Consider the following 53,917-nt stretch of genomic DNA (forward strand, 5'->3'; position numbering starts at 1 on the left):
GGATGTTGAGGATGACGTCCGCCGAGTGGACGCCCTCCCTCAGCGCCTCGGCGCAGGCGGCCTCGACCGCCGGCAGGCCGTCGGTCAGCACGGCGCCGAGCACCTCGACCATCTGCCGGTCGCCGTCGGGCGCGGACTTCAGCTTGCGGCGCACCCGCTCGAGCGCGCCGGGCAGCACCCAGTCCTGAAAGGGCGCGCCGTTCCTGAGCGCGCCGGGTTTGCGCGCCAGAACGGGGACATAGTGCCAGGGGTCGTAGACGGTCTGGCCGCGGCCGAAGACGCGAGAGTGTTGCCCGACGATCCGCCCGTCCTGCCGCAGCTCGATGCGATCGGCATAGGCGCGAACCTCGACCGGCCGGCCGACCGCGCTCGCCATCACCGAGTATTTGTTGTTGTCGAAGCGAACGAGGCAGGTCTTCGACGGCGAGACCGGCGTCGCATGGAAGCCGTCGAACGGGCCGGCATAAGGCACGAGGCTCGGCCGCTCGGTCTCGAACATCTGCCAGATCGTCCTGTCTCGGACCTCCGGATGCGGCTGCGCCTTCGCCCAGGCGACGCAGCGATCGACGAGCCAGGCGTTCAGCTCCTCATAGCTCCGGACCCGCACCCGCGGCGAGAAGAACCGCTGCCGCACCGTCCCGACCTGGTTCTCGACCTGGCCCTTCTCCCAGCCCGACGCCGGCGTGCAGGCGACCGGCTCGACCAGGTAGTGCCCGCACATCTGCTGGAAGCGCCGGTTGTAGTCCCGCGCCTTGCCGACCAGGATCGCGTCCACCGCGGTCTTCATGTTGTCGTAGATGCCCCGGGTGCAGGCCCCCCGGAAGAAGGCGAAGGCGCGGTCGTGGGCGTCGAACACCATCTCCTGGCTCTCGCGCGGATAGGCCCGCACGAACAGCATCCGGCTGTGGCAAAGCCGGACCTGCGCCACCTTCACCGTCACCGTGGCGCCGGCGATCAGCACCACCTCGTGGCTCCAGTCGAACTGGTAGGCCTCGCCGGGCGCGAAGCTCAGCGGCACGAACGCCGCCGCCGTCGCCGCGGCCCGCTCGCGCTGCCAGCCGGCCGCGTACCGCCGCACCGCGTCGTAGCCGCCCTCGTAGCCGAGACCGCGCAGCTCCTCGAACACCCGGATCAGCGTCAGCCGCGCCCGGCTCGCGCGGCCCGCATTCTCCGCCAGCAGCCGGTCGAGCTCCGCCCGCCAAGGCCCGATCTTCGGCTGCGGCTGCACGCTTCGCTCGTAGACGAACGCCGTCTCGCCGCCTCGAACCACCTTGCGGACGACCTTCCGCGAGACCTTCAGCTCACGGCAGATCTCCTTGATCGCCTTCTTCTGGACGAAATAGGCCCGCCGGATCTTGGCGATCGTCTCCACAACCAGCATCCCAATCTCGGCTCCCGATCATCCCTCGGGAGCACTGTGGACCCACTCGCAAAAGGGGTCCCTTTTGGAAGCCGATCACCCCGTAAGCGGGGTCCTTATTCCACGCCGATCCACAATGTAGGCCCAGGCGGTGCGCTGGTCGTGCGGCGCCCGCGGTCGGGCGCCCCGCCGCGCCCATCTTCGGGTGAGCTTGTTCTTCTGCCCGATCCGCGCTTCGTCCTGGAACCAGAGTTCTATGCGCTTGCCGGGATGCGCGGCGCGGACCTCCGCCACGCGCTCCGGGAGACTTTTTTGAAAGCCGCCGCCGCCTCCGGATCCTGGGCGTAGTGCCGCGGCCGCGCCGAAAGCTTGCGGAAGCCGAGCGCCCGGAGTTCCCGTCCCACCGTCGCCTCGCTCACCGACACCCGGAACGCCTCCCAGAGCCACTGCACCAGGTCGATCCGCCGCCAGCGCACCACCCCGTCGCGCCAGGGCTCAGGTCCCGCCTCCACCACCTGCGCCAGCGCCGCCCGATGCTCTGCCGTCAGTGTCGGCGCCTTGCCGGGGGCATGCCGGTCGATCAGCCCCGACGGGCCTTCCGCGTTGAACCGCAGCACCCAGTCCCGCACGATCTGCAGCCCGACCCCGCCGACCCGCGCCGCCTCCGTCCGCGTGCCGCCCTCCGCGATCACCGCCAGCGCCAGCAGCCGACGCACCTGCTTCGCATCCCGGCTGTCCCGCGCCAGCCGGCGAAGATCGTCACCATCCAGATCACCCCGAAGCCCGATCGCTGCCGCCATGGAAAACCCCTTCGTTCTCCATGATGAATCACGACAACGCCCTCAGGGGAATCCCCCGCGTGAGTCAGGACCTATGCGCGCTGGTATAAGCTCCTCCTTGCGCGCTTCCAGCCCGGTCATCTTCTCCTTCATCGATGGATGATACATACCGTCAGCGATGGCCTCGACGATCTGCGCGATCTGTTTCGCAACCTTGGCCAGCTCCGCCTTCCAGGCATCGCCGTTCGAGCGGCGTTCCCTGTTCAGCCGGTTCGTTTCTTCCGCATAGGCGCGCATGGCGTCCTCAACGATCTCCGACGCCATCATCCGATCCTTCAGGCCGGCGAGCACGCGGGCTTCCAGTTCGTCCTGACGGATGGTCCGGCTGTTGTCGCAGGTGCCCTTGCTGATGTGGTTCGAGCATGCGCAGCCGGTTCATTTCCTGCGTGAACACGTCGCAGAACCGGGCGAACAGCTCGGGATCGACAAGGCGGGTGCGCAGCGCATTCAAGACGCGCGCCTCCAGTTCCTCGCGGCGGATGTTGACCCGGTTGTCGCAGGTGCCCTTGTTGCGCGCTGTCGAGCAACCGATCAGCGTCGCCGAAATCGCCGAATAGCCGCCCCCGCAGTAGGCGCAACGGGTGAGGCCGGAGAAGAGATACTTTGGCCGGCGGCGATAGTTCATCTTGCGGACGTCGGCCGCGCCGCTCTCATCCCGCTCGGTCCGGTTCTCGCCCTGCCGCGCCTTTACGGCGCTCCAGAGGTCGTCATCGAGGATGCGCAGCTCGGCCGCTTCCTGAATGACCCATTCCGATTCCGGGTTGGGCCGCGCCTGGCGCTTGCCGGTATCGGGGTCTTTGACGAAACGCTGGCGGTTCCAGACGATCTTGCCGACATACATCTCGTTGTTGAGGATGCCGTTCCCGCGCTTCGGATTGCCGTTGATCGTGCTGAAGCCCCAATCTCCACCGGAAGGCGCAGGGATGCCGTCCTTGTTCAGCGCGAAGGCGATGGTCTTGGCCGACTTGCCGGCGGCATAGTCGCGGAAGATGCGACGCACGACCTCCGCTTGAAACTCGTTAATGGTGCGATCGCCACGGATCGGCTCACCGTTGGCGTCGAACTTCTTCACCACGTCATAGCCATAGGAGTTACCGCCGCCCGACTTGCCGGCTTCGACGCGGCCGCGCTGCCCGCGCCGGGTCTTGTCGGCCAGATCCTTCAGGAACAGCGCGTTCATCGTGCCCTTGAGGCCGACATGCAACTCGCTGATCTCGCCCTCCGACAGGGTGAACATCTTCACGTCGGCATAGCGCATGCGTTTGTAGATGCCGGCGATGTCTTCCTGATCCCGGCTGATCCGATCCAGCGCCTCGGCCGTGATCAGGTCGAAACGGCCGCGGGCGGAATCCATGATCAGCGCCTGGATGCCAGCGCGCTGGATCATGCTGGAGCCGGAGATGGCGTGGTCGGAATATTCCTCGACCACCGTCCAGCCCTCCTTCTCGGCCCGCAAGCGACACATGCGGAACTGGTCGGCGATGGATGCCTCGCGCTGGTTGTCCGAGGAATAGCGGGCGTAGATCGCGACCTTCATTGCACGTCTCCCTGAAGCATCAGGAGGTGCGGGCCCGAAGTCGCTTCGTCATCTGAACTTCTTCGGCGTAGCACTCCCGCGCCGCCTGCCTTGCAAGGAAGTCGACCAGACGCAGCAGGCGCGGATCGGGGGTGCCGCGCGACGTAAACGTCAGCTCCGGTTCTTCCAGCATCAAGGATTCGAGCAGCGCTTCGCGCGCGCTCCTCTTCATCATTGCTCTGTTTCCGGGGGCTCGCAAGGTCATACCTTGCAGAATTCGCCGGAAGATCAGCATAATCAACTGAAATGGCGATAGAATACTTGTCGGTGTTCGGTGTGTGTGGGCGTATCGTGGCGTGAGCGCGCGCGGTGCAGCGCACTGTGGCATAGCGAAATAACCTGTCGGGAATCCTCTTTGTCCCGGCCATAATGCGCTCCAACCTGCTTCCCGTGGTGGTACGGGTCTCGCTCACGACAATAATGTATTGCTTTTTGCGATACAATGCCCTATCTTGCGTGCAAGGAGACGACTCATGGCCAGTACCGCAGAACGCAAGGAATACCCCATCTCGATGCGCCTGCCCGAGGCGGATGTCGCGATGATCGACCGCGCAGCCGGTCTGCGAGGCCGGACACGCACCGATTTCGTGCGCGATGCCGCCGTGCGCGCGGCCGAGGAGGTCGTCATGGAACAGCGCCTGATCCGCATGAGCCCGGAAGGGTTCGCCGGGTTCCTGGAGGTTCTCGCCGCCCCGGCCACCCCGGTTCCCGAGATGGTCGAACTCGCCAGACGGGCGGCACCCTGGGAAGCCGGTTACGAGCCCAAACGGTAAGCCGTGGCGCTCTCGGCTCCTGAACCGCTCACCGCCGCGCACGACCTGTCCCAATTCTCTTGCGGCAAGCCGGTGCTCGATCACTGGCTGAAGACGCGCGCCCTGTCCAACCAACAGAAGGGCTTTACCGCCGTGCTCGTGGTCCATGAGGCGGGCCGGGTGCTCGGCTATTGCGGGCTCGCGCCGACCGCCGTGGTGCCGTCTGTTCTGCCGCGCTCGATCCGCACCGGACAGCCGCCCGATCCCGTTCCCTGTCTGCTTCTCGGCCAGCTTGCAACGGACACCGGATGGGCAGGGCAGGGCATCGGCACAGGTTTGGTGAAACATGCACTCCAGCGCTGCGTCCAGGCGGCGGGACTGATCGGCGGCCGCGCGCTGATGGTCAACGCCGTCGATGATGAAGCCGCGCAATTCTGGCGCCGTCGTGGTTTTCTGCCGTCGAAAGACGATCCGCTCGTGCTGCTCCGGTCCATCGCGGACATCGCCGCATCCTTCGCGTAAAAGGCCAACCTTCCCTTTGGCGCAACAGCCTCAAGCCTGTCCCTCGCTCGGGGAAGGCACGCCCTCGATCTGGGGATTGCCGACGAAGCCGATGCAGAGCACGCTGAGGATCAGAAGCGTCATATGGACCTGCTGGATCGCTCCCTGCTTGATCCAGTAGCCGAACCAGAACCCGCCGATCATGAAGCAGAGCCAAAGCCCCCTGAAGCATGTGAGTGCCCGGATCGCGGACTTTCGGGTGTCGTCGGGAAGGCGGTGGTGGCCCTGGAGCACCGCGGCCGAACAACGCAATGCCGCTTTCCAGAGATAGGCGGCCACCGCGATCTGGATCGCGACCACGCCTCATAGCACCACCGGAGTTATGCCGCGGCGCAGCGCGCGCCAGCGCAGGTTCTGACCCAGCCCGTTCGGCTCTTCGGCGAGCAGGGTCATCTCGAACATCATCCCGAGATGGACGCGATTGGTTCCGGGGTCGGTAATATTGTTCAGGACGGCAATGGTCATCCAGCCGGCAAGACCGAGCATCAGGACCGACTTGGCAGTGACCACCGCGTTCATGCCGCCGCTCCTTCCGCCCGAAGAGCCTCGATGCCCGGTAGCACCGGCCAACCGCGTCTGCGCGCGATCTCGGCCAGTTCGCTGTCCGCGCCGATGGCCGTTGGATGGCCGACGACTTCCAGCAGCGGAAGATCGCTCAGGTGATCGCCATAGCCGAAGCAGTCCGCCAGATCCACACCCAGAGCCAGGGCGAGCCGCCGGGCAGAAGTCTGTTTGCCGTCACCGATCATGACTGGCGGTTCGATCGCCCCCGTGTAAATTCCGCCCTGTTCCTCCAACCGGGTAGCTATCAAAGCCAGCCAAGGACGGCGAACCAGCCTTAGTTGAGAGGCATCAGGACAAGGAAGGTGATCGCGGCGAGGAGCAAGCTCAACCGCAGCGCCGCCGCGAAGGGGATTTTCCCCATGCCCATCGCCACGACGATCGGGGATGCCTGATAGGGCAGCACAGGCGTTGCGAATCCGATGACCTGAACCATCAGAACCGTGAGCAGCGGCAGGCCCGACGCCGTGGCGAAAGACTGCGCAAGCGGCGTGAACAGCGCGGGCACGCCGTTGGCCGTCACGATGAAATTGAGCAACGTCGTGATGCCGACGATCGACGCGAAGCTGGTGAACGGTGCGGATGGATCGAGCGGCGCGACCTTCAGCATGGCGTTTCCGATGACGGTGCCAAGCCCGCTCTGGCCCGCCAGCGCCGCAAGCCCGAGGATCGCGGCGACGTAGATCGCGGTGCGGTGATTGACATCCTTGCCGAACTCCTCGCCGGTGACGAAACCGATTTTCGGGAGCAGGCATAGGCAGGCCGCGGCCAGCCCAACCCATGCCGGCGCGATGCCGTGAATGGAATCCGTGAGCCAGAGGCCGAGGGTGACGACCAGCAGCGCCGCCAGCCGCTTTTCAGGAGCCGAGAGAGGGCGTGCAGGCTCCACCTCGCCGGAGGCTTCCGGGCGATCCCTGAACAGCGCCAGGATGCACGCCGACAGGGCAATTCCCTTGAGGATGCCGAGAACCGGCGCGTGCAGCACGAGATAGGGGACGTAGGACAGATGCAGGCCGTAAGTGGTTTCGATCGCACCGGCCATGACAAGGTTCGGGACGTTCGCCGGCAGAATGGACGCCGATAGCTGGAAGGTGCCGAAGCCGACCGCGAGCGCCAGCCCGATACGGCCCGCGCGCCCTCTCCGAAGCCGACGCGATCGGCCAGCGCCAGAATGATCGGCATCAGCAAGGCGATGCGCCCCATGTTCGAGGGCATCACGAAGGCGAGCGCATAGGTCAGGCCGACCGTGCCGAACACCATGCGCGGATAGGAGCTGGCGAGCCGTGAGGCCAACAGCCGCGCGATCCTCGCCGCCAACCCGGTCTTGGCGATCGCAATGCCGATCACGTATCCGCTGACCACGAGCCAGAAGGCGGCCGATGCGAACCCGGAGAAGATCACCGACGCCGGCGCGACGGCCAGAATCATGGCGGCGGTGAAAAACAGCAGCGCCGTGAGATATTCGGGCAACTTGCCCGTCGCCCATAAGCCGATCGTCGCGGCGATCAGCGCAGCGACCGTTAGCATTTGCCCGTCCATCTATGCCCCCCAAGATACTGTACCGTCGCACAACTCCCAGAACGTGCAACACAAGGCGCAGCAAGCATCAGAGTTTATCCGTCCACACTCTCAGATCGTTCCGACCGGCATCTTTGGCGGCGTACAACGCCTTGTCGGCGGAGCGCAGCAGGCAATCGCGGATCGAGATTGGCGGGATGTTGGAGCGGGCCGCTCGGGGCGGACGGATTCTCAGGCTGCGGTTTTGACCGGCGGCCGGGCGTTCTCCTCCTCGAACTGGGCTGGGCTGCGATGAAGGTCTCGAACGCCATCGGGTAGACGCCCTCGACCTTCAGGGTCTTCATCAGGCTCTCGGCCATCGCGTTGTCGTAGGGATTGCCGCGGCGGCCCATGGAGCCGACGAGGCCGGCGGCTGCGAGGCGTTCACGACAGGCGAGAGCCGCATACTGGGACCCGCGATCCGAATGATGGATGCAGCCCGGCGGTGGATGCCGCGCGCCGATCGCGGCTCCGAGGGCAGCCAGCGCCAGGCGGGCGTCGATCCCGCGGCCGATGGCGTAGCCGACGATGCGGCGCGACCAGGCGTCCATGATCGGCGCGACGCAGACGAAGCCCGCGGTGACCGCGACATGGGTGAGGCCGGACACCCAGGGCCGGTTCGGACCGCAGGTCGGTGCGAGCCCGCGCGTCCGGTCGGGAAAGACCGGCTGGTCATGGTCGCTGCCGGTGGTGGCGACGAAGCGGCGCCGGCTCACCGGGTGCACCCCCGGCAACCGCTCGACCGCGCCCCTGATCTTCGTCGCGCAGGCCGCGCAGTCCATGCCGCCGACACGCCAGGTCAGCGTCTCGGTGGTGGCGGTGTCGCCGTCGGTCACGGGTCCGGTCTCCTTGAGTCGGCGCGACCGTAGGTGCTACAGCCACTGTAGGTTCAAGGGGGAAAAGCGATGCAGGCTGCCACGATCGGAACCATCGCCCGCGAAACGGCAGCAAGGTGCAGACCATCCGCTACTACGAGCAGATCGGGCTGATGCCGCCGCCGGACCGGACGGAAGGCAACCAGCGGCTCTACGCCCGAGCCGAGGTCGAGCGGCTCGCCTTCATTCGCCACGCCCGCGACCTCGGCTTCTCCATCCCGGCGATCCGTGAGCTTCTCGGCATGGCCGACCGACCCGACATGCCCTGCAACGAGGCCGACGCCATCGTCTTCCGTCACCTTGAGGACGTGAGGAGCCGCATCGCCCGGATGCAGGCGCTGGAGGCCGAACTCGCGCGGATGCTCCGCCAATGCGCCGGCGGCGCGATCTCCGACTGCCGGGTCATCGAGGCGCTCGGCGATCACCGCCAGTGCCTCGCCGACGCTCACGGCGCGGCCTGACCGCCGTGTTCGCGCCCCGGCGCCACCCCGGCGGCCGCCGGCTCTTCACCACCCAGGTCGCCTCGCTGCCCGGCGCCGGGCTGGCGGCGGCGGCCTGGAACGGCGGGTGGCGAAGGTCGCCGACGTGGCGCGGACGGGCGACACAGAGCCGCCGTGCACTCCGACCTCGCCTCCACGAAATCCGAGCTTTACGCGGCGAGCGCGGAGGCGAGGTCGGCGCCTGCAGCTCGACATCGCGTCCGTGTGATCCGAGCTGAGGGGGGAGAGGGGGCAGATCAGAACCGAGGTGGCGAGATGAAGGCCGAACCCATGCGCTTCGTGCTGGTCCGGCCGCGGTCAGGCCGTGGTCAGGCCGTTGCGATCTTCGGCCCGACCGTCACGCTCCTCAGGCTTCTGCCCTGACCGCCTTCAGCGCCGGATAGACCGCCCGATACCGCGCATAGCCCTCGCGGTAGAGCGGCACCAGCGAGCGGTCGGGCTCCACCACCTTCAGGATTTCGGGCGCCGTGCAGACCTCGGCCGGTCGTGCGCCGTCGGCCGCGCAGATCGCCAGCCGCGCCGCGCCGAGCGCCGCGCCGACATCGCTGTCCGCGGCGATTTCAAGCGGCCGGTCGAGCACGCTCGCGATGATGCGCAGCCAGGTCTCCGACCGCGCGCCGCCGCCCACTGCCAGCGCCGAGGCGAAGTCGGTGCCCGCGTCCGCCAGCACGCGCTGGCAGTCGGCAAAGGCGTAGGCCACCCCCTCCATCACCGCCTGCGTCAGCTCCCGCGGGCCGTCGGTCTGCGCCATCCCGACGAAGGCACCGCGCGCCGCCGCGTCGTTGAGCGGCGTCCGCTCGCCGGAGAGGTAGGGCAGGAACGTCACCTCCGACGGCGCCTTCACCTCGCCGACCGCGCCGGCCAGTTCCGCCGGCTGCTTGCCCGCGATCCGCGCCAGCCACTCCAGGCTGTCGGACGCCGACAGGATCACCCCCATCTGGTGCCAGGTGTCCGGGATCGCGTGGCAGAAGGCATGCACCGCACCCCCGGTGTTCGGCGAGAACCGCGCGTTCGACACGAACAGCACCCCCGACGTGCCGATCGAGACGAAGGCGCTGCCCGGCACCACCACGCCCATGCCGCAGGCCGCCGCCGCGTTGTCGCCGGCCCCGCCTGCCACCACCACCGTTCCGCCGATCCCCCAGCGCCGCGCCAGCTCGGGCAGCAGCTCGCCCGACGGCTCGCTGCCCTCCACCAGCCGTGGCATGTGCGCCCGCGTCAGCCCGGTCGCCTCCAGCAGGTCGTCCGACCAGTCCCGCGCCGCCACGTCGAGCCAGTAGGTCCCGGCCGCGTCGGACATTTCCGACACGTGGTGCCCGGTCAGCCGGAAGCGCACGTAGTCCTTCGGCAGGAGCACCGTGTCGATCTTGGCATAGACCTCCGGCTCGTGCTTGCGCAGCCAGGCGATCTTCGGCGCGGTGAAGCCGGGCATGGCGATGTTGCCCGCCACCTCGCGCGCCCGCGGGAACGCCGCCTCGATCTCGGCGCACTCCGCCTGCGCCCGCCCGTCGTTCCAGAGGATCGCGGGCCGCAGCACCTGGTCGTCGTGGTCGAGGCACACCGCCCCGTGCATCTGCCCCGACAGCCCGATGCCGCGCAGGCCGCCCAGCCCGTGCTCGCGGGCCAGCGCGTCGATCGTGCCCTCCACCGCGCGCCACCACGCCTCGGGATCCTGCTCCGACCAGCCTGGATGCGGGCGCGACACCGAGAGCGGCTGGCTCGCCTGGCCGATCAGCCGCTGGTCGCGGTCGAACAGCACCGTCTTGACCGACGATGTGCCGATGTCGATCCCGAGATAGCTCATCTTCTTCTTCCTCCCGCCTGCTGGTGCGGACGGTGGGACTCGAACCCACACTCCCGAGGGACGCGGATTTTAAGTCCGCTGCGTCTACCGTTCCGCCACGTCCGCACGTCCGCCTTGCGTAGGGCGGCGCGCGCGCGCCTTCAAGCCTCAGGTCAGCAGCCGCCGCCGCACCGAGCGCGCCCAGCGTCGCAGGCCGCGGAGCTCGTCGGCCTCTTCCTCCAGCCGCGCGAGCAGCCGCTCGTCCGGCTCGACCTGCAGGAGCTGGTCGAGCTGCAACCCGAGGCTGGCGATCCGGCCGCCCTCGATCCGGCGCACCACCAGCTGGCCGCCGGGGATCGCCACCATCGCATCGAGGCCCGGCTTGCCGCCCAGCCGCTCCGCCGCCCAGTCGGCCAGCGTCATCTCCGGCCGATGGCCGTCGAAGGTGAGGTCATAGAACTGCTCCACCTCGGCGATCTTCGTCTCGCCGCGGATCGCCAGCTCGCCGAAGATCAGGCCCAGCCGCCGCGCCACCTCCGGGCTCTCGCGGAACAGCGTGTCGAAGCGGACGAGCCGGTCGCGCGGCACGAGGAAATAGGCGTAGTCGCCGGGCCGCAGGCCGCCCGCCTCCGCCTGATCGAGGATGTGCCCCTTGCGCACCACCATCAGCAGCCGCGCCCACGACGGCACCCGGGAAAGCCCGAGGATCACGCTGTCGCCCGTCACCGGATAGCCGACGATCTCGAGCTCGGTCTGGCCGGGGATGTCGATCTCGATCCGGCTCACCCCGCGCGTCGTCGCCTTCAGCGCCACGCCGAGCCAGCGGGCGGCGGCGGTGAGCGTCGCGCCCTGGACCAGCATCGAGAACAGCACCACGAAGAACGCGATGTTGAAGAACGCCTGCGCCTCCGGCACGCCGGCGAGCGTCGGGATCGCGGCGAGAAAGATCGACACGGCGCCGCGCAGGCCGACCCACGAGATGAACAGCTTCTCCCGCACCGCAAACCCGGCGCCGGCGAGGCAGATCCAGACCGCGAGCGGCCGGGCGACGAGCGTCAGCACCACCGCGACGAACAGCCCCTGCGGCGCATAGTCCATCACCCGGCTCGGCGTGACGAGCAGGCCGAGGACGAGGAACATCACGATCTGGCAGAGCCAGGTCATCGCATCGTGAAAGCCGACGATCGAGGGATAGGCACGCGTCGGCCGGTTCGCCATCACCAGCCCGGCGATGTAGACGGCGAGCAGGCCGCTGCCGCCGACCAGCGTGGTGAAGCCCGAGATCATGATCGCGCCCGCCACCACGAACAGCGGATGCAGGCCGCCGGGCATCGCCACCCGGTTCAGGATCGAGACCACGCCCCAGCCGCCGGCAAATCCGAGCGCGGCGCCGACGATCGCCTCGACGACGAATTCCTCGGCCAGCTCCCACCCGGGCAGGCCGCCCGAGGTGACGAACTGCACCAGCAGGATGACGAGGAACACCGAGATCGGGTCGTTCGTGCCCGACTCGATCTCGAGGATGCCGTTCACCCGCCCGGGCAGGCGCATCCCGCCGGTGCGGATCAGGAAGAACACCGCCGCCGCGTCGGTGGACGCCACGATCGCCCCGAGCAGTAGTGCGACCGGCGGCGCGAGGCCGAGCACCTGCCAGACGGCGAGCGCCACCACCCCTGCCGTGACGAGCACCCCCACCGTCGCGAGCAGCAGCGACGGCCGCACCACGCCGCGAAACACCGAGAGCCGCGTGCGCAGGCCGCCGTCGAACAGGATCACCGAGAGCGCGATCATCCCGACGAGGTAGGTGGTGGAATAGTCGCCGAACACGATGCCGCCCGGCCCGTCCTCGCCCGCGAGCATGCCGACGACGAGGAACACAAGCAGCAGCGGCGCGCCGAATCGCGTTGCGACGAGGCTCGAGAAGATGCCGATGAGGATCAGCGCCGAGCCGACGAAGATCGCCGTGTTGACGAGGTCGAGGCCGTGCATGGCGACGGAGGGCTCCGGCGAGAAAGGGCGGGCCGATGCGCGGCGCGGCCGGCATCGGATTGAATTGCCGGACAACTATGGCTGTGCCGCCATCCCTCGCGCAAGGCTCGCGCGCCGGCCGTGCCGCATTCGCCGCGCCGCATTCACCGCGTCGGATCAGTCGAAGCGCATTTCCGGGACCTCGCCGTCGACGATCAGCCGCGCGGTGGTGGCCGTCCGGATGGCGTCGAGGCTCACCCCCGGCCCGCGCTCGCGCAGCACGAGCCCCCCGTCGGTCGGCTCGATCACCGCCATTTCCGTCACCACGAGGCTGACCCGCCGCGCCGCGGTCAGCGGCAGCGTGCATTCCGGCACGATCTTCGCCTCGCCCTTGGCCGCGTGGACCATGGCGACGATCACCCGCCGCGCGCCCGCCACCAGATCCATCGCGCCGCCCATGCCCGGCACCATCTTGCCCGGCACCATCCAGTTGGCGAGAAAGCCCCGCTCGTCCACCTGCAGGCCGCCCAGAACGGTCATGTCGAGGTGCCCGCCGCGGATGATGCCAAAGCTCATCGCGCTGTCGATCGAGGCCGCCCCGGGCACCGCGGTGACGAAGCCGCCGCCCGCGTCGGTCAGGCTCGCATCCTCCATGCCCTCCGGCGGGCGCGCGCCGAGGCCGATCACGCCGTTCTCGGCCTGGAAGAACACGCCCGAGTCGCGCGGCAGGTGGTTCGCCACCATGCTCGGCAGGCCGATGCCGAGGTTGACCAGCATCCCGGGCCGGATTTCCTGGGCCACCCGGCGGGCGATGACGTCCTTTGCATCGAGGCTCATGCCGCGCGCTCCAGCAGGTGATCGACAAGGATGCCGGGGGTCTTCACGAAGTCCGGCGGGATCACGCCCACCGGCACGATGAGGTCGGGCTCGGCGATCACCGTGTCGGCGGCGAGCGCCATGATCGGGTTGAAGTTATGCGCGGTCAGCGAGTACTGCAGGTTCCCGAGATAGTCCGCCTGCCGCGCCGCGATCAGCGCGAAGTCTCCCCGCAGCGGCGTCTCCAGCAGGTAGCGTCCGCCGTTGACCTCGACGACCGTCTTGCCGTCCTCCACCGGCGTCCCGAGGCCGGTCGCGGTCAAGACGCCGCCGAGGCCGACGCCACCCGCCCGGATCCGCTCGACCAGCGTGCCCTGCGGCACCAGCTCCACCTCGATCTCGCCGGAGATCATCTTTGCCTGCGTCTCGGGATTGAGGCCGATGTGCGAGACGATCGCCTTGCGCAGCGCGCCCGCGGCGACCAGCTTGCCGATGCCCTTGCCCGGCATCGCCGTGTCGTTGGCGATCAGCGTCAGGTCGCGCGCGCCGCGGCGCACCAGCGCGTCGATCAGCCGGTGCGGTGTACCCACCGCCATGAACCCGCCGATCAGCACCGTCGCCCCGTCAGGGATCATCGCCGCCGCCGCATCAGCCCGGATCGCCGTCTTCATGCCACACCTCGTCCGCCGCGGGTGCGCGCAGCTTATGCTGCGCTGCGGGAAGGTCACGCGTTTTTTCGATGCGTCGCGGGAGAAGCGCACCGGCCCCCGTGGGTCGAGACGCGGCCGGATCGGCGCTCTCCCGCGGAAATTTCCATTCCCGACGGCTTATACCACCGGCCGCGCTTTCTGACTCTCTTGGGATTCCCAATTCGGCTGATCTCTGACTCACTGCGGTCGAGGCAGGAGGAGGCTGGGGATGTCAGCGGCGGTGCAGGTGACAAGAAGGGAGCTGACGGCGGCGGAGCTGAGGCGCGCGGCTGTCAGGAGCCGGGATGCGAAGGCGGCGCGGCGGATGCTGGCGATCGCGCTGGTACTGGAGGGGGTCGATCGGCAGACCGCGGCGGAGACCTGCGGGATGGACCGGCAGACGCTGCGGGACTGGGTGCACCGCTACAATGCCGAGGGGCTGGCGGGGCTCTCGAACCATCGGGGCGGGGCGCAGCCGCGACGGCTGTCGCCGGCGCAGATGGCCGAGTTCGCCTCCTGGGTGGAGGCGGGTCCCGACCCGGCGCCCGTTCCAGTGGGGGACGGGGTGGTGCGGTGGCGGCGGCAGGATCTCGGGCGACGGATCGCGGAGCGGTTCGGGGTGGAGGTGCACGAGCGGACGGTGGGCAAGTATCTGGCGGCGCTCGGCTACCGGCGCCTGTCGGTTCGTCCGCGGCATCCGAAGACCGATCCCGAAGCCCAGGAGGGGTTTAAAAAAGCTTCCCCGACGCGGTAGCCGCGGCGCTGCCCGAGGCGGCACGGGGCAAGCCGCTGGAGATCTGGTTCCAGGACGAGGCAAGGGTCGGCCAGCAGGGCACGCTCACCCGCATCTGGGCGAAGCGTGGCACCCGGCCAAGGGCGCCGCGCGACACCCGCTTCCAGTGGGCCTACATCTTCGGCGCGGTCTGCCCGGATCGCGGCGTGGCGGCGGGCCTCGTCATGCCCTTCGCCGACACCCCCGCGATGAACGCCCACCTCGCCGAGATCGCCGGCGCCGTCGCGCCCGGCACCCACGCCGTGCTCGTCCTCGACGGTGCCGGCTGGCACGGCGGAGGCGGCCTCGTCGTCCCCGACAACATCTCCCTCCTCGTGCTGCCGCCCTACAGTCCCGAACTGAACCCCGTCGAGAACGTCTGGCAATACCTCCGCGCCAACTGGCTCGCGATCAGCGTCTTCGACGACTACGACGCCATCGTCGATGCCTGCTGCGACGCATGGAACCGCTTCGCGACACAGCCAGCAGTCATCGCATCGATCGCATCAAGGGAGTGGGCGAAGGTCAATCCATAAGGCCGGTGGTATTACACGCGGTCTCCGCGCTCCCTGGCGGCGGAGCAGCCGTGTCGGTGCCTCATTTTGTCGCGCCGTGTTGCGAGTGCGTGCGTCGGTCGATCGGGGCCTTCACGCGCGATCTCCCGATCTCACGCCCTCGCCTTCGCCAGCGCCACAAGGTCGAATCCCGCCGCCTCGATCTCGCTAAGCGTCACCGCCTGCCCGGCGGCCAGCAGCCGCCGCGCCGCCATGTGCGGCGCCGGGGCGTTCACCGTCTCCACCGCCTTCAGCACGTCGCCGGCGAGGCTCAGCACCACCCGCCGGTCCCCGGGCACCGCGACCGTCCGGTGCCGATGGTGCCGCAGCCCGGCGATCTGCAGCTTGGCCGCGCCCTGGTCGCTCCAGAACCACGGCACCGCCGCATAGTCCGATCCGTCGCCGGTGGCGACGCGCCGGGCGATGTGGCGGGCATGGTCCACCGCCGCCTGCACCGACTCGAGCCGCACCGACTCGCCATCCGGCCCGGGATAGAGCGCCACGTCGCCCAGCGCCGACACCGCCGGATCGCTCGACACCAGCCGTCCATCCACCACCACGCCGTTCCCGACCGTGATGCCGGCCGCCGCCGCCAGCTCGATGTTCGGTCGCACGCCGGCCGCGAGCAGGATCAGCCCGCCCGCCACGCGCTCGCCGGAGGCGAGCCGCACCCCCGCGGGCTCGACCGCGGCCGCGGCCGCCCCGAGCCGCACGTCGACCCCGAGCCCCCGGTGCAGGTCGAGGAAGTGCTCGGAGATTTCCGGCGAGACCACCCGCGCCATCAGCCGGTCGGCCGCCTCGACCACCGTCACGTCCAGCCCGGCGGCCCGCGCCACCGCGGCGAATTCCAGCCCGATGAAGCCGCCGCCGATCACCACCGCGCGGCCGCCCGCCGCGATCCGCGCCCGCATGAGCTCCGCATCGGCCAGCGTCCGCAGGCCGACCACGGCCCGCGCCGCCACCGCCTCGGCCAGCCCGGAGACCGGCGGCATCGCGTTCCGCGCCCCGGTCGCGAGGATCAGATGGTCATAGGCGAGCGCCTCGCCGCCGGCGAGCAGCACCCGGCCGGCGTCCCGGTCGATCTCCTCGACCCAGCCGCCGACCCGCTCGATGCCCGCCTCGGCAAAGAACCCCGCCGGCCGCAGCGCCAGCCGCTTCGGATCGCCGTCCTTCATGTACGCCTTGGACAGCGGCGGCCGCTGATAGGGCAGGCCGGGCTCGTCGCCGACCAGCGTCACCCGGCCGGCAAAGCCCTCCTGCCGCAGGCTCGCCGCCGCCTGGAAGCCGCCCTGGCCCGCGCCGACGATGACGACCCGATCGGCCAAGGCTCAGTCCGCCGCCTGCGCCTCGGCCCGGCTCTTGCCCGACACCTGCAACGCCAGCGACGCGGCCATGAACGCGTCGAGGTCGCCGTCGAGCACCCCTTGGGTGTCCGAGGTCTCGACGTTGGTCCGCAGGTCCTTCACCATCTGGTACGGCTGCAGCACGTAGCTGCGGATCTGGTTGCCCCAGCCCGCATCCCCCTTGGCCTCGTGCTGCGCGGTGATCGCCTCGTTCCGCTTGCGCAGCTCCATCTCGTAGAGACGCGACTTCAGCGCCGCCATGGCGTTCGCCCGGTTCTGGTGCTGCGACTTCTCCGAGGAGGTGACGACGATCCCGGTCGGCAGGTGGGTGATGCGCACCGCGGAGTCCGTCGTGTTGACGTGCTGCCCGCCGGCGCCCGACGAGCGGTAGGTGTCGATGCGGATGTCGTTCGGCTGCACCTCGATCTCGATGTTGTCGTCCACCACCGGGTAGACCCAGACCGAGGCGAACGACGTCTGCCGCCGGGCCGCCGAGTCGAACGGCGAGATCCGCACCAGGCGGTGCACGCCGGATTCGGTCTTCAGCCAGCCGTAGGCGTTGTGGCCGCTCACCCGGTAGGCGGCGGACCGGATCCCCGCCTCCTCGCCCGCGCTTTCGGACATCAGCTCGACCTTCATGCCGTGCTGCTCGGCCCAGCGGACGTACATCCGCACCAGCATCGCCGCCCAGTCGCAGCTCTCGGTGCCGCCGGCGCCGGCGTTGATCTCGAGGAAGGTGTCGTTGCCGTCGGCCTCGCCGTCGAGCAGCGCCTCGGTCTCGCGCGCCGCCGCGGTCTCGCGCAGGGCGCGGATCGCCGCCTCGGCATCGGCCACCACCGCCTCGTCGCCCTCGGCCTCGCCGAGCTCGATCAGCTCGATCTGGTCCGCCAGAATCCTGTGCGAGGCTCTTGTAGCCGTCGAGCGCGTCGGAGAGCGTCTGCCGGTCGCGCATCAGTTTCTGCGCCCGGGCCGGGTCGTTCCACAGCTCGGGATCCTCGGTCATCGCGTTCAGCTCTTCGAGCCGGTGCTCGGCCGTCTCCCAGCCGAGCCGCTGGCGCAGGAGGGCGAGCGATTTCTCGATGTCCTCGACGACGCGTTCGGTCTCGGCGCGCATGGTCACTCCTCGGATCGGAGTGGGCGTTCTAGCCTCGACGCGGCAGGCGGTAAAGATCCCGCCCGCCGTGCCGGCGCGGTCACTTCCGGTGCAGCCGCACCAGCGGATCGCCCTTCAGGTCGACGAGGACGAGCTGCTCGCCCTCGATCAGCGCGCCCTTCGCCGCTTCGAGCGCGGTGAAGAACCGCTGCTCCTGCGACATCTTCGGCTCCGGGCAGGCCCGCATCGTCGAGGCGAGCGGGCCGACGCTCATCACGCCGTCCTCGAGCTTGAAGGTGCCGCTGTAGCCGTTGCAGCCGCCTTGCCCCTGGGCGCGGCCCTCGTCCGAGAGCTTCAGCCACGACACGACCTTGGGATCGGTCGGGGCGCCGTTGATCTCGGCGGCGATCCAGGTGCCGGCGACGGCGGCCATGTCGGCGGGCGTTTCTGCCGCCGGGGTGGGGGAGGCCGGCTGTCCGGGCGCCCCGGCGCCGGCCCCGGCGGCCTGTCCGTCGGTCTTCACCAGCAGGATTTCCGGCGTCGCGTCCGCCCCCTGCGCCAGGACCGGCGTGATCGCGGTCGAGCGAAAGATCGTCTCGCCACCGTTCACCAGCCGGGCGGCCAGCGCATAGCTGTTCTCCGGGTCGACCAGCGCCGGGTCGTAGGTGAGGGCAAACGCGATCGGCACCTGCCGCAGCACCGGCTGGGAGTCGCTCGCGATCACCACGGCGGGGGCGTCGGCCTTCGACACGTCGAGCAGCTCGACCTCCAGCGTCGTGCCCGGCGGCAGCGCGATGCGCTCGCGATAGGTGGCGCTGCCGCGGATCACGTCGGTCGCCGCCATCGCCGTCGCTCCTGCCGCGAGTGCGCCCACGAGCGCGAGACAGGCTGCCAGCATTCGCATCGGTTTTCCTTCCCTCTTTGACATCCCGCCCCGGGGTGGTCTCCGCGCCGTCTCCGCGCCGTCTCCGGGCCGCGTGCGGTCGGCGGGCGTAGAGATTGGCCGCCCGCGACAGGCTGGGCAAGCCCCGCGTCTTCGGAGCCGTCTCGAAACCGCGGACGGGTCGGTCAGCCGTCCGCCGCCGACTTTCCTGCCAGCCGCTCAGAGCCGGCGGCCGGCCTCGTAGAACGCCGCGGCCGGGCGGATCATACCGATCCCGGCGCCGCGGCGGCTCAGGATCGGCGCGGCGAGGCGGGCGCGCGCCGCCGGATGGCCGGCATCGAGCGCGCCGAGGCGCACCAGCAGCGCGGCGATGGCGCATTCCGAGCCGCGGGTGCCGCCGTCCTCGACCTTCAGCGCCACCCCGAGGCCGCGCCCGGGCAGGATGGCGACATAGACCGCCTCGGCGCCGGTCTTGACCGCCACGCCGCCCGGCATCGCCGCCATCAGCTCGGAACAGGCGCGGCCCTCGCCCGCGACCAGCAGCGGATGCTCGGCCATCGCCGCCACCAGCCGCCGCGCGGCCTCGCCCCGCGCCGCGCCGAGGCCACGCGGGTCGGCCATCCGCGCCATGGCCGTGCCGAGCCCGCGGAGCGTGGTCTCGAACGCCGGCGCCGAGCAGCCATCGACGCCCCAGCCGCGGATCGGCGCGCCGCACATCTCCTCGAAGGCGTTGCGCGCGGCCAGCTGGACCGGGTGGTCGAACTCCACATACTCCGGCCCGCCGCCGAGGTGGCGGTTCAGCATCAGAAATCCGGCGTGCTTGCCGGAACAGTTGTTGTGCAGCTGGCAGGGGCTTTCGCCCGCGTCGCGCAGCCGGTGCCGCTCGGCGGCGTCGTCGGGGACCTGGCTTCCGCAGCGCAGGTCGCGCTCGCCGAGCCCGAGTGCCCCGAGCCAGTCGGCGACCCGCGTCACGTGCATCCCCGCGCCGGAGTGCGAGGCGCAGGCGAGCGCCAGCCGCTCGGTCGATAGACCCGCGGCAGCGCCGCTCTCGACCAGCGGCAGCGCCTGCAGCATCTTGCAGGACGAGCGCGGAAACACCGGCTCGTCGGGATTGCCCCAGGCGGCGACGACCTCGCCCCGCGCGTCACAGACGAGGGCATGGCCGCGGTGACGCGATTCGACCCGGTCGCCGCGCAGGACTTCGGCGAGGAGCGCGGGCCCGGCGGCGGCAGGTTCAGTCATCGTGCAATCCCTCCGCGAGGTCTTCCCCGAGTAACGCATGCAGGTGGCGGAAGGCGAGCCGGATCCGCGACTTCACCGTGCCGAGCGGCAGGGCCTCCTCCGCGGCGATCTCGCCATGGCTGAGCCCGCGCCAGAACGAGGCGACCAGCACGCGCCGTTGCTCGGGCGGCAGCGCCTCGAGCGCCTGGCGCAGGTGCGCCTCCCGTTCGGCGGCCGTCAGGGCGGCCAGCCCGTCGGGCGCGGGGTCGGGCTGGAACAGCGGATCTTCCGGGTCCGGCGCCGGCCTCGCCCCGCGGCGATGGTGGTCGATGCGCCGGTTCCGGGCGATGGCGAAGATCCAGGTCGAGACCGCGGCGCGGGCCGGGTCGAAATCCGCGGCGTGCCGCCAGACCGAGACCATCACGTCCTGAGCGATCTCGTCGGCATCGGCCGCCCCCACGCCCGCGCGCATGGCATACGCCTTCACCCGCCCGGCGAAACGCTCGAACAGCGCCACGAAGGCGGCCCGGTCCCGGCCGGCGACGGCGCGCAGCAGGTCGGCGTCGCTCTGGCCCGGCCCTGGCTGCGAGGCGGGCCGCGGCCCGGCGTCGTGGATGGCACGCGTCACGAGGGGTCACATCGGTGAAAGACATCGGCAAGGGTCTGGAACATCCCTCACTTCTCGCGCTACACTAAAAGTGGCATGGCGACAAAGACAAGCTCGACCGCACCCCGACCATCCGACCCGGGCGCGCAAAGAGCAAAGGACGAGCAGGAGACAGTGTCCGCATGACCCTTAAAGCCTGGAAGCTGCCCTTCGCCGCGGTCGCCCTGATGGCGGCCTCTCCGGTACTGGCACAGTCCGCTGATCGCGTGGCGACACATGGCAATTGGAGCGTGTTCGTCGCGGCGAGCCCGAAGGAATGCTACATCGTGTCGGCGCCGACCGCATCGTCGGCCAAGCGCGACGGCAAGCCGGCGGATGTCGACCGTGGCGACATCCGGCTCTTCGTGTCGTTCCGCCCGGGCGAGAAGGTGTCGAACGAGGTGAGCTTTACCGGCGGCTATCCCTTCAAGGAAAGTGCCGCGGTGAAGCTCGTCGTCGGCTCGGATACCTTCCAGATGGCGCCCGGCAAGGGCGATGGCGGCGAGTGGGCGTGGACCGACCCCTCCGACGACAGCAAGGCCGTGGCGGCGATGAAGCGCGGTTCCGAGGCGAAGCTCTCGGGCACCTCCTCGCGCGGCACGACGACCGAGGATCGTTTCTCGCTCTCCGGCTTCACCGCCGCCGTCGAGGAAGCCGCCTCGCGCTGCCGCTGACGCCAGACCGCACCTGCGGGCCGCGTCAGGACAGATAGTATCCGCGCGGCGCCAGCGGTGGCGGGACGGGATCGCCGAGGGCCTCGAGCACCGAGATCTCGCAGGTCCGGCACAGGCTGTCGAGGGCGAGGTCGTTCGCCTCGGTGCCGAACGGCCCGGCCAGCTCCTCCGACAGCCGGTCGAGCCCGAAGAAGGCATAGGCGATCAGCGCGGTGAAGAGCGGCGTCGCCCAGCCCGCCGTCCCCACCAGCCCGAGCGGCAGCAGCAGGCAGACGAGCCAGGTCGTGCGGTGCAGCAGCAGCGTATAGGCGAAGGGCAGGGGGGTGCCGGCGATCCGCTCGCAGCCGGCTTCGATGGCGGTCAGCGCCGCCAGCCGCTCCTCGAGAATGCGGTGGCCGATGGGATCGAGCGCCCCGGAGCGGCGCGCCGCGGCAATCGCGTGGCCCATCTGCTCGCCACGATCGCCGCGGCATAGAGCGCAAAGCCCGCGATCTGCGGCAGGACGTGGGCGACGACCGAGCCGCGCCAGACGAAGAACAGACGGAGCGCGCTCGGCCGGTCGCGGTCGATCATCGCGCGCCCGCCGCCGCCTCAGTTTCCCGAGGCGTTGTTCAGCGTCTCGGCATCGAGGTTCAGGATGTTGCCGAACAGCTGCTCCAGCACGCCCATCTCGCGGCCGCCGGTGGCCGTGGTCTGGGGATCGAGTGCGATGATCCGCCCGTCGGCGAGACCGTAGCGGCGCACGTCCTTCACCACCCCGCGCTGGTCGAAGTTGACCGCGATCACCTTGCGGTCGATCACCTTCGGCGCGTGGTACGTGTAGTTCTCGACGGTGCTCTGCACGTAGTACCAGGCGCTGTCCGCCAGGACGCCGCTGGAGGACGGCCGCCCGAGCAGCTTCTCCACGCTGCCGGTGTCGTCGAATCCCGGACGGATTCGTGCCACGTCGGCCTCCGGCGGTACGTAGCCGTGGATCTGGATCGTCGGCGCACAGGCTGCGAGCGCGCCCGCGAGGAGCAGCGCGAGCCCGATCGAGCGCGGCGAATTGAGGCGCATGCCGTCTCCTTGGAGTGCCCAGCTTTTCCCTTGCTCCCCTACTCCGGGCATGGTCTAAGTTCAAGGAAGTTGGGCCGGAGCCGCGGCCCCCGGGCCCGATCGCCAGGACCGCCGATGCCCGAGCTGATCTCCCACGCCTCCGACAATCCCGAATTCGCCCGCGTGGTCGAGTTGCGACAGATCCGCGATCTGCTGCGCTTCGACTTCGACATCTCGCCGGAGCCGCGGGAGGCCGTGGCGCTCGCCGGGCTGCTCGGGGCGCAGGCGGTGCGCAAGCTGCGCTTCGTCGGGCGGCTCGTCCCCGTCGCGAAGGGCGGCTGGGCGCTCGAGGCCGAGCTCGGCGCCACCGTGGTCCAGACCTGCGTCGTCAGCCTCGAGCCCGTCACCACCCGGATCGACGAGCCGGTCCGTCGCGCGTTCGTGCCGCAGGCGGCGACCGGCCCCGAGATCGTCGTCTCGCCGGACGAGGACGACGAGGTCGAGCCGCTCGGCGACCGGATCGACCTTGGCCGGATCGCGACCGAGGCGCTTGCGCTCGCGCTGCCCGCCTATCCGCGCAAGGCGGGCGCGATGCTTCAGGCGGGCGGCGACGACGATGCCGACCGCCCCAGGCCCTTTGCCGCCCTCGCCGCGCTGCGCGAGAAGCTCGGCCCGGGGGACACTTGACCACGCCTGGCAGAATCCCGCACGCGACCCCTTGCGAAACCCCGCGCGATGAGTATGTTCCGCGGCTCGTTTTCCCGTCCGGACGTGCGGCCCGGGGCGTGACATCCCACGCCCGATCTGCTACCCCGCGGGCCGACGGAACGGGTTATCGGGGCGCGGCCCCGACAGAGATCGAGGTCGAGAAATGGCTGTCCCGAAGAGCAAGGTCACGCGCGCGAAGCGCGGCATGCGTCGCTCGCACGACCATCTGGTCGCGGCGAATCCCAACGAGTGCTCGAACTGCGGCGAGCTGCGCCGCCCGCACCACGTCTGCGGCGCCTGCGGGCACTATGACGGCCGCGAGGTTGTCGCCCGCGTCGAAGAGATCGACGACGAGGCCGCCTGAGCCGCCAGCGAGTGAGGTCGCGACGGAATGAGCACCGAGCCAGCCAGCACCGGCCCGGCCACGAACGGTGACATCGTTCTGTCGATCGACGCCATGGGCGGCGACCGCGGGGTGGAGTGCGTGGTCATCGGCATGGCCATGTCGCTCAAGAAGAACCCGCGCCTGCGCTACATCGTCCATGGCGACGAGGCCGAGCTGCGCCGGACGATTCGCAAGGGCAGCGCGCTGGAGCAGCGCGCCGAGATCCGCCATGCGCCTTCGGTGGTCGCCATGGACGACAAGCCGTCGCGGGTGCTGCGCAATGCGGCGGGAACCAGCATGTGGAGCGCGCTGCAGGCGGTGAAGGACGGCGAGTCGCCGGCGGTCATCTCGTGCGGCAACACCGGCGCGCTGATGGCGCTGTCCATGCTCGCGCTCCGCAAGGTGCCGGGGGTGGACCGGCCGGCGATCGCGGTGAACTGGCCGTCGCTGAACCCGGCGGGCTACAACATCCTGCTCGACGGCGGCGCCGACATCCGCGCCGATGCGGACGATCTCGTGACCTACGCGGTGATGGGCGCCTCCTACGCCCGCAACGCCCTGTCGCTGACCCGGCCGCGCGTCGGCCTGCTCAACGTCGGCACCGAGGAGCACAAGGGCCGCGCCGAGCTGCACGAGGCGGCCGAGCGCATCGCCGCCATCGCGCCCACGGGTGATTTCGACTACATCGGCTACGTCGAGGGCAGTGATATGCCATCGGCCCGGGTGGACGTGATCGTCACCGACGGCTTTACCGGCAACGTCGCGCTGAAGACCGGCGAGGGCACCGCCAAGATGATTCAGGGCCTGCTCAAGGAGGCCTTCGCCTATTCGTCCCTGTCGCGCATCGGCGCGCTGTTCGCGCTCACCTCGCTGAAGCGCCTGCAGAAGCGCATCGACCCGCGTCGTGCCAACGGGGGCGTGTTCCTTGGCCTGAACGGCGCCGTGGTGAAGTCGCATGGCTCGGCCGACGCCACCGGCGTCTCTGCCGCCATCAAGCTCGCGTTCACCCTTGCCGAGCACGGGTTCACCGAGCGGCTCGCCGCGCGCGTGGCGGCGGATTCTGGCGAGCCGCCGCGAGGCCGTCCCCGGAGGCGTGACCCCATGACTGTCGTGCGTGCCGTGCCCGTCGGGTGCGGCCACTACCTGCCGGCCCGCGTCGTCGAGAACGCCGAATTCGCCGCCACCCTCGACACCTCCGACGAGTGGATCCGCACGCGCTCCGGCATCGAGCGGCGGCACTTCGCCGCCGAGGGCGAGGCGACCTCCGACCTTGCCATCGCCGCCGCCCGCGCCGCGCTGGCTGACGCCGGCCTGACCGGCGCCGACCTCGACGCGCTCATCGTCGCGACCGCCACCCCCGACCAGACGTTTCCCGCGACCGCGGCCAAGGTGCAGACCGCGATCGGCATGCGCGGCGGTTTCGCGTTCGACATGCAGGCGGTCTGCGCCGGCTTCGTCTTCGCGCTGGCTCAGGCCAACGCGCTGATCCTCGCCGGATCGGCCCGGCGGGTGATGGTGATCGGTGCCGAGACGTTCTCGCGCATCCTCGACTTCACCGACCGCAGCACCTGCGTGCTGTTCGGCGACGGCGCCGGCGCGCTGATCCTCGAGGCGGGCGAGGGCAGTGGCGGTCCCGAGGACCGCGGCATCCTCTCCACCGACCTGCATTCGGACGGCCGCTTCGGCGACCTGCTCTATGTCGACGGCGGCCCGTCGACCACGGGCACCACCGGCGTCGTGAAGATGGCCGGGCAGGAGGTGTTCAAGCACGCCGTCGTCAAGCTGGCCGAGACCGGCGCGGCCGCGCTCGCCGCCGCCGGGCTCGCGAAGTCGGATGTGGACTGGCTGGTGCCGCATCAGGCCAACCTGCGGATCATGACGATGACCGCCCACAAGCTCGGCGTGCCGCTCGACCATGTGGTCGTCACCGTGCAGGACCACGGAAACACCTCGGCCGCCTCCATCCCGCTGGCGCTCTCGGTGGCCCATGCGGAGGGCAAGATCCTGCCCGGCGATCTGCTGCTTATGGAGGCGATTGGCGGCGGGCTCGCGTGGGGTGCGGCGGTCGTGCGCTGGTAGGCGGATCCTCCGTCGCTTCTCCTCGGCCGTTCTCATTGACTCCGTTGCCAAATATCTCCTAGGGTTGCCCAAATAGGGACAGTGGGAGGGGGCCGATGAGCGAGAAGACTCTGACGCGCATGGAGTTGAGCGAGGCGGTGTTCCGCGCCGTCGGCCTGTCTCGGAACGAGTCCGCCGAGCTGGTGGAGATGGTCCTCGATCAGATGTCCGACGCGCTGGCCCGTGGCGAGACGGTGAAGATCTCCTCGTTCGGCACGTTCAGCGTGCGGTCCAAGTCCGCCCGTGTCGGCCGAAATCCCAAGACCGGCGAGGAGGTGCCGATCGAGCCGCGCCGGGTGCTGACGTTCCGCCCCTCGCACATCATGAAGGAGCGGGTCGACATGGGGAACAAGCACTAACCCGGGGAGACCGCGCCGCAAATGCTCAAGTCTCCGGAAGCCTTCCGCACCATCAGCGAGGTCGCCGAGAGCCTCGACGTGCCGCCGCATGTGCTGCGGTTCTGGGAAACCCGCTTCGCGCAGGTGAAGCCGGTGAAGCGCGGTGGCGGCCGGCGCTACTACCGGCCGGAGGACGTGCGGCTGCTGCGCGGCATCCGCGGCCTGCTCTACGACGACGGGATGACGATCAAGGGCGTGCAGAAGATCCTGCGCGAGCGCGGCGTGCGGCATGTGATCGGTCTGGGGACGGTGGGGGACGCCGACGATGCGCCGCCGGTTCGTCGCGACGCCGCAGCGACCGTGCTGGAGGACTTCGACATGGACGGGTACGACGGCGACATTCAGGATGCCGCGACCGATGACGGGCGCGGCGATGGTGGGCCCGTCGATGATTTGCCCGTCGACGATTTGCCCGGCGCCGCCGATGCGGCGTCCGGCACCGCGCCGGAGCCGGTCTCTCACCCGGGGCGCGAGGTGCCTGCGGCGGTGGGTGGTGCGGGCGTCGGCGGCGGGCAGGCCGACCTCTTCAACACGGCAGCCGCCGGTCCGGCGGCCGACACGAACACGCTGCGCGGGCTGATCGGCCGGCTCGAGGCGCTGCGCGCGGTGATGACCGAGGGGCGGTGATCGGGGCGGCCGGCCCCTGAGCCCGGGCCGCGCCGCTTTCCGCTTGCCCTCGACTTCGGCCGCCGCTAAAGCGGGCGCCGTCGGGCTATAGCGCAGTCTGGTAGCGCGTTCGACTGGGGGTCGAAAGGTCGTGAGTTCGAATCTCGCTAGCCCGACCACTATCCCCCGTTCCGCCTCCGCAAAGCGGGCTGGCGTGATCCCGGCTCAGGGCATCTCCGCGATGCTCGAGGCCGGCGAGATCACCTGCGCCGTCCCGCCGGTGGCCGGACAGGTGCAGCCCGCGAGCCTCGACCTGCGCCTCGGCTGGCGCGCCTGCCGCGTGCGGGCCTCGTTCCTGCCCGGGACGGCCAGCGTGGCCGAGCGCCTCGCCGACTTCGAGATGATGAGCTTCGATCTCGGCGATGGTGCGGTGCTGGAGAAGGGCTGCGTCTACCTCGTGCCGCTCATGGAGGCGCTGGCGCTGCCCGACGACGTTTCCGCCGTCGCCAACGCCAAGAGCTCGACCGGGCGGCTCGACCTGTTCACCCGCCTCATCACCGACCGGGCGACGGAGTTCGACAGGGTGGCCGCAGGCTACGCCGGGCCGCTCTATGCCGAGATCTCGCCCCGGTCGTTCTCGGTGCTGGTGCGCCCGGGAATGCGGCTGAACCAGATCCGCTTCAGCCGCGGCACGGCCACGCTCGACGACCCGTCGCTCGCGGCGCTGCACGAGCGCGAGCGGCTGGTGGGGGGCGAGGCGCACATTTCCGGCGGACTGGCCTTCTCGGTGGACCTCGACCTGCCGGGGGGGCACGTGGGCTGGCGGGCCAAGCCGCACACCGGGCTGATCGACCTCGACCGGCTGGACCACTATGCACCGCTCGATTTCTGGGAGCCGGTGATTGCCCGCGACCGGCGGATCATCCTCGATCCCGGCGCCTTCTATATCCTCGTCAGCCGCGAGGCGGTGCATGTGCCGCCGGACTATGCCGCCGAGATGGCGCCCTACGTGGCGATGGTGGGCGAGTTCCGCGTGCACTACGCCGGATTCTTCGACCCCGGCTTCGGCCATGCGGGGGCAGGGGGGGCGGGCTCGCGCGGGGTGCTCGAGGTGCGCTGCCACGAGGCGCCGTTCGCCCTCGACCACGGACAGGTGGTGGGCCGGCTCGTCTACGAGCGCATGGTCGAGCGCCCGGACGTGCTCTACGGCGGCGCGCTCGGCTCGAACTATCAGGGCCAGGGGCTGAAGCTCTCGAAGCACTTCAAGGCCGCCTGACCCTCTCTCGGGGGCCCTGCGGCGGCGCCCCCGGTCGGGCGGTGCGCGTCGGCGGGCCGTCAGCTCAGCATCAGCGTCGCGAGGCCGAGGAAGGCGAAGAAGCCGAACATGTCGGTCATCGTCGTCACGAACGTGCCGGAGGCGAGCGCGGGGTCGACGCCGAGCCGGTCGAGCCCCACGGGGATCAGCACGCCGGAGAGGCCGGCGACCACCATGTTGCCGGTGATCGCCAGCGCGATGACGAGGCCGATGGTCTGGTCCGAGAAATAGAGCGCGCTCAGCACCCCCATCAGCGCCGCGAAGCCGATGCCGTTCAAGAGCCCCACCACCCCCTCGCGGCCGATCACGCGAGCCATGTTCGACGCGGTGAGCTTGCGGGTGGCGAGCGCGCGCACCGCCACGGTCAGGGTCTGGGTGCCGGCGTTGCCGCCCATCGAGGCCACGATCGGGCTCAGCGCCGCCAGCGCCACGTGCAGCTCGATCGTGTCGCTGAAGATGCCGATGATCGCCGCCGCCATGATCGCCGTCAGCAGGTTGACCGCGAGCCAGAGGAACCGGCCGCGCGCGATCTCGACCACGCCGTCCGACAGCTCCTCGTCGCCGACGCCGGCGAGGAGCCGCAGATCCTCCTCGGTCTCCTCCTCCAGCGCCTCCATGGCATCGTCGATGGTGATGACCCCGGCGAGCCGCCCGTCGCCGTCGACCACCGGCGCGGAGATCAGGTGGTACTTGTTGAAGGCATAGGCCACGTCTTCCTGGCTCTGGTCGACCCGGAAGCTGCGGAAGTCCTCGGCCATCAGCTCCTTGAGCCGCGTCTTGCGCGCCGAGCCCATCAGCCGGCCGAGCGAGATGGTGCCGATCGGGTGCATCTGCGGCGAGACGACGATGAGGTCGTAGAAGCTCTCGGGCAGCCACTCCTCGTTGCGCAGAAAGTCGATGGCGTTGCCGACCGACCAGTGCTCGGGCGCCACGACCACCTCGCGCTGCATCAGGCGGCCGGCGGAATAGTCGTCGTACTTCAGCGACTGCTCGACCGCCGCCCGGTCGATGTCGTCGAGGAAGCGCAGGATGCGCTCCTGCTGCGGCTCGTCCATGTCCTCGGCGAGATAGACGACATCGTCGGTCTCGAGTTCCTGCACCGCCTGGGCGAGCACATGGTCGGGCAGCTCGGCGACGATCTCGTCGCGCACGCCCTCCTCGAGTTCCGAGAGCACCGCGCCGTCGAGCTGGACGCCCCAGAGGGTGATGAGCGCGCGGCGCTCGCCCCGGCTCACCTGCTCCAGCAGGTCGGCGATGTCGGCGGGGTGCAGCGCGTCGAGGATCGCCACGAGGGCGTCGTGATCGTCCGCCTCGACCGCGGCCAGCACCCGCTCCACCACCTCGCGGTTCAGGCCGTCCTCATGAACGGCGTCCGCTGTGGCCGCCGCGCCGGAGGTCTCCTCGACTGTCTCGCTCATGGCTGCTCTCCGGCGCTGATTGCGCCGCACCATAGGCCGGACGGCCCGGGGTGGAAACCCGCGGAAGGGCTTGACCACGGCGGCGCGATACGGCCCGCTGCCGCTGCTGCGGCGCGCACCGAGCGGGCCGTCCCGTGAGCCTGAGGAGGTCTTGCCATCGCCCGCGCCCGCCTGACCGTCGATCTCGATGCCGTCGTCCGCAACTGGCGCGCGCTCGACGCGCTGTCCGCCCCGGAGGTCGAGACGGCCGCGGTGGTGAAGGCCGACGCCTACGGCCTCGGCGCCGCCGCCGTTGCCCCGGCGCTGGCGGCGGCCGGGGCGCGCAGCTTCTTCGTGGCGCTGGCCGAGGAGGGCGTGGCGCTGCGCGCGGCCCTCGGGCCCGGGCCGGCGATCTTCGTCTTTGCCGGCCTGATGCCGGGCGAGGCGGCGCTGTTCCGCGCGGCGGATTCTGGTGCCCTGCCTCAACAGCCCCGGGCAGGCGGCCGATTTCCTGCGCGCGCTGCCCGGCCGGCCCTGTGCGTTGCAGCTCGACACCGGCATGAACCGCCTCGGGCTCGAGCCGGCCGAGCTCGAGGCGCTTCTCCCCGACGTGGCGCGTCTCGCGCCGGTCCTCGCCATCAGCCACCTCGCCTGCGCCGACGAGCCCGACCACCCGCTGAACGTCGCCCAGGCCGCGGCAATGACCGGCTTCGCCGCGCGCCTGCCCGGGGTGCGGCTCAGCCTTGCCGCCACCGGCGGCATCCTGCTCGGGGCGGGCCACCACTTCGGTCTGGTCCGCCCGGGCGTCGGGCTCTACGGCGGGATGCCGTTCGCCGCCGCCGAGCCGGTCGTCGCGCTCTCCCTGCCGGTGGTGCAGGTCCGCGACGTCGCGGCGGGCGAGGCGGTCGGCTATGGCGCCACGTGGACCGCCGCCGAGCCCGCCCGCGTCGCCACCGTCGCCGCCGGCTATGCCGACGGCCTGCTGCGCGCGCTGGGCGATGGCGGCTTCGACCTCCTTGCCGGCGACGTGCGCTGTCCGGTGGTCGGCCGCGTCTCGATGGATCTCGTCACCGTCGACGTGACCGGGCTCGACCGGGTGCCGCCGATGCTCGACGTCCTCGGGCCCCGTCAGGGCGTCGACGACCTCGCGCGCGCCGCCGGCACCATCGGCTACGAGATCCTGACCGGCCTTGGCCCCCGGTACGAACGCGTCTACAAGGGCGGCTCGCAACGACCGGAGACCGCATGATCCTCCTCAGGCTCGTCGTGGCCTTCCTCGCCTCGATCGGACGCTCGACGCTGCAGCTGCTCGCCGCCACCGGGCGGCTGGCGCTTTTCGCCGGCAACACGCTGTCGCAGGTCGTCCGCCCGCCGTACTATCCGGTGGAGCTGGGGCGGCAGCTGCTCGCGGTCGGCTATTTCTCGCTGCCCGTCGTCGGCATGACCGCGCTCTTCACCGGCGCGGCGCTCGCGCTGCAGATCTGGGCCGGCGGCGCGCGGTTCAACGCCGGCACGGTGGTGCCCTCGATCGTGGCGATCGGCATCGTCCGCGAGCTTGGCCCGGTGCTGGGCGGCCTGATGGTCGCAGGACGGGTCTCGTCCTCGATCGCCGCCGAGATCGGCACGATGCGTGTCACCGAGCAGATCGACGCGCTGACCACGCTTTCGACCGATCCGATGAAGTACCTCGTGCTGCCGCGCGTGCTGGCCGGCATCCTTGCCGTGCCCGCCCTCGTCGCGGTGGGCGACGTCATCGGCATCTTCGGCGGCTACCTGATCGGCACCACGCGGCTCGGCTTCAATTCCGGCGCGTACATCAAGAACACCCTCGACTTCCTGACCGCCACCGACATCGCCTCGAGCCTCGTCAAGGCCTGCGCCTTCGGCTTCGTCCTGACGCTGATGGGCTGCTACCACGGTTATCACTCGGGCCGCGGCGCGCAGGGCGTCGGCTCGGCCACCACCAATGCGGTCGTCTCGGCCTCGATCCTGATCCTCGCCACCAACTACCTGCTGACCGAGGCGTTCTTCTGATGGCGGCCGCCGACGACATCGCCGCGCCCGACACCTCGACCCCGGGCGTGCCGCGCATCGAGCTGATCGATGTAAAGAAGCGCTTCGGACGGAACCGGGTGCTCGATGGGGTGAGCTTCAAGGTGATGCCGGGCGAGAGCCTCGTCATCATCGGCGGCTCGGGCACCGGCAAGTCGGTAACGCTGAAGTGCATCCTCGGGATCATCCGGCGCGACGGCGGGCGGATCCTGCTCGACGGCGCGCCCGACGATGCCGGCGACCGGCGCGTGTTCCTGAAGCAGTTCGGCATGCTGTTCCAGGGCGGCGCGCTGTTCGACAGCCTGTCGGTCTGGCAGAACGTCGCCTTCCGCCTGCGCCACGCCCGGACGCCGATGCCGCGCAAGGAAGCGCGCGACCGGGCGATCGAAAAGCTGCGCCGCGTGGGCCTCGGGCCCGAGACCGCCGATCTCTACCCGGCGGAGCTGTCGGGCGGCATGCAGAAGCGCGTCGGCCTCGCCCGCGCCATCGCGACCGACCCGCGGATCATCTTCTTCGACGAGCCGACCGCCGGGCTCGATCCGATCATGGCCGGCGTCATCAACGACCTGATCCGCGAGCTGGTGACCGAGATGGGCGCGACGGCGGTGACGATCACCCACGACATGACCACGGTGCGCACGGTGGCCGACCACGTGGCGATGCTGCACGGCGGCAAGGTCCGCTGGTTCGGCCACATCGACGAGATGGACACCGCGACCGACCCGTACCTCGACCAGTTCATCCACGGCCGGGCGACGGGGCCGATCGCGTCGATCCGGTGAGGACAGTGCTCAGGCTGCGTCGAGGGGTCGGATACCTGACAGGTCTACGTGCCCTTTCGCCGCGTGCAGGTCGTGCGCATCCTGCAGGTTCAGCCAGAATTGCGGGCTGTTGCCGAAGAACGCCGCGAGGCGCAGGGCCGTGTCCGCGGTCATTGATGTCTGGCGCCGCACAAGCCGCTCGATCCGCGTCCGCGGCACGTCGAGACGACGGGCCAGCGCGCCGGCACTCAGCCCGAGGGGGACGAGAAACAGCTCTTCCAGCACCTCGCCCGGATGAGCGGGATCCAGCATCGCGATCAAGGGCAAGTCTCCTTCAGCCATGATAGTCCACGATTTCGACGTTCTCCGGGCCGCTGTCGCTCCAGACGAAACACACGCGCCACTGGTCGTTGATCCGTACCGAGTGCTGCCCCGCCCGATCGCCGGTCAACGCTTCCAGCCGATTGCCGGGAGGCGACCGGAGATCCTGCAGCGATGTCGCCGCCCGAAGCACCGACAGCAGCAAACGTGCCCGCTTGACCAGATCGCCGGGGAACCGCTTGCCGAAGCGGCCTTCCACGGCGTCCCGCGCCAGCTTGCCCTTCATGCTGCGGATCATCGCTGCGAACTGTATCATGAAATGATACAGGGGGCAACCAGATGACCCGCCGTCCCACCTTCGTCTGCGCCGCCTGCGGCGCCGCCAGCGCCAAATGGTCGGGCCGCTGTGACGCCTGCGGCGCGTGGAACACCATCTCGGAGGAGGCGGGCCTCACCGACGGCCCCGGGGCGAAGTCGCTCGGGCCCTCCCGTGGCCGCAAGCTCGCGCTCGGCGACCTCGCCACGACGGAGCCGCCGCTGCCCCGCGCGCTCTCGGGCATCGGCGAGCTGGACCGGGTGCTCGGCGGCGGCCTCGTGCCCGCGTCGGCCACGCTGGTCGGCGGCGATCCCGGCATCGGCAAGTCGACCCTGCTGCTGCAGGCCGCCGCGGCCTTTGGCCGGCAGGCGCCCGCGATCTACGTCTCCGGCGAGGAGGCGACAGGGCAGATCCGCATGCGCGCCGCCCGGCTCGGGCTCGCGGACGCGCCTGTGCGCGTCGCCGCCGAGACCAACCTCCGCGACATCCTGACGACGCTCGAGGCCGAGCGCCCGGGCCTCGCCATCATCGACTCGATCCAGACCATGTGGGCCGACCACGTCGACAGCGCGCCCGGCTCCGTCGCGCAGGTGCGCGCCGTGGTCCACGAACTCGTCACCTTCGCCAAGCGCCGCGGCATCGCCGTCGTCCTCGTCGGCCACGTCACCAAGGAGGGCCAGATCGCCGGCCCCCGCGTCGTCGAGCACATGGTCGACACCGTGCTCTACTTCGAGGGCGAGCGGGGCCACCACTTCCGCATCCTGCGGGCGGTGAAGAACCGCTTCGGCCCTGCCGACGAGATCGGCGTCTTCGAGATGACGGGCGCCGGCCTCGCCGAGGTCTCGAACCCTTCGGCCCTGTTCCTCTCCGAGCGCGAGAGCGCCGCGCCCGGCTCCGCCGTCTTCGCGGGGATCGAGGGCACCCGGCCGGTGCTGGTCGAGATCCAGGCGCTCGTTGCGCCGTCGCCGCTCGGCACCGCCCGCCGCGCAGTGGTGGGCTGGGACGGCGGCCGCCTGTCCATGGTGCTCGCCGTTCTCGAATCACGCTGCGGCATCGGCTTCGGCCCGTCGGACGTCTACCTCAACGTCGCGGGCGGCCTGCGCGTCTCCGAGCCCGCGGCCGATCTCGCCGTCGCCGCCGCCCTCGTTTCCGCCCGGCAGGACATCGCGCTGCCACGGGATGCGGTGATCTTCGGCGAGGTCTCGCTCTCCGGCGCCCTGCGCCCGGCGCCGCAGGCCGAGGCGCGGCTGCGCGAGGCGGCGAAGCTCGGCTTTGCCTCCGCCCTCGTGCCCGCCCGCACCGCTCTGCCCGCATCCCCCGGCATCGCCATCGACCCGGTTGCGGATCTCAACGCTTTCATGGACAAGTGCTTCGGCCCGATCGACCGCTAGGACAGCCACCCGCATGCAGAGCTTTACCCTCGTCGACGGCATCGTCCTCGCCGTGATCGTCATTTCCGCGATTCTCGCCTATGCGCGCGGACTGGTACGCGAATCGCTCTCGATCGTCGGCTGGATCCTTGCGGCCGTCGCCGGCTTCGCCTTCGCCCCGACCATGGAGCCGCTGATCCGCGAGGTGCCGGTGATCCGGGACGTGCTCGGCACCAGCTGCGAGCTGGGCATCCTCGCGGGCTTTGCCGTCGTGTTCGTGATCGCGCTCATCATCATCTCGCTCATCACGCCGTTCATCGCCGGGGCCGTGCAGAATTCCGCGCTCGGCCCGGTCGACCAGGGCCTCGGCTTCCTGTTCGGCGTGGTGCGCGGCGTGCTGCTCGTGGTGATCGCGCTCGTGGTCTACGACCGGGTGTTCGGGGCCGGCGGCATGCCACAGGTCGACAACAGTCACTCTGTCGCGGTGTTTTCCGGGCTCGAGGCGCGCATCGCCGCCATGCTTCCCGCCGACACGCCGCAGTGGATCGCGGCCCGCTACGCCGCGCTGATGCGCAGCTGCAGCTGAAGCGTTCGCTCCCCGTCGCGGCACGGTGACGGCCGCGTGACAATGTTGCGGTTGCGTCCTATATAGCGGCCGAACCCGTCCTCCCCGGATCGCCGCACCATGTCCCTGCCCGTCTTCCCCAATGACGACGACAAGCTGCGCGAGGAGTGCGGCGTGTTCGGAGTCATCGGCGTCCAGGAGGCGTCGAACTTCGTCGCGCTCGGCCTGCACGCCCTCCAGCATCGCGGCCAGGAGGCCGCGGGCATCGTCGCCTACGACGCAAAGCTCGGCTTCTCGTCCGAGCGCCGCTTCGGCTACGTCCGCGACAACTTCACCTCCGCCTCGCTGATGGAGACCCTGCCCGGGGATCTCGCCATCGGGCATGTCCGCTACTCGACGGCCGGCTCGAAGGGCGCGACCCAGATTCGCGACGTGCAGCCGCTCTTTGCCGAGTTCGCCATGGGCGGCGCCGCCATCGCCCACAACGGCAACCTGACGAACGCCAACGCGCTGCGCGAGGAGCTGATCGGCCGCGGCTCGATCTTCCAGTCGGGCTCTGACACCGAGTGCATCATCCATCTGATGGCGCGCTCGATGCAGAAGACCATCCCCGAGCGGATCAAGGATGCGCTGCGGCTGGTCGAGGGGGCCTTCTCCATCGTCTCGATGACCCGCTCGAAGCTCATCGGCGTGCGCGACCCGCTCGGCGTGCGGCCGCTGATGCTGGGCCGGCTCGGGCCGGAGCTGAACGGCGCCTGGGTGCTGTCCTCCGAGACCTGCGCCTTCGACATCATCGGCGCGGAGTTCATCCGCGAGGTCGAGCCGGGCGAGATGGTCATCTGTTCGCCGGAGGGCATCGAGAGCGTCTTCCCGTTCCGTCGCACGGCGCCACGGTTCTGCATCTTCGAGAAGGTGTATTTCTCGCGTCCCGACAGCGTGATCGGCGGCCAGTCGGTCTACGAGACCCGCCGGCGCATCGGCGTCGAGCTGGCCCGCGAGGCGCCGGTCGAGGCCGATCTCGTCTGCCCGGTGCCGGATTCAGGCACCCCGGCCGCGATCGGCTACAGCCAGGAGTCGGGCATTCCCTATGCGATGGGGATCATCCGCAACCAGTACATGGGCCGCACCTTCATCGAGCCGACCGAGCAGATCCGCAACATGGGCGTGCGGCTGAAGCTCAACGTCAACCGCGCGCTCATCGCCGGCAAGCGGGTGATCCTCGTCGACGATTCGGTGGTGCGCGGCACCACCAGCCGCAAGATCCGCGAGATGCTCGAGGACGCGGGCGCGGCGGAGGTGCATTTCCGCATCGCCTCGCCGCCGACGATGTGGCCGTGCTTCTACGGCGTCGACACCCCCGACCGCTCGAAGCTCCTCGCCGCCAACATGAGCGAGGAGGAGATGCGCGCGTTCGTCGGCGTCGACAGCCTGAAGTTCGTCTCGCTCGACGGTCTCTATCGCGCCTGCGAGCAGCCGGACGGCCGCGACCCGGCACAGCCGCAGTTCTGCGACGCCTGTTTCTCCGGCGACTATCCGGTGCGGCCGTCCGACCGGATCGAGCAGGGCTTCAAGCTCAAGGTTCCCGCGTGAGCGATCCCGTCGCCCCGGAGCCGCGTCTCGTCCTCGTCACCGGCGCGAGCCGGGGCCTCGGCTACGCCGTCGCGTCGGCGCTCGGGGCGCGCGGCGACCATGTGGTCGCGCTCGCCCGCACCGTCGGCGGTCTCGAGTCGCTCGCCGACGCGATCGAAGGCGCCGGCGGGCCGACGCCGACCCTCGTGCCGGTGTCGCTCAGCGACACCGCCGGCCTGCAGCGCCTCGGCTTCGCGCTGCACGAGCGGTGGGGGCATCTGTCGCTCGTCGTCCACTGCGCCGCCCACGCCGCGCCGCTCGCGCCCGCGCCGCACATGGCGGACAAGGATTTCGACTCGAGCGTCGAGGTGAACTTCAAGGGCACGGAGCGGCTGATCGTGATGATGGCGCCGCTGCTCCTCGCGCGACCGGGCGGGCGCTTCGTCTACGCCGCCGATTCCCGTGCCGGCCAGCCGTTCTACGGCGCCTACGGCGCGACCAAGGCCGCCGCCGAGGCGCTGGTCCGGTCCTGGGCCGCCGAGACGGTGCGGCTCGGCCCGAAGGTCGAGCTGTTCCACCCGAACCCGATGCCGACCGCGCTGCGCGGGCGCTTCTATCCGGGCGAGGACAACACCACGCTGCCGCCGTGCTCGGCCGAGGCGGCGCGGATGATCGAGACGCTGGGTCTGTGAGTGCACCGGCGTCGTGGACGCCCGCGCGTGGTCGAGGCGCTGTGAAACCACGCGGAAGCCGTCAGGGGTGGAGATTTCTGCGGAAGGGCGCCAATCCGTCCGTGGCTGCCCCGGCTGGCGCGGCAACGCGCCTGCCCCCCGTCACGCCGGAGGCGTGCCTGCGGCACGACGGGGCAGGTGCGGACGGATTTGTCGACGGACAAATCCGTCTGGCGTCAGCGTTTCGACCCGTGGGGCGCTGAGGGTTGCTTCTCCAGAGTCGTGTTGCCTGTCGACTGCTCAGAGCCCTCCGCCAAAGCACTGCGGTCTCGACGCAGGTGCAGTAGAAATTCTGCCGCGCAACATCCTTTCGTTGACGCCCCCTCGCCGGGCATCTATCAACCTTCCCGATCCAGCCATTTTTCGGAGCGCCGATGAGCTTCACTGTCCCGCCGACCGCGCCCGCCCGTCCCAACCGTTGCCAGTTGTTCGGCCCGGGCTCCCGGCCCGCGCTGTTCGAGAAGATGGCGGCGTCCGAGGCCGACGTCATCAACCTCGATCTCGAGGACTCGGTCTCGCCCGCCGACAAGCCGGCGGCGCGGGCGAACATCATCAGGGCGATCAATGAGATCGACTGGGGCAACAAGACCCTGTCGGTGCGGATCAACGGCCTCGACACCGAGTTCTGGTATCGCGACGTCGTCGACATCCTCGAGCAGGCCGGCGAGCGGATCGACCTGTTCATGATCCCGAAGGCCGGCAACGCCAAGGACATCTACGCCGTCGACGCGCTCGCCTCCGCCATCGAGACGGCAAAGGGCCGCAGGAAGAAGGTCGGGTTCGAGGTCATCATCGAGACCGCCCTCGGCTTCCGCAACGTCGCCGAGATCGCCACCTCGAGCCCGCGGATGCAGGCGATGAGCCTCGGCGCCGCCGACTTCGCCGCGTCGATGGGGATGCAGACCACCGGAATCGGCGGCACGCAGGAAAACTACTACATGCTGCCGCCGACCGACTTCGCCGGCCCGCGCGGCCCGGTCTACGGCGACCCGTGGCACGGCGTCACCGCGGCGATCGTCGCGGCGTGCCGCTCCGCCGGGATCCTGCCGGTGGACGGCCCGTTCGGCGACTTTTCCGACGACGAGGGCTTCCTCGCGCAGGCGCGGCGCTCGGCCACCATGGGCATGGTCGGCAAGTGGGCGATCCATCCGAAGCAGGTGGCGCTGGCGAACTCGGTCTTCACCCCCTCGGAGGCGCAGGTCGGCGAGGCCCGCGCCATCCTCGCCGCCATGAAGGAAGCCGAGGAGAAGGGCCAGGGCGCCGCGGTCTACAAGGGCCGGCTCATCGACCTCGCCTCGATCCGCCAGGCGCAGGTGATCGTGAAGCAGGCCGAGATGATCGCCGGCTGAGGCCGGCGCCGCCCTTTCGCCACGCACACTGCCCGATGGACGGGCAGTGCTGCCACTTTGGCGATCATCCACGCACTTTCTGCACGGCCAGGGCTCCGATCGGGGCGGGCTTCCTTGTTGGCCCACGCCCTACCTGATAGGTTAACAACTCTTATAAACAAACAAAATCAGGAGCTTACCCATGGTCGACGGACGCAGTCCGGGGCTGAGCCGCAGGGATCTTCTGTCATTGATCGGGGTCGCCGCCGGCAGCGCGGTGATGTACCAGGCGATGACCACCCTCGGCCACGCGGCCGAGTCGCCCTACAAGGGCCCGATCAAACTGGACGGCGCGCCGAACGGGACGAAGGTGCTCATCCTCGGCGCCGGCCTCGCGGGAATGACCGCGGCGCTCGAAATGCGCGCGGCGGGCTACGAAGTCGAGGTTCTGGAGTTCCGCGAGAAGGCCGGCGGGCGGTGCTGGACGCTTCGCGGCGGCGACACCTACGAGGAGCTCGGCGGCGCGAAGCAGGAGGTGAAGTTCGCCGAGGGCAACTATCTCAACCCCGGCCCGTGGCGCATCCCCTACCACCACCACGCGGTGCTCGACTACTGCCGCCGGCTGGGCGTGCAGCTCGAGGCGTTCGTCCAGGTGAACCACAACGCCTACCTGCACGGAACGAAGGCGTTCGGCGGCAAGCCGCAGCGGCTGCGCGAGATCTCCACCGACTTCCGCGGCCAGGTGAGCGAGCTGCTCGCCAAGGCGGTAAACCAGAAGGCGCTGGACGCGGCCGTCACCGCCGAGGACCAGGAGAAGCTGCTCGCGGCGCTGAAGAGCTGGGGCGTGCTCGACAAGAACTATGCCTACGTGAAGAGCGACGCGGTCAGCGAGTATCGCGGCTGGGAGCGCGATCCGGGCGGCGGCCTGACCGCGGTGCCGGTTCCCTCGGAGCCGATCAATCCGTCGGACATCCTGCAGTCCGGCCTGTGGCGCTATTTCAATCCGGGGAACAACTACGAGTTCCAGACCACCATGTTCCAGCCGGTCGGCGGCATGGACATGATCGCGAAGGCGTTCGAGCGCGAAGTGAAGGATCTCATCCGCTACAACGCAAAGGTGCTCGAGATCCGGCAGGGCGATGGCGGCGTGACCGTCACGTACGAGGACCGCGGCGATCCGGGCAAGCCCCTGACCGCGACGGCGGACTGGTGCGTCTGCACCATCCCGTTCTCGATCCTGAGCCAGATTCCCGGCGACTTCTCCGGCGAGATGCAGGCAGCCATCGACCAGTTGCCCTACGACGCCTCGGTCAAGGTGGGCCTCGAGTTCAAGCGGCGCTTCTGGGAGGAGGACGAGCACATCTACGGCGGCATCTCGTTCACCGACCTGCCGATCACGCTCATCTCCTACCCCTCGACCGGTTATCACAAGCCGGGGCCGGCGGTCCTGCTCTCCACATATTCGTGGGGCGCCTATGCCTACGAGTTCACCGCGATGCCGCCGGAGGAGCGGATCAAGGCGGCGCTGGAGTTCGGCGCGCAGATCCATCCGCAATACAAGGACGAGTTCCTGACGGGAGCGGCGGTCGGCTGGCACCGGGTGCCGTGGACGCTCGGCTGCTACGGCATGTGGACCGAGGAGGCGCGGCATGAGCACTACGACAATGCCTGTGCCATCGACGGGCGCATCGTGATGGCGGGCGAGCATTGTTCCTACATTCCCGCCTGGCAGGAGGGCGCGATCCTGTCGTCGCTCGACGCCATCGAACGCCTGCATGCGAAGATCGTCGCGGGCTGACGCAGCGACCAGGATCAGGATCGACAGCCATGAAAGCAGCATATCCCGTCGCCGCGGCGCTCGCCGCCGGCGCCCTCGCCCTCGCGTGCCTGCCGGCCGCGCACGCCCAGCAGGCGGGCAGCGCGTCCGGCAACGTCGGCACCTTCGCCGACTTCGGACGTCTTCAAGTACACCGACGGCAAGGACATCTACGCCTCCTCCTGCCAGGGGTGCCACCAGGCTGACGGCAAGGGGGCGATCGGCGCCGGCCACTATCCCCCGCTCGCCGGCAACTCGAAGCTCGAGGCGGCGGGCTATCCGGTGATGCTCGTGCTCCACGGGCAGAAGGCCATGCCGGCGCTCGGCGAGTATTTCGACGACGCGCAGGTGGCGGCGGTCGTCAACTACATCCGCAGCCACTTCGGCAACGACTACAAGGACGAGGTGACGCCGCAGGACGTGGCGGACATGCGTTGATGCAGAAGGAGAGAGTTTCCATGAAGATCGTTCACGCGCTGGCGCTGGCCGGATTGCTCGGGGCCGGCATCGCCGCCCCCGCTTCGGCGGAGGTCATCCGCCACACGACGCCGGGCTCCACCTTCCCGATCCTGCGCGCCTCGGAGACGACGGCCGGAACCACCACCGTCTATCTCTCGGGCATGGTGCCGAAGGTAAAGGACGAGTCGGCGCCCGAGGGATCGGTCGCCCGCTTCGGCGACACCGAGACGCAGACCGTGAGCGTGTTCGAGACGATCGCGGCCACGCTCGCCGACCTCGGCCTCACCATGGGCGACGTGTTCAAGATGCAGGTGTTCCTGACCGGACCGGACGGCGGCCCGATGGACTTCGACGGGTTCATGAAGGGCTACACGCAGTTCTTCGGCACCGAGGCGCAGCCGAACCTCGTCAGCCGCTCGGTGATGCAGGCGGCAGGCCTGGTCAATCCCGGCTGGCTGGTGGAGATCGAGGTGACTGCCGCCCGCCCCTGAGGCCGGCCCGGGATCGGCCGCGGGAGTCGCTTGCGACGTCGGCGGCCGCGCCGGACCTCCCCGGCCTGCGACCGGGCGCCGGTGGGACGAAGGCACCCGGTTCGCGCCCCACGGTACCAGAGCCACAAGCGTCAACGCCCGCCGCCACCGCCCCTCATCTGCTGGGGCTGCTCAACCGCGCGCCGGCCGCTCCGGTCGTGGCCGACATGGAGGCGTGCGTGCGCGGCGGCCTCGGGGCCCTGCCGGTCAGCCGCCTGTTCGTGCGCGCGATTCGGCCGGGCCGCACCGCCTGTATCGTCGTGCACGCCGTGGTGCCGGATGGCACCGCGCTCGACGTCGCCGAAGCCGACCGCCTGCGCGGCGCGATCCTGGCGCGGCTCGCCGCCCGGCATGGCCCGATGGTCGCCGACGTGATCTTCACCACCGTCGAGGCCTACGCCGCGCCCGCTGCCGGGAACACCGGCATGACCGCGGCCCCGGACGGATCCCGCGCGACGCAGGCCGCATGGCAGGATGCGGCGCCTTGCAAGGAAGGTGATGGTACCGCCTCCCCGGCTTGAACGGGGGACCCCCAAATCCACAATCTGGTGCTCTAACCAACTGAGCTAAGGCGGCACGGGGAATGCAGGTACAGGCGATCGCCGGAGTTGGCAAGGGGCGACTCGCGTGTCGCCGCCCCGAGTCGCCGTCCCGGTTGGCTTGGGGCCCGCCCTACTGCGGGCCGGCGCTGGAGGAGGTGACGATGGGGGCAGGGTCGGCGACGCCACCCGAGGCGGCGACGAAGCCGTCCGTCCCGGCGGTCGTGGTCGCGGCGCTCGCCACCTCCGTCGTCGCGGCGCTCGCGACCCCGGTCGTCGCGGGGGCGGCGGGCGCCTCGGAGATCAGCGTGGCGTCGGGGGTCGGCGCGATGATCGGCGCGGCGGCCGGCATCACCTGGCCCGCCGGCCGGGTGCGGCTCGGGGCCGACTCGAAGCTGCCGATCGGCTTGCCCTTGGCCAGCATGCCGCGCAGCTCGCGGTAATAGGCGAGATTGTTGCGGACCTCGGCGCCCGACAGGTCCGCGGAAAGCACCGACTGCGCCTCCTTCTCCCGCCCGGCGAGCCCGAGCACCAGCGCGAGGTTGCCGCGGGTGTTCGCCGTCGCCGCCGGGTCGCGCACCAGCTCCTGCAGGATGCCGATCCCCTCGTCCGGCTGGCCCGACAGCCCGAGCGACAACCCGAGGTTCGAGAGCAGCGCGAAATCGGTCGGGTCGCGCTGCAGCCCGGCGCGATAGGCGACCTGGGCCTCGGTGTGCCGGCTCAGCCGGTCGAGCGCGATGCCCTTGGCGGTCAGGAGCCGGATGTCCTTGGGCCGCCGCGCCAGCGCGGTGTCGAGATTGGCGAGCGCCGCCTGTGGCGCGCCGGCGCCGAGCTGCGTGCGCGCCAGTTCGAGCAGCACGTCCGGGTCGCGCGGCCGGCGGCGGTTCGCCTCGTTCAGCGCCTGCTCGGCCCGCGAGAACTGGCCGAGGCCGGCATAGGCGCGCCCGAGCCCGACCAGCGCCTCGACGGAGTCCGGGTTCTGGTCGAACGCCTGCTGGTAGAGCGTCGCGGCGGTCTGGAAATCGCCGGCGTCGGCCGATCGCTCGGCAAGGCGCGTCGGCGAGGCGGCGCCGCCGGCGCCGGTGCCGAGCCCGCCGGAACAGGCGCCTAGGATCGAGGCGGCCGCCAGACCGGCGAAAAGCCCGGGATAGGGTTTGCTGCGGTGCCGCATCGCTCGTCGTCTCCTCTCCCCTCGCCGGCGGCACTGAAACCAATTCGTCGTTAAGGATGGATTAGCGCCCGCCTGCGAGCGTCGCGCCCGGGCTGCCGGCGAGGTGGCCGGGGCTTGGCCAGGAGGCCGCCATGGCGCTCGTTCTTTCCTGCGCGGCGATCGCGCTGTTCCTTGCGGCGGCGGCGACCGATGCCGCCCGGCGCACGATCCCGAACCCGCTGGTGGTGGCGCTGGCCGTGCTCGGGGTCGTGCGGATTGTCCTCGGCCTCGCGATGGGCGACGGCCTCGGTGCGGCGGGGCTCGACCTGGTTGCCGCCACGGCCGTCTTTGCCCTCGGGGCGGGGGCGTTCGCGGCGGGCGTGCTCGGCGGCGGCGACGCGAAGCTGCTCGCGGCCGGCGCGCTCTGGATCGGCACGGGCGGGCTCGGCGGCTATCTTCTCGCAACGGTGCTGGCGGGCGGCGTGCTGGCGATCGGCTATGTCGCGTGGCAGTTCGTGGTGCCGCGGGCCCGGGGCAGGGGCCTGCCCTACGCGCTGGCGATTGCCGTGGGTGGCATCCTTGCAACGGCCGGGCCGCTCCTCGCCTGAGGCCGGCCGCGGCGGCTCCGGGTCAGGCGTCGCCGCGTCGTCAGGCCGCCTCGAAGCAGATGCCGGTGGCGTCGGCGGCGCGATAGGCGACGCGCGCGGCATGGACCGGCCCGTTCTCGATCCGCAGCTCGAAGCCGTCGGGGACGCCGAGCATCGGCCCGAGCCTCAGCCGCGCGCCGCCGGGCGACAGGTCGAGCACCACGCAGTCCACTGCCGCGCGGCCCTTGCTGAAGACGATCTTGGCACGCCTGAGGACGCGCGCCCGCCGATGAGTTCGCCGGTCTTCCATCTGTGCCCCCGAGTCCGGGCTGTCCGCGAATTGTACGCCCGCCGCCCGGCAGGGCCCAAGCGCGGCGTGCCGGCTTGGTTAAGGGCAGTTTTCCAGAGATTCGGCCCGTCTTTCGCCTCGACGCTAACCAACAGTTGACGGCCGGTGGTGGAAATTGCGCGCCAGCACGACAGACCGGAGCCCCGAGAATGCGCGCCACCCCGCGGATCGCCCGTCTCTTCGCCGGCTTCGGCCGTCTGCGCGCCGGGCTCGGCCAGCTCCTCGCCGACCGGCGGGGCGCGGCGGCGGTGTTTCTCGCCATCGCACTGGTGCCGCTGGTCGGAGCGGTCGGCCTCGCGGTCGAACTCCTCGCTCGGCTACCTGCTGCGCAGCCGCCTGTCGAAATCGCTCGACGCCGCCGGCCTCGCCGCCGGCCGCTACGCCCTGGAATCCAACGCGAAGGAGGTGGCGCGTGACTACTTCGACGCCAACTTCGGCCAGGGCGGCGATGCGGTCGTCACCGAATTCAACTTCAGCCTCGATGACACCAAGCACTTCGTCACGCTGACGGCGCGGGCCAAGACGCCGACCTATTTCATGCGGATCTTCGGCCAGACCGAGATGGACGTCTTCGCCACGACCGAGGTCGAACGCCAGACCAACGGCATGGAGCTGGCGCTGGTGCTGGACAACACGGGGTCGATGGCTGGGACCAACTTCAACAACATGCAGAAGGCGGCGCTTGATCTCATCGACATCTTGTTCGGTGATGAGGAAGAGGTCGACAACGTCTGGGTGAGCCTGACGCCCTACGTGGCGAGCGTGAACATCGGACCAAGCCATACCTCATGGCTCAACCTGACGGATCAGGCCCTGACGACCCCGAGCGTGTTCGGCAGCGAAGGCTGGAAGGGATGCGTCATGGCGCAGGCCATGCCCTACGATGGCGATGACACGCCGCCAACTGTGCAGAAGCTGTCCTCCTATTTGTATCCCAAGGCGATCGACAACAATTGGCCGCCGATCCGAAGCTCCGCCACCTATCCGAACGAGACTGCGACCGGCCCAAACCTTGCGTGTCCCACGGCGATCACGCCGCTCACGAAGTCCAAGACGACGATCAAGGCCGGGTTGAACGCGATGAAATCGTGGAGGCGAGGGGGCACGACCAGCAATCTCGGCCTTACGTGGGGCTGGCGCACAATCTCACCCCGCTGGCGCGGACTGTGGGGAGACGCGGACCTGCCGCTGGATTATTCCGGAGACAATGAAGACTTCATCGACAAGGTCGTGGTGATCCTGACCGACGGCGAGAATGTGTTCTTCGATCTGCCATATAGCGTTTCGAAAGGCGTTGTGACCAGCCCGGGAGATACCACGACTCCGTCCGACTACACCGCCTACGGTAGGGCGAACGCCGCCGGGCCAGTGGGTCTCGCCAAGACCAGCGCGCCGGCAGGCAAGTCGGTGCTCGACTCCCGGATGGCGGCTACCTGCAAGGCGATGAAGGCCGAGGGCATCCGCATCTATTCCATCCTCTTTGCAAGCTCGATCTCGACCGCGACGAAGTCTCTATGGGAAACCTGCGCGTCGTCGCCGGCAATGTACTATCTCGCTCCGACCGGGGCGGAGCTCTCCGCCGCGTTCAAGGCGATCGGCGGCCAGCTCGCCAACCTCAGGATCGTGAAATGACACGGGCGAGGGCGGTCTTCGCCAGCGAGGCGGGGGCGGCGGCGGTAGAGTTCGCGTTCATCCTGCCGATCCTGCTGCTCTTTGCGCTCGGCACGATCGAGTCCGCCATCGTGCTCTTCATCCGGTCGTCGATCGAGTCCGCCGTTCTCGAGGCGTCGCGCTATGGCATCACCGGCAGCGAAGATGGCGTCAGCCGGGCCGACCGGGTGCTGGCGATCGTCGAGGAGCGCACCTATGGCCTGCTCGACCCCGACAAGATCGAACTCGAGACGCTGGTCTACGACGACTTCGCGGATATCGGCAAACCCGAGCCGTTCGTCGACGCGAACGGGAGCGGCTTCTACGAGCTGGGCGAGAGCTTCACCGACGTCAACGGCAACGGCAAGTGGGACGCCGACATGGGCAAGGCCGGGCTCGGCGACGGCAACGATATCGTCGTCTATCGCGTGCGTTATTCCTGGGGGATCATCACGCCGATGCTGCGCGGGATCGTGGGCGAGAGCATCGTCAACGAGTCGGCGGTCGCCGTGCGCAACGAGCCGTACAAATGAGCCTCCCGCGTCTCCTGCGGGACGAGCGGGGCGTCTCGGCGCTGGAATTCGCGCTGATCCTGCCGCTTCTCGTGCTGCTCAGCGTCGGGACGATCGACGTCAGCCGGCTGGTCCTGATCACCCAGAAGGTGCAGAGCGCCGCCTTCACGCTGGCCGACCTGACGGCGCGCATCAGCACGGCCAAGAGCACCACGCTCGGCAACGAGTTCCTCGCCATCAATCAGGTGATGAAGCCCTTCGACTTCGACGGCGAAGGCAACGCCATCATCAGTATCGTCTCGTCACCGACGGCGGCCAACACGCCGTTGGTGGCGTTGCAGTGCAAGGGCTCGGGCGGATACGCGGCGACCAGCTCCATCGGCGTGGTCTCCCACACCGCCACGCTGCCCTCCGGGTTCGACATCGGGAAGGGCGAGACCGTCGTCGCCGCCGAGGTTTACTTCGATTTCGAGCCGCTGTTCGGCATCGGCCTGCTGTCGTCCCGGGTGATCCGCCGCGCGGCGTTCTTCAAGCCGCGCCTCGGCGAGCTGGACAGCCTGACCTGCGCGAGCACCTGAGCGCCTACTCGAAGGCCGCGATCACCCGGCGGAGGAAGCCGATCACGGCGGCCTTGTCGGCCCCTGCGAGGGCGTCGCGGGCGTCGTCGTGCTCGCGGGCGCGCAGTGCCAGCTCGGCAAGCGCCGCACCGCCCGCTTCGGTCAGCCGCAGCGCATGCGCCGGCGATCCTCCGGCACCCCGAGCCGCGCGACCAGCCCGTCGCGCTCGAGTTCGCGCAGCAGCGGCGTCATCGTCGACTTGTCGCGCCCCGCGGCGCGGCTCAGCCCGACCGCGGTGATGCCGGGGTTGTCGTTGATGAGCGAAAGCACGGCGAACCAGCCCGGCTTCAGCCGCTTCGCGCCGGCCGACCGCTGGAAGCCGCGGAACGACGCCGCCTGCGCCATGCGGATGTGGAACGCCAGCGCCTCCGCAAGGGGGCCGAGGCTGACCGGCTCGTGTTCAAGGGACTGCGATGGAACTTCCGGCGACAGGCTGACCATGCCTCTTCTCGGGCTTCCGTGGACGAACGATCCCCACACGATAGCCAACGCCGGACTCGCCAGTAATCCGCAGATTTCGTGCGGCGAGGCTATTCGATGTGGTCCGGTGCGCGCTCGGCGGCGGCATAGCGCTGGAACAGCGGCACCTGTGCCATGATGAACAGGAAATTCGCCACCGGCAGCACGAAGGTGCGGAAGTCGACCCACCGATCGGTGCCGAACTTGCGCCACACCACCTCGTTCAGCACCGCCAGCGCGAGGTAGAACACGACGAAGCGCAGGGTGAACTTCATCCACCCTTCCTCGCGCATCGGGATGAGTTCGTCCATCAGGTAGCGCAGATAGCTCTGGCCGCGCAGGAGGCCGAACGCGAGAATGCCGGCGAAGAGCCCGTAGAGGATCGTCGGCTTCATCTTCACGAAGGTGTCGTCGCGCAGGATCAGCGTCAGCCCGCCGAACACCGTGACGACGACCGCGGTGATGACCGCCATCTTCGGCAGCCGCCCGGCAAGAAACCAGCTCGCCAGCAGCGAGACGAGGATCGTCGGAACGAAGACCTTGGTGGAGAACAGGATCTGCTCGAGCTGCCGCTCGCTGACGCTGAGCCCGTCGGGCACCGGCGCAAGGCGGTAGGCGAGGAAGAACACCACGATCGGGCCGACCTCGAGGACGAGCTTCAGGATCGGATTGATATGGCGTGCGGGCATGGCCAGCGACATAGCCGTCTCCCGGCGCCAGATCCAGCCTGCCGCGCGCGGCAGCCTGCGATCGGCGGGCGAGATGACGCCGAAGTGACGGGCGTCAGGCCACGTGCCGGCCCGGCCGGCGGTCGAGCCGCGCCTCGACCATCCGGGTCAGCAGACCGGCGCCGACGGGGGTGCCGGCCCCCCGCGCCGCGGTCGCGAGGTCGAGATCGCCCAGCATCTCGCCGACCGACTGCAGGAACTGCGCGCAGTAGGCAACGGTGTCCGCGTCCCCCGCCGGCAGCGCGTCGGCGAGCAGGCCGCGCGCCCGCAGCAGGTCTTCCTCCAGCGCGGCGCGCACGGTGGCGCGCCCGGCCAGCAGCAGCTCGCGCTCGTCCGGCCGCCGGCGGCTCTCGGCGTCGGGCAGCACTGCGAGCACCAATTCCTGGAAGACGCGCAGGCTCGGGATCGGCTTCTCGAGGCAGCCGGCGGCGCCAGCGGCCATCGCCTCGGCCTGCCAGGTGGCGCGCTCGTGGCCGCTGATCGCGACGATCGAGGTGAGCGGCGTCGGGGCCGACGCGAGATGCCGGATGAGGTCGATCCCGTCGCCGTCCGGCAGCCCCAGGTCGACGATCACCACGTTCGGGCGATAGATCGCCAGATGCCGGCTCGCGGCCGTCAGGCTGTCGGCGCGGCGCACCCGCGCGCCGCTTTCCGCCGCGTAGAGCCGGATTGCCTCCGACGCGGTTCGGCTGTCCTCGACGAGCAGGATGGTGACGGCAAAGAGGCACTGCCGACGCAGGCTCCCCGCGGCGGAGGGGGATGCGACGGCGGGCGCAGCGGGCCCGGTCCCTGTGGAAACGCTCATGCTTGCCTCGACTGACACCAATGGTTTACCCGCCGATTTGAGGCAGCGAAGGTGAACGGAGGCTTAATTCCGGCAATCCGGGCGAGCAGAGGACGCAGCGGAGCACGTCGCCGACGTTCGCCTGAGGCCCTCGCATCATCCCCGGCAGGGCCGGGCCCTCCCTTGCGCGCCCCCGAGGTTCCGCTAACGTCGCGCCGGCCGGATGGGCGAGGAGGGCGACGATGGCGGACTGGTGGCGTGGGGCGGTGATCTATCAGATCTACCCCCGGTCGTTTCAGGATTCGACCGGCGACGGGATCGGAGACCTGAAGGGCATCACCGAGCGGCTCGACTACGTGGCGGATCTCGGGGTCGATGCAATCTGGCTCAGCCCGATCTTCACCTCGCCGATGGCCGACATGGGATATGACGTGTCGGACTATACCGACATCGACCCGATCTTCGGCTCGCTCGCCGATTTCGACGCGCTCATTGCCCGTGCCCACGACCTCGGCCTCAAGGTCATCATCGACCAGGTGCTGTCGCACTCGTCGAACCAGCACCCGTTCTTCAAGGAGAGCCGGTCGAGCCGGGACAACCCCAAGGCCGACTGGTACGTCTGGGCCGATCCGAAGCACGACGGCTCGCCGCCGAACAACTGGCTCTCGATCTTCGGCGGGCCGGCGTGGGCGTGGGACACCCGGCGGAAGCAGTATTATTTCCACAACTTCCTCGTCGAGCAGCCGGATTTCAACTTCCACAATCCGGAAGTGCAGGACTGGCTGCTCGGGACGATGCGCTTCTGGCTCGACCGCGGCGTCGACGGCTTCCGCCTCGACACCGTGAACTTCTACTTCCACGACAAGCTCTTGCGGGACGATCCGGCGGATTATCGGATCAAGGCCGAGCCCGAGTCGAACCCCTACCACATGCAGTACCATATCTTCTCGAAGAACCAGCCCGAGAACCTCGGTTTCCTCGAGCGGATGCGGGCGCTGCTTGACGAGTACGAGGCGCGGGCGATGGTCGGCGAGGTCGGCGAAAGCCATCACGCGATCAAGATGATGGGCGAGTACACCAGCGGCAGGCGCCTGCAGAAGGCCTATTCCTTCGAGATGCTCGGCGACCGCTTCGACGCCGGCCACTTTCGCGGACAGCTCGAGGCGTTCTTCGACGGGGCGCCCAAGGGCTGGCCGACATGGGCGTTCTCGAACCACGACGTCCGGCGCCACGCCTCGCGCTGGGCGAAGCACGGGATCGGTCATGAGCCGCTCGCCAAGCTCGCCGGGGCGCTTCTGCTGTCGTTCGAGGGGTCGATCTGTCTCTATCAGGGCGAGGAACTGGGCCAGACCGAGACCGATCTCGAGCTGTTCGAGCTGACCGACCCGCAGGGCATCAACTTCTGGCCCGAGCCGGTCGGCCGTGATGGCTGCCGCACGCCGATGGTCTGGGACGCGGCCGCGCCCAGCGCCGGCTTCACCACCGGCCGGCCGTGGTTGCCGGTCAAGGAGGCGCAGGCGGCGAACGCCGTGGCGGGGCAGGCGGGGCAGCCTGACTCGGTCCTCGAATTCTACCGCAGGATGCTGCGCCTGCGCCGCGAGACGCCCGAGCTGGCCAGCGGCCGCACCGTCTTTTTTGACGTTTCGGAGCCGGTTCTCGCGTTCACGCGCGGTGGCAAGGTGCTGTGCGTCTTCAACCTCTCCCCGGAGGCGCATGCGGTGCACGTCACGGGCGGCGGCGCGCTGGCGCTGGCGCAGGGTGCCGAGCATCGCGGCGACGTGCTGCACCTGCATCCGAACGGTTTCGCGATCCTCGAAGCCCTCGAGGGCGTTTCCGTCACCGATGCGGTGGGGGCCGACTCCCGCGCCTGACCCGGAGGCGCCGGAACAAACCTCCCGGGCGGCCGTTCCGTCTGCATGACCGCAGAGTGCCACCAGGCCGAACACGCCGTCCAGCCGATCATCGGGCAGAGCCCGGCGACCGGACGGCGCGGGCGTGCGGTCGCGGGAGAACAAGACCGATCGAACGGCACCGCGTCGGTCCTGTCGCTGAGGCGACGGGCCGGCGGGGCGTGCGAGGGATGCAACCCGGACAAGGAAAGGAGAGCGACGATGGCTGACAGCGCATTGGACGACAGGACCCTGACCGGATTCTTCGACACCCGTTCCCGCGCCGAGGCGGCGTTGGTTCGCCTGACCACCCTCGGCCTCGCCGACGTGCGCCTCACCGGCGGCGACGATTCGCCGGCCGCGCGGATCACGACCGTGGCTTCTGGGAGAGCATTTCCGGTTTCTTCTTCCCGGCCGAGGACCATGCCACCTATGCCGAGGGCCTGCGGCGCGGCGGCTTCCTCGTGACGGCGCGCGCCGTGCCGGGCGAGCGGTACGACGAGGCCGTCGAAATCCTCGACGCCGAGGGATCGGTGGATCTGGGGGAGCGGGCCGACACGTGGCGGGCCGAGGGCTGGGCGGCACCCGGCGCCGCGTTCATCGACGACGCCCCCGACGCAAAGCGGGAGACGGCTGCGACTGCCGGCACGGCGGCAGACATGGCGGCACCGATCGACGCGGCGACGCGCCACGCCTATGGAACCGACGTGCCACGCGATGCCCTGTCGCGGGAAGGAGCGAAGATCGACGACAGGCGCGAGGCGCTTGTCGACGTGGGCCTGCGCCGCTGAAGGGTCCCCCCCACTTCTGACGGATCATGCAGGGGCCGCCGGTGCAGGGGCATCGGCGGCCCCACCCCTCAGCTGCGTGGCTTTGCGTTTTCCGGGTCGTAGAGCGGCTTGTAGCCGACGCTCGCCACTTCCACTGGATAGGTCTCGCCGAAGTACTGCACCGCGAGGGCCCGTCCCGGCTGGCAGTAGTCCCACGGCAGGTAGGCCAGCGCGATGTTCTTCCCCACGCTCGGCCCGTAGGCGATCGAGGTGGTGAACGACCGCCGCCCCGCCGAGTTCGACCAGCGTCTCGCCGGTGGCCGGGTCGATCACCGGCAGTGTCCCGACCGGATAGCGCGCCACGCCGTTCGCGTCGACGTTCTGCGTCATCACCAGCGTGCAGAGCATCGCCGGCTGATGCGCCCGCGCCCGGTACTCCAGATGCTTCGCCTTGCCGCGGAAGTCCGCTTCCTTGACCTTCGGACGGGCAAGGTCGGCCTCCAGCAGGTTGTACTCGGTCAGCAGGTCGGCGTTCTGCAGCCGCAGGCTCTTTTCCAGCCGCCGGCTGTTCGCGTAGGTCTCGACGCCCACCGCCATCACCCCGGTCGAGCGCAGCGCGTCCCAGACGGCGAGGCCGTCCTCGTACGGCATGTGCAGCTCCCAGCCCTGTTCGCCGACGTAGGAGATGCGGAAGGCCGCCACTTCCCTGCCGGCGATCCGTACCGGCTTGATCGCGGCGAAGGGGAAGTTCTCCCGAGACAGTCCGTCCGGGTCTGCCACGACCTTTGCCAGCGTCACCCGCGCGTTCGGGCCCCAGATGCCGATCGTCACGAACCGTTCCGCGACATCGGTGACGGTCACGTCATAGCCGCGGTCCTGCGCCACCCGGCGCATGTAGGCAAGATCGCGCGGGCCGGCGTCGGCGCCGTTCACCATGCGGATGCGGTCGGCCATGCGGAACAGGGTGAAATCCGCCCGCACCATGCCCTCGTCGTCGAGGAAGTGCGTGTAGATGCCCTTGCCGATGTTGCCGTCGCCGCCGACCTTGGCGGCGCAGAGCCACTCCATCATCGCCACATGATCCGGCCCCTCGATGTCGGTCATGTGGAAATGCGAGAGGTTGATGATGCCGCAGTCCTCGGACAGCGCCAGCTGCTCGGCGTTCGATACCCGCCAGAAGTGCCGGGCGTCCCACTCGTTCAGCCGCTCCGGCACCCGGTCGCCGTACTTCTCGAGCAGGTGCTCGTTCGCGGCATAGCCGTGCGCCCGCTCCCAGCCGCCGAGCTCCATGAAGTAGCCGCCCAGCTCCTTCTCGCGTTCCCAGAACGGCGAGCGGCGGATGCCGCGGCCGCCGGCGAACGGCTCGCGCGGATGCACCGGCGGGTTGTAGATCTTGCGCGCCGTCTCGGTGCAGCGCTCCTCGATGAACGCCTCGGTCAGCGCGAACGGGTTGAACCGCGCATAGTCGATGCGCGCGTGGTCGATCGCCGTCCTTCCGTCGGTCATCCAGTCGGCGATGAGCTTGCCCATCGCCGGGCCGTCCTTGACCCAGATGCCGACCGCGTACCAGAGGCCGCGCACCTTCTGGCTCTCGCCCATCGACGGCCCGCCGTCCGTGGTCGTCTGCAGCAGGCCGTTGAACGAGTGCCCCTCGTTGTAGCCGAGTTCGGCGAGGATCGGCGTCAGCTCCATCGCCCGCTCCATCGGCGCCATGACCTGCTCGAGATCCAGGTCGCGCTGCGACGGCGAAAGCCGCGCCTGCTCCTTTTCGAGCAGGTCGCGTGGATGCACCAGCCGGGGCTCGGTCTCCTCGTAATAGCCCCACTCGATCTGCCCGCCCTCGGCGGTCTTCGGGTCGCCGGTGTCGCGCATGTAGGCCGAATTGCCCTGATCGCGCAGCAGCGGATAGCCGATCTCCTTGCCGGTGCCGGCAAATTCGTCGTACGGCCCGAAGAACGTCAGCGGGTGGTCCACCGGCATCACCGGCAGGTCTTCGCCCGCCATCTCGGCGATCAGCCGTCCCCACAGCCCGGCGCAGACCACCACATGATCCGCCATGATCGTGCCGCGCGTCGTGACGACCCCCCTGATGCGCCCGTCCTCGATGACGAGCGACTTTGCCGAGGTGTTGGCGAACGGCTTCAGCCTGCCGGCGGCCTCGGCCTGGTCGACGAGCTTGCCCGCGACCGTCTGCGAGCGCGGAATGACGAGGCCGGCGTCGGGGTCCCACATGCCCCCCTGCACGAGGTCCACCTCGATCAGCGGAAACTTCTCCTTGATCTCCGCCGGCTCCATCATGCGGACGCGGGTGCCGAATGCCTTGCCGCTGTCCACCTTGCGCTTGAGCTCGGCCATCCGCTCGTCGTCGCCGACGCGGGCCACCTCGATGCCGCCGATCCGGGCGTAGTGGCCCATCTTCTCGTAGAAATCGACCGAGTAGAGCGTCGTCCAGCAGCTCAGGAAATCGTGGCTCGTCGCATAGCAGAAGTCCGAGGCGTGCGCCGTCGAGCCGATGTCGGTCGGGATGCCGGACTTGTCGATGCCGACGATATCGTCCCAGCCGCGCTCGATCAGGTGGTGCGCGACCGAGGCGCCGACGATCCCGCCGAGCCCGACGATGACCACACGCGCCCGTTCGGGAAACGCTGACATTGTTCTCTCTCCTTCTCGATCTCGATCGCCAGGGGCTTGCGCTCACCAGAGCCGGGGGACGGGCAGGCCGCGCCGCATCGCCGCCGCGACCAGCGTGTTGTGGATGAGGCTCATGATCGTCATCGGACCCACCCCGCCCGGCACCGGCGTGATGGCGCCGGCATGGCGCGACGCTACGCCGAACTCCACGTCGCCGACCAGCACCGACTTCGCGCCGCGCTCCACCCGGTTGATGCCGACGTCGATCACCGTCGCCCCCGGCTTGATCCAGTCGCCGCGGATCATCTCCGGGCGGCCCACTGCCGCGACGACGATGTCCGCCGCCCGGACCTTTTCCGCCAGCCCCTTCGTGCGCGAGTGCGCCACCGTCACCGTGCAGCTCTCGGCGAGCAGGAGCTGCGCCACCGGCTTGCCGACCAGGATCGACC

General features: G+C 69.8%; 56 protein-coding genes, 3 tRNA genes and 11 pseudogenes (2 of these 70 only partly in view). 34 read left to right on the plus strand and 36 right to left on the minus strand.

Translation table 11 applies throughout. From position 1 onward, the window contains the following. The 5 genes and pseudogenes from istA to QM699_RS01810 all read right to left on the minus strand — a co-directional run. Window positions 1–1,381: pseudogene (gene istA / locus QM699_RS01790) on the minus strand (IS21 family transposase); its annotated part reaches 113 nt to the left of the window's first position; the annotation flags it as partial. A gap of 120 nt (window positions 1,382–1,501) precedes the next feature. Next, window positions 1,502–2,160 (minus strand): annotated as a pseudogene (locus tag QM699_RS01795) (IS630 family transposase); the annotation flags it as partial. A 42-nt stretch (window positions 2,161–2,202) separates the two neighbouring features. After that, on the minus strand, window positions 2,203–2,463 hold the full coding sequence (locus tag QM699_RS01800; RefSeq protein WP_415009545.1) for a hypothetical protein: 261 nt from the start codon (window positions 2,461–2,463) through the stop codon (window positions 2,203–2,205). Then, window positions 2,444–3,736, minus strand: coding sequence for a recombinase family protein (locus QM699_RS01805; RefSeq protein WP_415009546.1), 1,293 nt, complete (start codon window positions 3,734–3,736; stop codon window positions 2,444–2,446). Before QM699_RS01805 ends, QM699_RS01800 begins: the two co-directional genes overlap by 20 nt. A gap of 19 nt (window positions 3,737–3,755) precedes the next feature. Then, complete coding sequence (locus tag QM699_RS01810) at window positions 3,756–3,950, minus strand: hypothetical protein (RefSeq protein WP_415009547.1); 195 nt, start codon at window positions 3,948–3,950, stop codon at window positions 3,756–3,758. 298 nt (window positions 3,951–4,248) lie between these two features. Here QM699_RS01810 and QM699_RS01815 point away from each other — a divergent pair, with 298 nt between their 5' ends. After that, window positions 4,249–4,548, plus strand: a complete 300-nt coding sequence (locus tag QM699_RS01815) for a DUF1778 domain-containing protein (protein WP_415009548.1) — start codon at window positions 4,249–4,251, stop codon at window positions 4,546–4,548. 3 nt (window positions 4,549–4,551) lie between these two features. Then, on the plus strand, window positions 4,552–5,049 hold the full coding sequence (locus QM699_RS01820; protein WP_415009549.1) for a GNAT family N-acetyltransferase: 498 nt from the start codon (window positions 4,552–4,554) through the stop codon (window positions 5,047–5,049). Window positions 5,050–5,079: 30 nt separating this feature from the next. On the opposite strand, the pseudogene QM699_RS01825 reads toward QM699_RS01820, so the two are convergent. The 6 genes and pseudogenes from QM699_RS01825 to QM699_RS01850 all read right to left on the minus strand — a co-directional run. Beyond that, a pseudogene (locus tag QM699_RS01825) lies at window positions 5,080–5,607 on the minus strand (DUF2165 family protein). After that, entirely contained in the window at window positions 5,604–5,900 is a 297-nt protein-coding gene (locus QM699_RS01830) for an HAD family hydrolase (RefSeq protein ID WP_415009550.1), read from the minus strand. Before QM699_RS01830 ends, QM699_RS01825 begins: the two are co-directional and overlap by 4 nt. A 26-nt stretch (window positions 5,901–5,926) precedes the next feature. Further along, the gene (locus QM699_RS01835; protein ID WP_415012668.1) at window positions 5,927–6,772 is read right to left on the minus strand and encodes an SLC13 family permease; all 846 of its coding nucleotides are present in this window, start codon (window positions 6,770–6,772) and stop codon (window positions 5,927–5,929) included. A 41-nt stretch (window positions 6,773–6,813) separates the two neighbouring features. Then, window positions 6,814–7,188 (minus strand): annotated as a pseudogene (locus QM699_RS01840) (SLC13 family permease); the annotation flags it as partial. A 74-nt stretch (window positions 7,189–7,262) separates the two neighbouring features. After that, window positions 7,263–7,931 carry a transposase gene (locus tag QM699_RS01845; protein ID WP_415012669.1) on the minus strand — a complete coding sequence of 223 codons (669 nt, stop codon included), beginning with the start codon at window positions 7,929–7,931 and terminating at the stop codon, window positions 7,263–7,265. Beyond that, window positions 7,920–7,988: pseudogene (locus QM699_RS01850) on the minus strand (heavy-metal-associated domain-containing protein); the annotation flags it as partial. The gene QM699_RS01845 and the pseudogene QM699_RS01850, both read right to left, overlap by 12 nt. Window positions 7,989–8,111: 123 nt before the next feature. Here QM699_RS01850 and QM699_RS01855 point away from each other — a divergent pair. Beyond that, window positions 8,112–8,542 (plus strand): annotated as a pseudogene (locus QM699_RS01855) (MerR family transcriptional regulator). A gap of 385 nt (window positions 8,543–8,927) precedes the next feature. On the opposite strand, the gene xylB reads toward QM699_RS01855, so the two are convergent. The 5 genes from xylB to QM699_RS01880 form a co-directional block, all read right to left on the minus strand. Then, complete coding sequence (gene xylB, locus QM699_RS01860; RefSeq protein WP_415009551.1) at window positions 8,928–10,385, minus strand: xylulokinase; 1,458 nt, start codon at window positions 10,383–10,385, stop codon at window positions 8,928–8,930. Between the two features lie 21 nt (window positions 10,386–10,406). Then, window positions 10,407–10,490: transfer RNA gene (locus QM699_RS01865), tRNA-Leu, on the minus strand. A gap of 42 nt (window positions 10,491–10,532) precedes the next feature. Continuing rightward, on the minus strand, window positions 10,533–12,353 hold the full coding sequence (locus QM699_RS01870) for a potassium/proton antiporter (protein WP_415009552.1): 1,821 nt from the start codon (window positions 12,351–12,353) through the stop codon (window positions 10,533–10,535). 156 nt (window positions 12,354–12,509) lie between these two features. Further along, a complete protein-coding gene (locus QM699_RS01875; RefSeq protein ID WP_415009553.1) occupies window positions 12,510–13,169 on the minus strand; it encodes a 3-oxoacid CoA-transferase subunit B in 660 nt (219 codons plus the stop codon). Further along, entirely contained in the window at window positions 13,166–13,819 is a 654-nt protein-coding gene (locus QM699_RS01880) for a CoA transferase subunit A (RefSeq protein ID WP_415009554.1), read from the minus strand. Before QM699_RS01880 ends, QM699_RS01875 begins: the two co-directional genes overlap by 4 nt. A gap of 247 nt (window positions 13,820–14,066) precedes the next feature. Between QM699_RS01880 and QM699_RS01885 the strand changes: the two genes are divergently transcribed. Further along, window positions 14,067–15,145, plus strand: a protein-coding gene (locus QM699_RS01885; RefSeq protein ID WP_415009471.1) for an IS630 family transposase whose coding sequence is annotated in 2 segments (ribosomal slippage) — window positions 14,067–14,574 and window positions 14,574–15,145 — 1,080 coding nt in all. Because the reading frame shifts where the segments join, the coding sequence is not laid out codon by codon here. Window positions 15,146–15,276: 131 nt separating this feature from the next. On the opposite strand, the gene QM699_RS01890 is transcribed toward QM699_RS01885, so the two are convergent. The 5 genes from QM699_RS01890 to QM699_RS01910 form a co-directional block, all read right to left on the minus strand. Further along, window positions 15,277–16,488: an NAD(P)/FAD-dependent oxidoreductase gene (locus tag QM699_RS01890; protein ID WP_415009555.1), complete on the minus strand. Its 1,212-nt coding sequence runs from the start codon at window positions 16,486–16,488 to the stop codon at window positions 15,277–15,279. A 3-nt stretch (window positions 16,489–16,491) separates the two neighbouring features. Next, a protein-coding gene (prfB, locus tag QM699_RS01895) for a peptide chain release factor 2 (protein WP_415009556.1) occupies window positions 16,492–17,620 on the minus strand; the annotation gives its coding sequence in 2 pieces (ribosomal slippage) (window positions 16,492–17,391 and window positions 17,393–17,620; 1,128 coding nt in all). 79 nt (window positions 17,621–17,699) lie between these two features. Next, window positions 17,700–18,497, minus strand: coding sequence for a YbaY family lipoprotein (locus tag QM699_RS01900; RefSeq protein WP_415009557.1), 798 nt, complete (start codon window positions 18,495–18,497; stop codon window positions 17,700–17,702). A gap of 204 nt (window positions 18,498–18,701) precedes the next feature. After that, on the minus strand, window positions 18,702–19,724 hold the full coding sequence (locus QM699_RS01905) for an asparaginase (protein ID WP_415009558.1): 1,023 nt from the start codon (window positions 19,722–19,724) through the stop codon (window positions 18,702–18,704). Then, window positions 19,717–20,331 carry a sigma-70 family RNA polymerase sigma factor gene (locus QM699_RS01910; protein ID WP_415009559.1) on the minus strand — a complete coding sequence of 205 codons (615 nt, stop codon included), beginning with the start codon at window positions 20,329–20,331 and terminating at the stop codon, window positions 19,717–19,719. The genes QM699_RS01905 and QM699_RS01910 overlap by 8 nt, the downstream gene beginning before the upstream one ends. A gap of 161 nt (window positions 20,332–20,492) precedes the next feature. Here QM699_RS01910 and QM699_RS01915 point away from each other — a divergent pair, with 161 nt between their 5' ends. Then, window positions 20,493–21,023: an invasion associated locus B family protein gene (locus QM699_RS01915; protein WP_415009560.1), complete on the plus strand. Its 531-nt coding sequence runs from the start codon at window positions 20,493–20,495 to the stop codon at window positions 21,021–21,023. Between the two features lie 25 nt (window positions 21,024–21,048). Here QM699_RS01915 and QM699_RS01920 read toward each other — a convergent pair whose 3' ends face one another. The 3 genes from QM699_RS01920 to QM699_RS01930 are packed head-to-tail and all read right to left on the minus strand — an operon-like array spanning window position 21,049 to window position 22,079. Next, on the minus strand, window positions 21,049–21,471 hold the full coding sequence (locus QM699_RS01920; RefSeq protein ID WP_415009561.1) for a bestrophin family ion channel: 423 nt from the start codon (window positions 21,469–21,471) through the stop codon (window positions 21,049–21,051). Next, window positions 21,384–21,596, minus strand: a complete 213-nt coding sequence (locus QM699_RS01925; RefSeq protein ID WP_415009562.1) for a bestrophin family ion channel — start codon at window positions 21,594–21,596, stop codon at window positions 21,384–21,386. The genes QM699_RS01920 and QM699_RS01925 overlap by 88 nt, the downstream gene beginning before the upstream one ends. Window positions 21,597–21,614: 18 nt before the next feature. Continuing rightward, window positions 21,615–22,079, minus strand: a complete 465-nt coding sequence (locus QM699_RS01930; protein WP_415009563.1) for an outer membrane protein assembly factor BamE — start codon at window positions 22,077–22,079, stop codon at window positions 21,615–21,617. A 114-nt stretch (window positions 22,080–22,193) separates the two neighbouring features. Here QM699_RS01930 and QM699_RS01935 point away from each other — a divergent pair, with 114 nt between their 5' ends. The 8 genes and pseudogenes from QM699_RS01935 (at window position 22,194) to QM699_RS01970 (ending at window position 27,549) form a co-directional block, all read left to right on the plus strand. Then, entirely contained in the window at window positions 22,194–22,745 is a 552-nt protein-coding gene (locus QM699_RS01935; protein WP_415009564.1) for a YceD family protein, read from the plus strand. 184 nt (window positions 22,746–22,929) lie between these two features. Further along, on the plus strand, window positions 22,930–23,130 hold the full coding sequence (rpmF, locus tag QM699_RS01940) for a 50S ribosomal protein L32 (RefSeq protein ID WP_415009565.1): 201 nt from the start codon (window positions 22,930–22,932) through the stop codon (window positions 23,128–23,130). A gap of 27 nt (window positions 23,131–23,157) precedes the next feature. After that, window positions 23,158–24,204 (plus strand): annotated as a pseudogene (gene plsX, locus QM699_RS01945) (phosphate acyltransferase PlsX); the annotation flags it as partial. Window positions 24,205–24,252: 48 nt separating this feature from the next. Beyond that, the gene (locus QM699_RS01950; RefSeq protein WP_415012670.1) at window positions 24,253–25,230 is read left to right on the plus strand and encodes a beta-ketoacyl-ACP synthase III; all 978 of its coding nucleotides are present in this window, start codon (window positions 24,253–24,255) and stop codon (window positions 25,228–25,230) included. 95 nt (window positions 25,231–25,325) lie between these two features. Beyond that, window positions 25,326–25,628, plus strand: coding sequence for an integration host factor subunit alpha (gene ihfA, locus QM699_RS01955; protein ID WP_415009566.1), 303 nt, complete (start codon window positions 25,326–25,328; stop codon window positions 25,626–25,628). 21 nt (window positions 25,629–25,649) lie between these two features. After that, window positions 25,650–25,917 (plus strand): annotated as a pseudogene (locus QM699_RS01960) (MerR family transcriptional regulator); the annotation flags it as partial. A 458-nt stretch (window positions 25,918–26,375) separates the two neighbouring features. Next, a tRNA-Pro gene (locus tag QM699_RS01965) sits at window positions 26,376–26,452 on the plus strand. 2 nt (window positions 26,453–26,454) lie between these two features. Further along, window positions 26,455–27,549 carry a 2'-deoxycytidine 5'-triphosphate deaminase gene (locus QM699_RS01970; protein ID WP_415012671.1) on the plus strand — a complete coding sequence of 365 codons (1,095 nt, stop codon included), beginning with the start codon at window positions 26,455–26,457 and terminating at the stop codon, window positions 27,547–27,549. 59 nt (window positions 27,550–27,608) lie between these two features. Here the strand turns inward: QM699_RS01970 and mgtE are convergent, their stop codons facing one another. Next, on the minus strand, window positions 27,609–29,006 hold the full coding sequence (mgtE, locus tag QM699_RS01975) for a magnesium transporter (protein WP_415009567.1): 1,398 nt from the start codon (window positions 29,004–29,006) through the stop codon (window positions 27,609–27,611). Between the two features lie 222 nt (window positions 29,007–29,228). Between mgtE and QM699_RS01980 the strand changes: the two are divergent. From QM699_RS01980 to QM699_RS01995, 4 genes and pseudogenes are all read left to right on the plus strand, one after another. After that, window positions 29,229–29,378: pseudogene (locus tag QM699_RS01980) on the plus strand (alanine racemase); the annotation flags it as partial. A gap of 79 nt (window positions 29,379–29,457) precedes the next feature. Then, window positions 29,458–30,234, plus strand: coding sequence for an alanine racemase (locus tag QM699_RS01985; protein ID WP_415009568.1), 777 nt, complete (start codon window positions 29,458–29,460; stop codon window positions 30,232–30,234). Continuing rightward, entirely contained in the window at window positions 30,231–31,019 is a 789-nt protein-coding gene (locus tag QM699_RS01990) for an MlaE family ABC transporter permease (RefSeq protein WP_415009569.1), read from the plus strand. Before QM699_RS01985 ends, QM699_RS01990 begins: the two co-directional genes overlap by 4 nt. Then, window positions 31,019–31,819, plus strand: coding sequence for an ABC transporter ATP-binding protein (locus QM699_RS01995; RefSeq protein ID WP_415009570.1), 801 nt, complete (start codon window positions 31,019–31,021; stop codon window positions 31,817–31,819). Before QM699_RS01990 ends, QM699_RS01995 begins: the two co-directional genes overlap by 1 nt. A gap of 9 nt (window positions 31,820–31,828) precedes the next feature. Here the strand turns inward: QM699_RS01995 and QM699_RS02000 are convergent, their stop codons facing one another. Further along, window positions 31,829–32,110, minus strand: a complete 282-nt coding sequence (locus QM699_RS02000) for a HigA family addiction module antitoxin (RefSeq protein ID WP_415012672.1) — start codon at window positions 32,108–32,110, stop codon at window positions 31,829–31,831. Between the two features lie 22 nt (window positions 32,111–32,132). Then, a complete protein-coding gene (locus QM699_RS02005; RefSeq protein WP_415009571.1) occupies window positions 32,133–32,417 on the minus strand; it encodes a type II toxin-antitoxin system RelE/ParE family toxin in 285 nt (94 codons plus the stop codon). A gap of 41 nt (window positions 32,418–32,458) precedes the next feature. On the opposite strand from QM699_RS02005, the gene radA reads away from it, so the two are divergent. The 10 genes from radA to QM699_RS02055 all read left to right on the plus strand — a co-directional run bounded on the left by radA (window position 32,459) and on the right by QM699_RS02055 (window position 41,324). Beyond that, window positions 32,459–33,826, plus strand: a complete 1,368-nt coding sequence (gene radA / locus QM699_RS02010) for a DNA repair protein RadA (protein WP_415009572.1) — start codon at window positions 32,459–32,461, stop codon at window positions 33,824–33,826. A 13-nt stretch (window positions 33,827–33,839) separates the two neighbouring features. Further along, on the plus strand, window positions 33,840–34,391 hold the full coding sequence (locus tag QM699_RS02015) for a CvpA family protein (protein ID WP_415009573.1): 552 nt from the start codon (window positions 33,840–33,842) through the stop codon (window positions 34,389–34,391). Window positions 34,392–34,490: 99 nt separating this feature from the next. Next, window positions 34,491–35,960 carry an amidophosphoribosyltransferase gene (gene purF / locus QM699_RS02020; protein WP_415009574.1) on the plus strand — a complete coding sequence of 490 codons (1,470 nt, stop codon included), beginning with the start codon at window positions 34,491–34,493 and terminating at the stop codon, window positions 35,958–35,960. Then, window positions 35,957–36,631, plus strand: coding sequence for an SDR family NAD(P)-dependent oxidoreductase (locus tag QM699_RS02025; RefSeq protein ID WP_415009575.1), 675 nt, complete (start codon window positions 35,957–35,959; stop codon window positions 36,629–36,631). The genes purF and QM699_RS02025 overlap by 4 nt, the downstream gene beginning before the upstream one ends. A 413-nt stretch (window positions 36,632–37,044) precedes the next feature. Next, a complete protein-coding gene (locus tag QM699_RS02030) occupies window positions 37,045–38,019 on the plus strand; it encodes an HpcH/HpaI aldolase/citrate lyase family protein (RefSeq protein ID WP_415009576.1) in 975 nt (324 codons plus the stop codon). Window positions 38,020–38,200: 181 nt separating this feature from the next. Beyond that, a complete protein-coding gene (locus QM699_RS02035; RefSeq protein WP_415009577.1) occupies window positions 38,201–39,796 on the plus strand; it encodes a flavin monoamine oxidase family protein in 1,596 nt (531 codons plus the stop codon). A gap of 29 nt (window positions 39,797–39,825) precedes the next feature. Then, window positions 39,826–40,020 (plus strand): hypothetical protein, encoded by a 195-nt coding sequence (locus tag QM699_RS02040; RefSeq protein WP_415009578.1) that lies wholly within the window; start codon window positions 39,826–39,828, stop codon window positions 40,018–40,020. Beyond that, window positions 39,983–40,252 carry a c-type cytochrome gene (locus QM699_RS02045; protein WP_415012673.1) on the plus strand — a complete coding sequence of 90 codons (270 nt, stop codon included), beginning with the start codon at window positions 39,983–39,985 and terminating at the stop codon, window positions 40,250–40,252. Before QM699_RS02040 ends, QM699_RS02045 begins: the two co-directional genes overlap by 38 nt. Window positions 40,253–40,272: 20 nt before the next feature. Beyond that, window positions 40,273–40,764, plus strand: coding sequence for a RidA family protein (locus QM699_RS02050; RefSeq protein WP_415009579.1), 492 nt, complete (start codon window positions 40,273–40,275; stop codon window positions 40,762–40,764). Between the two features lie 197 nt (window positions 40,765–40,961). Further along, window positions 40,962–41,324 (plus strand): hypothetical protein, encoded by a 363-nt coding sequence (locus tag QM699_RS02055; RefSeq protein WP_415009580.1) that lies wholly within the window; start codon window positions 40,962–40,964, stop codon window positions 41,322–41,324. Here QM699_RS02055 and QM699_RS02060 read toward each other — a convergent pair. Next, window positions 41,303–41,379 (minus strand) — tRNA-His (locus tag QM699_RS02060). The genes QM699_RS02055 and QM699_RS02060 overlap by 22 nt on opposite strands. 96 nt (window positions 41,380–41,475) lie before the next feature. Next, complete coding sequence (locus QM699_RS02065; protein WP_415009581.1) at window positions 41,476–42,513, minus strand: tetratricopeptide repeat protein; 1,038 nt, start codon at window positions 42,511–42,513, stop codon at window positions 41,476–41,478. Between the two features lie 131 nt (window positions 42,514–42,644). Here QM699_RS02065 and QM699_RS02070 point away from each other — a divergent pair, with 131 nt between their 5' ends. Continuing rightward, window positions 42,645–43,100: a prepilin peptidase gene (locus QM699_RS02070; RefSeq protein ID WP_415009582.1), complete on the plus strand. Its 456-nt coding sequence runs from the start codon at window positions 42,645–42,647 to the stop codon at window positions 43,098–43,100. A 40-nt stretch (window positions 43,101–43,140) separates the two neighbouring features. On the opposite strand, the gene QM699_RS02075 is transcribed toward QM699_RS02070, so the two are convergent. Further along, on the minus strand, window positions 43,141–43,389 hold the full coding sequence (locus QM699_RS02075; protein WP_415009583.1) for a PilZ domain-containing protein: 249 nt from the start codon (window positions 43,387–43,389) through the stop codon (window positions 43,141–43,143). Between the two features lie 147 nt (window positions 43,390–43,536). Between QM699_RS02075 and QM699_RS02080 the strand changes: the two genes are divergently transcribed. The 3 genes from QM699_RS02080 to QM699_RS02090 are packed head-to-tail and all read left to right on the plus strand — an operon-like array spanning window position 43,537 to window position 46,168. Next, complete coding sequence (locus tag QM699_RS02080; RefSeq protein WP_415009584.1) at window positions 43,537–45,060, plus strand: vWA domain-containing protein; 1,524 nt, start codon at window positions 43,537–43,539, stop codon at window positions 45,058–45,060. Further along, window positions 45,057–45,611, plus strand: coding sequence for a TadE/TadG family type IV pilus assembly protein (locus QM699_RS02085; protein ID WP_415009585.1), 555 nt, complete (start codon window positions 45,057–45,059; stop codon window positions 45,609–45,611). The genes QM699_RS02080 and QM699_RS02085 overlap by 4 nt, the downstream gene beginning before the upstream one ends. Beyond that, window positions 45,608–46,168, plus strand: a complete 561-nt coding sequence (locus tag QM699_RS02090; RefSeq protein ID WP_415009586.1) for a TadE/TadG family type IV pilus assembly protein — start codon at window positions 45,608–45,610, stop codon at window positions 46,166–46,168. The genes QM699_RS02085 and QM699_RS02090 overlap by 4 nt, the downstream gene beginning before the upstream one ends. A 141-nt stretch (window positions 46,169–46,309) precedes the next feature. On the opposite strand, the gene QM699_RS02095 is transcribed toward QM699_RS02090, so the two are convergent. The 3 genes from QM699_RS02095 to QM699_RS02105 form a co-directional block, all read right to left on the minus strand. Further along, the gene (locus QM699_RS02095) at window positions 46,310–46,648 is read right to left on the minus strand and encodes a MarR family winged helix-turn-helix transcriptional regulator (RefSeq protein ID WP_415009587.1); all 339 of its coding nucleotides are present in this window, start codon (window positions 46,646–46,648) and stop codon (window positions 46,310–46,312) included. 89 nt (window positions 46,649–46,737) lie between these two features. Then, window positions 46,738–47,367, minus strand: a complete 630-nt coding sequence (locus QM699_RS02100; RefSeq protein WP_415009588.1) for a septation protein A — start codon at window positions 47,365–47,367, stop codon at window positions 46,738–46,740. A gap of 82 nt (window positions 47,368–47,449) precedes the next feature. Next, window positions 47,450–48,199, minus strand: coding sequence for a response regulator (locus QM699_RS02105; RefSeq protein ID WP_415009589.1), 750 nt, complete (start codon window positions 48,197–48,199; stop codon window positions 47,450–47,452). A gap of 221 nt (window positions 48,200–48,420) precedes the next feature. Between QM699_RS02105 and QM699_RS02110 the strand changes: the two genes are divergently transcribed. From QM699_RS02110 to QM699_RS02120, 3 genes are all read left to right on the plus strand, one after another. Beyond that, entirely contained in the window at window positions 48,421–50,049 is a 1,629-nt protein-coding gene (locus tag QM699_RS02110) for an alpha-amylase family glycosyl hydrolase (RefSeq protein ID WP_415009590.1), read from the plus strand. Between the two features lie 240 nt (window positions 50,050–50,289). Next, complete coding sequence (locus tag QM699_RS02115) at window positions 50,290–50,535, plus strand: hypothetical protein (RefSeq protein ID WP_415009591.1); 246 nt, start codon at window positions 50,290–50,292, stop codon at window positions 50,533–50,535. Continuing rightward, a complete protein-coding gene (locus QM699_RS02120; RefSeq protein WP_415009592.1) occupies window positions 50,532–50,858 on the plus strand; it encodes a hypothetical protein in 327 nt (108 codons plus the stop codon). The genes QM699_RS02115 and QM699_RS02120 overlap by 4 nt, the downstream gene beginning before the upstream one ends. Before the next feature lie 68 nt (window positions 50,859–50,926). On the opposite strand, the gene QM699_RS02125 is transcribed toward QM699_RS02120, so the two are convergent. From QM699_RS02125 to folD, 3 genes and pseudogenes are all read right to left on the minus strand, one after another. Beyond that, window positions 50,927–51,085: a glycine cleavage T C-terminal barrel domain-containing protein gene (locus tag QM699_RS02125; RefSeq protein ID WP_415012674.1), complete on the minus strand. Its 159-nt coding sequence runs from the start codon at window positions 51,083–51,085 to the stop codon at window positions 50,927–50,929. A gap of 298 nt (window positions 51,086–51,383) precedes the next feature. Further along, window positions 51,384–53,489: pseudogene (locus QM699_RS02130) on the minus strand (FAD-dependent oxidoreductase); the annotation flags it as partial. Window positions 53,490–53,531: 42 nt separating this feature from the next. Next, a pseudogene (gene folD, locus QM699_RS02135) lies at window positions 53,532–53,917 on the minus strand (bifunctional methylenetetrahydrofolate dehydrogenase/methenyltetrahydrofolate cyclohydrolase FolD); it runs 531 nt beyond the window's last position.

This window comes from Amaricoccus sp., from assembly GCF_047602525.1.
GTDB lineage: Bacteria > Pseudomonadota > Alphaproteobacteria > Rhodobacterales > Rhodobacteraceae > Amaricoccus.

Excerpts from the sequence above, each read along its gene's own strand:
- QM699_RS01800 (WP_415009545.1), bottom strand. The coding sequence starts at position 2,463 with ATGGCGTCGGAGATCGTTGAGGACGCCATGCGCGCCTATGCGGAAGAA.
- QM699_RS01805 (WP_415009546.1), bottom strand. The coding sequence starts at position 3,736 with ATGAAGGTCGCGATCTACGCCCGCTATTCCTCGGACAACCAGCGCGAG.
- QM699_RS01810 (WP_415009547.1), bottom strand. The coding sequence starts at position 3,950 with ATGATGAAGAGGAGCGCGCGCGAAGCGCTGCTCGAATCCTTGATGCTG.
- QM699_RS01815 (WP_415009548.1), top strand. The coding sequence starts at position 4,249 with ATGGCCAGTACCGCAGAACGCAAGGAATACCCCATCTCGATGCGCCTG.
- xylB (WP_415009551.1), bottom strand. The coding sequence starts at position 10,385 with ATGAGCTATCTCGGGATCGACATCGGCACATCGTCGGTCAAGACGGTG.
- QM699_RS01870 (WP_415009552.1), bottom strand. The coding sequence starts at position 12,353 with ATGCACGGCCTCGACCTCGTCAACACGGCGATCTTCGTCGGCTCGGCG.
- QM699_RS01875 (WP_415009553.1), bottom strand. The coding sequence starts at position 13,169 with ATGAGCCTCGATGCAAAGGACGTCATCGCCCGCCGGGTGGCCCAGGAA.
- QM699_RS01880 (WP_415009554.1), bottom strand. The coding sequence starts at position 13,819 with ATGAAGACGGCGATCCGGGCTGATGCGGCGGCGGCGATGATCCCTGAC.
- QM699_RS01900 (WP_415009557.1), bottom strand. The coding sequence starts at position 18,497 with ATGCTGGCAGCCTGTCTCGCGCTCGTGGGCGCACTCGCGGCAGGAGCG.
- QM699_RS01905 (WP_415009558.1), bottom strand. The coding sequence starts at position 19,724 with ATGACTGAACCTGCCGCCGCCGGGCCCGCGCTCCTCGCCGAAGTCCTG.
- QM699_RS01915 (WP_415009560.1), top strand. The coding sequence starts at position 20,493 with ATGACCCTTAAAGCCTGGAAGCTGCCCTTCGCCGCGGTCGCCCTGATG.
- QM699_RS01920 (WP_415009561.1), bottom strand. The coding sequence starts at position 21,471 with ATGGGCCACGCGATTGCCGCGGCGCGCCGCTCCGGGGCGCTCGATCCC.
- QM699_RS01925 (WP_415009562.1), bottom strand. The coding sequence starts at position 21,596 with ATGATCGACCGCGACCGGCCGAGCGCGCTCCGTCTGTTCTTCGTCTGG.
- QM699_RS01930 (WP_415009563.1), bottom strand. The coding sequence starts at position 22,079 with ATGCGCCTCAATTCGCCGCGCTCGATCGGGCTCGCGCTGCTCCTCGCG.
- QM699_RS01935 (WP_415009564.1), top strand. The coding sequence starts at position 22,194 with ATGCCCGAGCTGATCTCCCACGCCTCCGACAATCCCGAATTCGCCCGC.
- rpmF (WP_415009565.1), top strand. The coding sequence starts at position 22,930 with ATGGCTGTCCCGAAGAGCAAGGTCACGCGCGCGAAGCGCGGCATGCGT.
- QM699_RS01950 (WP_415012670.1), top strand. The coding sequence starts at position 24,253 with ATGACTGTCGTGCGTGCCGTGCCCGTCGGGTGCGGCCACTACCTGCCG.
- ihfA (WP_415009566.1), top strand. The coding sequence starts at position 25,326 with ATGAGCGAGAAGACTCTGACGCGCATGGAGTTGAGCGAGGCGGTGTTC.
- mgtE (WP_415009567.1), bottom strand. The coding sequence starts at position 29,006 with ATGAGCGAGACAGTCGAGGAGACCTCCGGCGCGGCGGCCACAGCGGAC.
- QM699_RS01990 (WP_415009569.1), top strand. The coding sequence starts at position 30,231 with ATGATCCTCCTCAGGCTCGTCGTGGCCTTCCTCGCCTCGATCGGACGC.
- QM699_RS01995 (WP_415009570.1), top strand. The coding sequence starts at position 31,019 with ATGGCGGCCGCCGACGACATCGCCGCGCCCGACACCTCGACCCCGGGC.
- QM699_RS02000 (WP_415012672.1), bottom strand. The coding sequence starts at position 32,110 with ATGCTGGATCCCGCTCATCCGGGCGAGGTGCTGGAAGAGCTGTTTCTC.
- QM699_RS02005 (WP_415009571.1), bottom strand. The coding sequence starts at position 32,417 with ATGATCCGCAGCATGAAGGGCAAGCTGGCGCGGGACGCCGTGGAAGGC.
- radA (WP_415009572.1), top strand. The coding sequence starts at position 32,459 with ATGACCCGCCGTCCCACCTTCGTCTGCGCCGCCTGCGGCGCCGCCAGC.
- QM699_RS02015 (WP_415009573.1), top strand. The coding sequence starts at position 33,840 with ATGCAGAGCTTTACCCTCGTCGACGGCATCGTCCTCGCCGTGATCGTC.
- purF (WP_415009574.1), top strand. The coding sequence starts at position 34,491 with ATGTCCCTGCCCGTCTTCCCCAATGACGACGACAAGCTGCGCGAGGAG.
- QM699_RS02030 (WP_415009576.1), top strand. The coding sequence starts at position 37,045 with ATGAGCTTCACTGTCCCGCCGACCGCGCCCGCCCGTCCCAACCGTTGC.
- QM699_RS02035 (WP_415009577.1), top strand. The coding sequence starts at position 38,201 with ATGGTCGACGGACGCAGTCCGGGGCTGAGCCGCAGGGATCTTCTGTCA.
- QM699_RS02040 (WP_415009578.1), top strand. The coding sequence starts at position 39,826 with ATGAAAGCAGCATATCCCGTCGCCGCGGCGCTCGCCGCCGGCGCCCTC.
- QM699_RS02050 (WP_415009579.1), top strand. The coding sequence starts at position 40,273 with ATGAAGATCGTTCACGCGCTGGCGCTGGCCGGATTGCTCGGGGCCGGC.
- QM699_RS02065 (WP_415009581.1), bottom strand. The coding sequence starts at position 42,513 with ATGCGGCACCGCAGCAAACCCTATCCCGGGCTTTTCGCCGGTCTGGCG.
- QM699_RS02070 (WP_415009582.1), top strand. The coding sequence starts at position 42,645 with ATGGCGCTCGTTCTTTCCTGCGCGGCGATCGCGCTGTTCCTTGCGGCG.
- QM699_RS02075 (WP_415009583.1), bottom strand. The coding sequence starts at position 43,389 with ATGGAAGACCGGCGAACTCATCGGCGGGCGCGCGTCCTCAGGCGTGCC.
- QM699_RS02085 (WP_415009585.1), top strand. The coding sequence starts at position 45,057 with ATGACACGGGCGAGGGCGGTCTTCGCCAGCGAGGCGGGGGCGGCGGCG.
- QM699_RS02090 (WP_415009586.1), top strand. The coding sequence starts at position 45,608 with ATGAGCCTCCCGCGTCTCCTGCGGGACGAGCGGGGCGTCTCGGCGCTG.
- QM699_RS02095 (WP_415009587.1), bottom strand. The coding sequence starts at position 46,648 with ATGGTCAGCCTGTCGCCGGAAGTTCCATCGCAGTCCCTTGAACACGAG.
- QM699_RS02100 (WP_415009588.1), bottom strand. The coding sequence starts at position 47,367 with ATGTCGCTGGCCATGCCCGCACGCCATATCAATCCGATCCTGAAGCTC.
- QM699_RS02105 (WP_415009589.1), bottom strand. The coding sequence starts at position 48,199 with ATGAGCGTTTCCACAGGGACCGGGCCCGCTGCGCCCGCCGTCGCATCC.
- QM699_RS02110 (WP_415009590.1), top strand. The coding sequence starts at position 48,421 with ATGGCGGACTGGTGGCGTGGGGCGGTGATCTATCAGATCTACCCCCGG.
- QM699_RS02115 (WP_415009591.1), top strand. The coding sequence starts at position 50,290 with ATGGCTGACAGCGCATTGGACGACAGGACCCTGACCGGATTCTTCGAC.